The following is a 57,671-nucleotide window of genomic DNA, read 5'->3' as shown; positions in this document are numbered from 1 at the left end:
AACCTAGGATGGCACGTTCGAAAGCATTCGTACCAGTTGCACCGATTACGATGAGATCAATGTCATGCTGTTCGGGAAAATATTTTGCAATGGTTGGTTTAGGCGCATCGTGAATGACAGTGGTCTTGATGTTAGTAAAACCAGTCTGGTCAGCGACAGATTTAGTCAAGCGCTTTAAATAACCATCGGCGCGTTGCTGTAATTGAGCAGAGACATCCTCTAGCGGATATTCAGGTGCTGAATACATCGGTGCAACAACCTCGAGTAAGCTGATGTCAGCATCAGTTTGTTGTGCAATTGTCACAGCAGTATTTAAGGCAGCCTCTGCATTACTGGATTCGTCAGTCGGCACTAAGATGTGCTTTGGCTTGAAGGGCATTATCGTAACCTCCTATTCATTATCATTAGCAAAATGGCGATACTTCTATGCTCTGTTTATAACATTTTAATAAATAAAAATCATAAAAAATGCTTATGAAAGATTTACTGGCAGAGGAATTACAGTCTGGTTGCATTGTTGACAGGCTTTCGATAGTCTGGATAGATAGGATAGAGGGGGATAAGAGGTGCGACATAAATTAAAATATAGTGGTTTGCTTTGGCTCATCATGTTGATCGTATTAGGAGTAAACTTGCAATCAGCAATGGCTAAGGGACGAGCCAAGTTTGATTGGCAGGCACCTTCACAAGTAAAACCATATCCAGATTTGCAGCGCTATCCACACGCCTGGTTTGATGTTTCGTTAAAGCGCCAACGGTTATTCGTGAAAAACGGTCATCATACGTTATATACGATGATTATTTCAAGCGGGGAAAAAGCTACTACACCGCGAGGGACATTTGCAATTCAGGCTGAACGAGGTGCAAGTTTTTACAATGAACGGCTACAAGAAGGAGCAAATTATTGGACCTCGTTCCTTGATCATGGGGTATATCTCTTTCATACAGTACCGACCAAAGCTGATGGAAGGTACAATGTATCAGAAGCAAAGCGACTAGGACGACCGGCCTCTCATGGTTGTGTGAGGCTGACCGTTGCAGACGCAAAATGGCTGAATGAATCAGCGCCAACGGGAATGAAGGTGGTTATTCACTAATCGTGGCAATGAAATAGGTGTGGTAACATATTGATCTGTTATCGGCCAGATCAACAATGTACTTGATTATTTTTGTGATATTAATTGTTGCCATTTCAGCCATCCCCAAAGGACGAATAGGATGATGGCATAAAGAGTGCACCCCCAAAAGGCGATGATGATAATTAAAGAATTGGTGAATTGTCGCATTACAAGTAATCCCAATGCGAGGACGAAGCTGATCATTATGCGGCTGGTTAATTCAGCCAAGTGTTGTTGCCGTTCTTTTTGTGTCATAAAAACCCCTTCAAGCGAATTTAAGTGTTGAAATTATTAATTGTTTGATTGAAAACAGCTGATTTGCAATAATTAGCGAAAAAACGTTACGGTATTGAGTAAAGCAAAGCGGGATCAGGCTGGCAATTAGCCGGTCACTATTATAAATAGCATTATTAGGGTGATTTAGACAAGGAGTTGGGAAATAAACATGTTTTTAAAAATGAGCCATCTGAATAAGACATATCCTGGTAACAAGGTCGCAGTGGCGGATTTTAATTTAGAAGTAGAACGTGGTGAATTTATTTGTTTTATTGGTACATCTGGATCAGGAAAAACGACCACCATGCGGATGATTAATCGCATGTTAACCCAAACATCTGGTGAGATTACGATTGACGGTAAAGACATTGCCCAGATGAACCCAGTTCAATTGCGGCGACGAATCGGATATGTGATTCAGAATATTGGTTTATTGCCGCATATGACGATCCGTGACAACATCACTTTAGTGCCTCGTCTATTAAAATGGCCGGAAGATAAACGTAATCAACGAGCTAAAGAAATGATCAATTTGGTTGAGTTGCCTGAAAGTTTCTTGGATCGTTATCCAGCGGAACTATCCGGCGGACAGCAACAACGAATTGGTGTTGCCCGAGCACTGGCTGCTGATCAAGATATCATTTTGATGGATGAAGCATTCAGTGCGCTTGATCCGGTGACACGAGAATTATTACAAGACTTAGTTAAGAATTTGCAACAAGAATCAGGCAAGACGTTTGTCTTTGTGACCCATGATATGGATGAAGCGTTGAAATTAGCGACCCGGATTGTGGTGATGTCTCATGGTGAGACGATTCAAGTTGCGACCCCAGAAGAAATTCTCAAACATCCCGCAAATGATTTTGTGGAAGAGCTAATTGGGCGCGAACGTTTGATTCAAGCTAAGCCTAGCATTACGACAGTTGGTCAAGTTATGTTGAAGACCCCCGTGGCAGTGACTGGTGCTGAACCAATGTCAAAAGCCCTAAAATTGATGCATGATCGCCGCGTTGATACACTATTGGTAACAGATAAAGATCATCGTTTGACGGGGTTTGTTGACATCGAATCCTTTAGTGAACGTTATAACCCTAAAGCGCCAATAAAATCTGTAGCAAACACCAAAATTTTTTATGTGAACGAAAATGCAGTTATTCGAGATACCGTCTCACGAATCCTGAAATATGGCTATAAGAACGTGCCGGTTGTCGATAATGACCAACGCTTAGTCGGAATTGTGACGCGGGCTGCACTCGTGGACATCGTCTATGATGCACTGTTTACGGATGAAGCTCTGGATAACGATCACACCGATGAGCAAAAGGCAGGTGATCAACAGTGATGACATTCTTTCAAAATTTTGGCGGACAATTGTTGGTCAAAATTTGGCAGCACCTTTACATCTCTGGCATTTCCTTGGGCTTGGGTGTGTTAGTTGCGGTGCCATTGGGTGTCCTCTTAACACGGTTCAAAAAAATAGCCGGTGGGATTATTGGTTTAGCTAGTGTGTTACAAACGGTACCAGCAATGGCGTTGTTGGCCCTGATGATTCCTATCTTTGGGATTGGGTCCAAACCAGCTATCGTGGCGCTATTCATTTATTCACTCTTGCCAATTTTGCGTAACACTTACTTAGGTTTAGAGGGCTTGGATCCTAGTGTGTTAGATGCCGCTAAGGGCATGGGCATGAGCCAGCTTGAATCCATTCGTTTAGTGGAACTCCCGTTGGCGGCTCCCGTTATCATGGCTGGGATTCGATTGTCAGGGACTTATGTAATTGCTTGGGCCACATTGGCTTCATATATTGGGGCCGGCGGTTTAGGTGATTTCATTTTTAATGGATTGAATTTGTATCGTCCAGATTTAATTTTGGGTGGTTCAATTCCCGTTATTTTGTTGGCGTTAATTGTTGATTTTCTGTTGGGTCGTGTTGAAGCTTGGGTAACGCCAACCGTCTTAACTAAGGACGGAGGTGACCAAGCATGAAACGATTGCGAAGGAAACTGTTTTCACTGGTGTTGCTGGGTTTAAGTGGCCTGCTATTGTTAAGTGGCTGTGGTTTTCCTGGACTAAATAGTTCGTCAACGGGGACGGTACGAATTGCGGCCATGTCGACGACGGAATCGCAAATTATGGCTGAGATGTTAAAGGCGTTGATTGAACACGATACGTCATATAAATCAACGATTATTGCAAATCTAGGTTCCGGTAACGTGACGTTTAACGCTCAGAAGCGTAACGATGCCGATTTAACTTCGACGCGATACACGGGGACGGATCTTGAATCCATCATGGGTAAAAAGATCAATCGAAAAATGACACCTGCACAAACTGATGCATACGTACATCGTTATTTTAAAACCCATTATCATATGACATACTTCCCAAGTTATGGATTCGCTGATACGTATGCGTGGATGGTCACGGAGAAGTTTGCAAAGGAGCATCATGTTAGTAATGTGAGTCAATTACAACCGATAGCCAGCAAAATGAAGGTCGGTATTGATCCGATTTGGGAGAATCGACACGGGGATGGTTATGCAGACTTTCAACGTGTTTACGGGTATAAATTTGGTGATGTCTATAATATGCAAATCGGGTTAGTCTACAGTGCATTGTCTAATGGTCGTATGGATGCAGTGCTGGGGTATTCTACAGACGGACGGATCAATAGTTATGGGTTACGAGTACTAAAGGATGATCGGAATTTCTTTCCACCATATGACTGTAGCGCCGTTGTCAATGATGCGGCCTTAAAGAAATATCCTAAGCTAAAGCAAGTGGTGGCTAAATTGAATGGGAAAATTGATTTGAAAACCATGCAACGGCTGAATTATGAAGTTGATAACAACTTGGAAGAGCCAGCGACAGTTGCTCAACGCTTTTTAAAACAAAATCACTATTTTGACGGGAGGTAAGGCGATGAACCATTTGAATTTATGGGAACAATTAATTTACTATTTTCAACACAATGGTCTCTATGTGCTTAGCCAATTTAACCGTCACTTTTTGATTTCAATTTACGGGGTGTTGTTTGCAGCGATAGTGGGCATCCCGATTGGGATTTTTATTGCGCGCTACCGGCGTCTAAGTGATTGGGTGATCGGCGTAGCCAATGTCATTCAAACGATTCCTTCACTGGCAATGTTGTCAGTGCTGATGTTAGGCCTTGGATTGGGCGTCAATACAGTTATCGTGACGGTCTTTTTATACGCTTTGTTGCCGATTATTAAGAATACCTACACAGGTATGCTAAACGTAAATCCAGATGTGCTTGACGCTGGTAAGGGGATGGGGATGACGCGGCTACAAACCTTGCGCTACATCGAAGTTCCATTATCCTTATCGGTTATTATGGCTGGAATTCGTAACGCGCTGGTCTTAGCGATTGGAATTACTGCGATTGGATCGTTCGTTGGGGCAGGTGGACTTGGCGACATTATTATTCGCGGAACCAATGCGACGAATGGCGGTGCAATCATTTTAGCTGGTGCTTTGCCAACCGCGCTAATGGCCATTATTTCTGACGGGGTGCTTGGCTGGTTTCAAAAACGCTTCGATTCTGCCAGTCAGCATGCTGCCAATCGTTAAGCAAAATTATTCCAACGATTAATTACAACAATTTTTTTAAAAGAGTTCGCCTTGATTTTTGGTGCGAACTCTTTTTGTCGAGTTCCATAAGTCTGACTTTTGTGCCTAACGCAGTCTGACTAATTACCAAAATACGCCAATCCACAGGGTGCGGTTAATGTTCAGCGGCGGAGTGTTGAGTTTTATTTAAGTGGTCGTTAAAAGTTGCGTGGCGAATTGCTTGAATCTATTAACGGTCAGCAAGATACTGTTAGCAGACGTTTATCGAAAGGAGCGTGGCAGCTAATGTTTAAACTAGCTAGCCGATATGTTGCCTGGTGGGGATTTATCGGGGCTTTGCTATTTTTAATTGTTCAGGCAGCCTGTAATTTATTTTTACCAACAATTACGGCCAATATAATCGATTTCGGGGTTGCCAAGCATAACTTGGCTTATATCTGGCAAACTGGGATCATCATGTTAATCGTTTCATTGGTGGGTGTCGCAGCTGCTGCTGGAAATGTTTACTTTGCGGCCACCCAATCGATGCGGATGGGCCGTGACTTGCGTCGAGATTTGTTCAATCGCGTGACCTATATGAGCAATGCAAATTTTGACCATTATGGTGATGCGTCACTGATTACGCGAACCACTAACGATGTTACCCAAGTTCAAAATGTAACCGTGACGATGCTGAGAATGATGATTATGGCGCCAATTAATCTCGTCGGGGCCGGAATCATGGCTTACTTAAAGAACAAGCAGCTAACGTTAATATTTTTGGTGGTTTTGCCGATCCTCGCGTTAGTCGTGTATTTGATTCAACATGCCTCTGTTCGCCTATTTCGTAGTATTCAAGGTAAAACTGATCGGATTAATTTGATTTTACGAGAAGGTTTAACTGGCGTACGTGTCATTAGGGCTTTTAATCGCGATGGGTACGAAGGGACACGATTTAATGACGCCAACCAGGATTTAACGAACACAAGTACGCGTGCCTTTGAATTGGTTAGCCTGATGTTTCCAATCATGACACTGATTTTAAGTGCTTCACAAATTGCGATCATCTGGTTTGGCGCTCAAATTATTGGTGCTAACCAGATGCAAATTGGGAGCTTGGTTGCCTTTATGACCTATGCGACGCAAATTCTGATGGCCTTTATGATGTTGTCACGAATGTTTGTTTTTATTCCGCGGGCTTCAGCTTCGGCAACTCGAATTCAGGCTGTATTGGGAACCGTCCAAGATATTAAAGACGGTAGTAAGGCTAACACGGATAAGGCCGCAGCAAGCCTTACGTTTGATCACGTTTCATTTAGTTATCCTGATGCTGGCCGGCCAGCTTTAACGGATATTTCTTTTACTGCCCACGCGGGGCAGACGATTGCAATTCTCGGCGGCACTGGCGCTGGGAAAAGTTCACTAATTAATTTAATTCCTCGGTTATACGAAGTCAGTGATGGCGCTGTGTCAGTTGATGGGGTTGATGTTCGTCAATTGACGTTGACGGCGCTGCACAACCAGGTCGCATTAAATCAACAGACGGCTGTGTTATTTAGTGGAACTGTTCGTAGTAATCTGATCTACGGAGCCTCGAACGCAACAGATGAACAGTTGTGGGCGGCCCTAGCGACTGCTCAAGCGGATGATTTTATTAAAGCCCAGGGTGGGCTTGATGCCCCAGTTGAGCAAGACGGTGGTAATTATTCAGGTGGGCAGCGACAACGACTGGCCATTGCCCGCACCATTTTAAAACCAGCTAGTGTGTATATTTTTGACGATTCCTTTAGCGCTTTGGATTTTGAAACGGACGCAAAGTTGCGACAGGCATTAAGAGCAGATCACCAGGTGCAACAAGCGGTTACTGTGATTGTTGCTCAACGTATCTCCACGGTAGTTAATGCAGACTTGATTCTATTACTCGATCATGGTCGACTGCTTGATGCTGGGACCCATGAACAACTGAAGCAACGAAATCAGACATACCGCGAGATTATTGATTCACAAATTCGAGAAGGAGGTGAGCCTAATGCGTAATCCAGGATCGGGACATGGTAATCAATTTGCTCGACCGACAGAACATCCAACGCAATTTTGGCCGACGACTAGACGGTTATTCAGCTATCTAAAACCATGGCGAATTGGCCTGATTGTTTCGGTTGTCCTGGCGCTCATCTCTGTTATTACATCTATTTTTGGCCCTAAATTGCTAGGAAATGCCACGACCTTAATTTATGCTGGCGTGACGCAGGCAAGTCAGCATCCGGGGACTGGAATTGCAATTAATATGTCCGCAATTGCTAAAATTTTAGCAGAGACGGGCATTTTATACGCGGTCTCCGGAATCTTCTCGATCGTTCAGCAGATCGTCATGACGCGGATTTCTCAGCGGGTGGTTTATCAATTGCGGCGAGAATTCAAAGCCAAATTGTCACGTGTTCCGATCAAATATTATGATACCCATAATAATGGGGACATCATGTCACGTGCGGTTAATGACATGGATAATATTGCCGGGACGCTCCAAATGAGCTTTATTCAGATCGTTACATCAGCTGTAACTTTTATCGGTGTATTGTTACTGATGTTGTCAATCAGTTGGGCATTGACGCTGGTGGCATTAATTACAGTTCCAATGAGTCTCATTGTGGTGCGTGTGGTTGCACCACGCTCGCAAAAATTCTTCATGACACAACAGACAGCCTTAGGGACGATGAACGATCAAGTTGAAGAGACTTTTGCGGCGCATACAGTGGTTCGAACCTACAATCACGAACCAGAAGCTATCAAAACTTTTGCTCAACAGAATGATCACTATTATAAAGCAGCTTGGAAGGCCCAGTTTATTTCTAGTTTGATTTTTCCTTTAATGAACTTCATTTCAAATTTTGATTACGTGATGGTAGCGGTCATTGGTGGCATTCAAGTTGCAGAAGGTGGTATTACACTAGGCAACGTGCAGGCGTTTTTGCAATACACGAATCAATTTAGCCAACCGATTACCCAAATTGCCAATATGACAAACACTATTCAAGCTACCATTGCATCAGCAGAGCGTATCTTTCAGGTATTGGATGAACCTGAAATGGATGAGACAACAGCAAATTATCCGTCCGTCGCTGAGGACACGAATAAATTGACACTAGCGGCGGTAGATTTTTCCTATCGGGCTGATCAACCGTTGATTCAGCAATTTGATCTGGCAGTGAAACGCAATAAAATGATCGCAATCGTGGGACCAACCGGCGCTGGCAAAACGACGATTATTAATTTATTGGAACGATTTTATGAGGTCGATGGTGGTAGTATCCGTTTGGACGGCACTGATGTTCGGAACCATACACGCGACCAAATTCGGCAACATTTCGGCATGGTATTGCAAGAAACATGGTTATTTGCTGGTACGATTGCTGATAACATCCGATATGGTCGTGAGAATGCCTCTGATAAGGAAGTTAAAACTGCGGCGGTAGCGGCACAAGCTGATCAATTTATTGAACAATTACCAGATGGCTATCAAACGGTTCTAAATCAAGACGCTAGCAATATCTCGCAAGGCCAGCAGCAATTATTAACCATCGCACGTGCCTTTTTGGCCGATCCAGAGATTTTAATTTTAGATGAGGCAACCAGTTCTGTTGATAGTCGTACTGAAATGCAAATTCAAACAGCAATGGCCACTTTATTGCAACATCGAACGAGTTTTGTGGTGGCTCATCGGCTGTCTACGATCCAAAATGCCGATCAAATTGTGGTGATGAATCATGGTGCCGTGGTGGAAACAGGAACACATCAAAGTCTGCTAGCAGCTAAGGGCTTTTATGCGCAGCTGTACAACAGTCAATTTTTGGGGCAAACGATTTAGGACGCAGTGATGTTCGAGCGACATGTGTTAAGCTTGAGGCTAGTTAAGAAGCGGGTTTACTTGATGTGTTTAGTTGAAAGGGTAGTGGCGTGATTAGCGGGATGCATACGGAAAAAATGATTGAGCAGTTGGTGAGCGAACATATTGTTCCCGGAGCGTCGTACGCATTGATCGATCATGAATGTGTAAAGAAAAAAGTGATTGGTCAGGCTGCTTGGTGGCCGGAACCTGAACCCTTGCACGCAGGGATGTTATATGATTTAGCCTCACTTACGAAGGTGATCGGCACGACAACGGCCGTCATGCAATTAGTTGAGCAGGGTGTGATCAGTGTGGATGATTCACTGCGTCATTTTGTGCCAGCGTGGTCGGATGAACGAGTGACGCTCCGCGATTTATTAACACATACGGCAGCCATCAGTGGCTATATTCCCCACCGTAATCAGTTGCCAGCTGATCAGCTATTAGCGGCGTTATTGAAACTATCGGTAGGACCAACCTTTGAACAGCGTGACCATTATACTGATATTGGGCTAATTTTTATTGGACTAGTCTTGGAAGCGATTTATCAACAACCAGTGCAGACCGTGATTCGCCAACAAGTCTTGTTACCATTACAAATGACGACTGCAACGTTTAATCCGGAACCTAAAGATAGTGTGCCCACTGAATTGACGCCAAACGGACTGCTTCGCGGACAGGTTCATGATCCTAAAGCAGCGATTTTAAAAGAACATTGTGGCTCGGCAGGTTTATTTGCTTCACTGGATGATGTGACGACCTTTGCCCAGTGGTTCTTAAGTGATCGTGATGATGTATTGTCAACTAAAACTCGTGATTTATTGCAAACAGACCAAACGCCGAGGCGAAATCTTGGCCGGTCATTAGGTTGGAATTTAATTGCTGCCAGTACACCAGATCATTTAGTTGCATTTCATACAGGCTATACGGGAACTATTTTGATTCTTGATCGTGTCACAAAACAAGGATTTGTGTTGTTGACGAACCGCGTTCATCCAACGCAAAATAACCGGCGATTTATTAATTTGCGTCCTCATTTATATAGAACTTTTTTAAATGAGACTACGTAAAAAAGTAATTGGCTTTTTTAAATTGTGGTACACTATGGCCGATGTGAAATTTTTAGCAATGTTGAGAAGGAGTGGGCGTAATGAGTGAACCGATGTTTATGATTCCAGTATTTCATGAAAAAATTTGGGGTGGCACTGGTCTTCGTGACCGATTTAATTATGAAATACCAAGTGATCATACTGGGGAGGCTTGGGCGATATCGGCTCATCCGCATGGCCCAGCCACTATTGTTAATGGTGAGTTCAAGGGACAAACGCTAGACAACATTTGGAAAACTCATCGGGAAGTTTTTGGTGATGCTAAGGGTGATGTGTTCCCACTGTTAACGAAAATATTAGATGCTCATGAGGATTTATCCGTGCAGGTTCATCCTGATGATGCTTATGCACAAGAACATGAGCATGAATTAGGAAAAACAGAATGTTGGTATGTAATTGCCGCTGAACCTGGGGCCAAACTTTATTATGGGCATCACGCCCAAACGCGTGAACAATTGGCTGATTGGATTAATCACGATCATTGGGATCAACTGTTTCGAACAGTTCCAGTTAAACCTGGAGACTTCTTTTATGTTCCTAGTGGCACGATTCATGCATTAGGTGCGGGCATTATGGTATTAGAGACTCAGCAAAGTTCTGATACCACATACCGTGTTTATGATTGGGACAGAACGGATTCCCATGGTCGAAAACGACCATTGCACAAGCAACAAAGTATTGATGTGACAACGGTGCCACATGTTGATCCGCAGTTAACGATTACCACTAAACACGTAGGCAAGGGGACAATTAAGAAGTTTGTTGCTTCTGAATTCTTTGCCGTTTATGAATGGCGACCTAATGGCGATGAGTTACACATTAGTCGCGGGCAGGCTCCTTACACATTAGCTTCTGTACTAAAAGGCCATGGTCAGTTGATTGTGCCGGGGCAAGAGCCGTATGCTCTAGCAAAGGGGATGCATTTTATCATTCCTTTTGATGTTAAGGATTGGGCAATTAGTGGGGATGTTCAAATTATTGCTAGTGAGCCTGGAACACAAATTTAAAAATTCGATTTTAAATTGTTAATACAAAGCCTGTCAGAATCACTGATTCTGACAGGCTTTTACACAAAGAACATGCTTTTTTCTAAAAAAGCATGTTCTTTGTGTAAAAGAAGAAGTATAATACATCCTGTAAGCGCTTACTGAATCACGACACAGACAAAAGACAGTTAGGGATGAGCTGAGTGACTGAACGAAAAATGCCAAAAAACTTTTTTTGGGGAAATTCAGTTTCAAGTATGCAAACGGAAGGTGCTTGGAATTTAGATGGTAAAGGACCATCAGTCTATGACACTGTCACTGCGACAGCGAATACAACCGATTGGCGGGATGGAATTGATGAATATCACTTGTATGAAGAAGATTTAGACCTGATGGCGTCTATGCATTTGAATATGTATCGAATTCAAATTTCTTGGTCGCGAGTGATCCCAGATGGTGATGGCAAATTTAATCAACGTGGAATTGATTTTTATGATCGAATGGTGAACGCCATGCTGAAACGTGGTATTACGCCGATGATTTGTCTTTATCATTTTGATATGCCCTTAGCGTTAGCGCAAAAGTACAATGGATTTAGTTCACGCCATGTGATTGATGCATTCGTTCGTTTTGCTAAGGCAATGATTGATCATTTTGCTGATCGAGTTCCTTATTGGATCACCTTTAATGAACATAATTTATATTTTACTGATGAAGTATTTAATATTTCCGGTTACTTAAGTGGAGATCGTTCGCTTACAGATATGTATCAGATTTTTCATCATACGATGCTTGCCCATGCACGTGTAGATGCTTATCTTCATCAGAAATTTCCATTACTTAAAATAGGTGGCATGATCGCATATACACCTGCTTATCCGGCTAGTAGCAAGCCAACGGATGTCTTTTACACCCGTCGACTAAATGAATTTTTAAACGACAATTTAAGTCAGGCTTTTCTCGGTGAAGGTTACTCAAAAGAGGTGCTAACTTACATTAAGAATCAAAAAATAGATGCTGACTTTCAGGTGGAGGATCAGGAAATCATGCGCAAAATGCATGCTGATTTTCTCTCATTTAGTTATTATAAATCAACGGTCCTAAATGCCGACAAAATTCCGAATGGAACGGCACCTAACCGATACTTAAATCAAGCAGCAGAACCTAATCCATATGTGAACAAGAGCCCTTGGAAATGGGAAATTGATCCACTAGGTTTTCGCAACATCATCACACATCTGTCAAATCGTTTCAAGGTGCCTGTTTTTCCAATTGAAAATGGCATTGGTTTAAAAGAACACTGGGATGGGCAACATCAAATTGAAGATGAACAACGCATTGATTATCATCGAACACATATTCAAGCAATGAAAGATGCCATGTTTAAAGATGGTGCAAATGTGATGGGGTATCTGGGATGGGGGCTAATTGATATTCCGAGCTCTCATGCGGATTGTGAAAAACGTTACGGTATGATTTATGTCAATCGCACAAATCATGAATTAAAAGATTTAAAGCGGGTACCGAAAGCCTCGTATTACTGGTTTCAATCGGTATTGGAAAAGAACGGGGATGAACTGTGATGCAAGAAGAATCAAGTAAAAAGGGTATTGGTAGCTTCATTAATCAAAAAATTTTGCCGCCTGTGATGAAGTTTGTGAACACACGCCCCATCAAAGCGCTGCAAAATGGGATGGTTTACGCACTACCATTCATCATTATTGGATCAATTTTCTTGATTTTATCCAATGTGCCCATCAAGTCTGTTGCAGATGCCCTAAAGGCTTCTGGTTGGACAGCATTTTTCACCCAAGCTTATACAACGACATTTGGCGTTTTATCAATTTGGGCAGTAGTTGGTATCGCATATGTTTATGTTAAAAATGAGGGTTATGAGGCTTTACCAGCAGGACTAACTGCGTTGTCAGCATTCTTAATGTTGCAGCTTTTACAAACCACTAGCCCATTGACGACCGCCATTGGTAAAGGTGGTACAGGGATTCTTAATACAGCTGGTTCGACAGTTATGTCAGCTCATAATGTAGCTAGTCATGTTAGCCAACTGCCACATGTTTTACAAACCTTCGTAAAATCACCAATTACCAATGTAATCAACATTACTTGGCTCGGTGGTCAAGGAATGGTTGCAGCCATCATCATTGGTATTTTAGTTGGTGCATCTTATTCTAAGATGTTGAAACTTGGTTGGAAATTCACGTTGCCTGAACAAGTGCCAGCTAGTGTGGCAGATCAATTTACTGCAATGATTCCCGCCGGAGTTATTCTAATGGTATCTATGTTTATTTACGCCGGGCTAAAAACATTGATGCATACGGATTTACTTAGCTTGATTTATAAAATTCTTGAATTGCCAATGCAAGGAATCTCGGATTCATTGTTAGGCGCAATTGTTATTGGATTTGCGGTCTCGTTCTTTTGGTTTTTCGGAGTTCATGGTGGTCTGATTGTCGCCGCAATTGCGAGCGCGTTCTTAATTCCTAACACTGCGGCTAATGCGGTGTTGTATCATGCCGGGAAGCTAACCTTAGCAAATGGTGCTCATATCATTACGAATGAATTCTACAATAACTTTATTAACTTAACTGGATCTGGAATTACTTTTGGGTTAGTCATTTTCGCAGTATTCATGGCTAAATCAGAACAATTTAAATCAATTGGCAAGATTGAATTAGTTCCGGCGATTTTTAACATCAATGAACCATTTTTATTTGGATTACCATTGGTTATGAACCCATTTTTGGCCATTCCATTTTTCTTAACACCGTTATTCGTTGCCATTTCAACTTATTGTATGATTTATTTTGGGGTTGTACCGCCACTGAATGGTGTTGCCGCGCCATGGACTACTCCAGCTGTTATTTCTGGCTTTCTGATTGGCGGTTGGAAAATGGCCATTTGGCAGGCAATTACATTAGCAGTATCAGTAATAATGTATTTCCCATTTGCTCGTCGATATGATAATTACTTGTTACAAAAAGAACAGCAAAAAGCAGCAACAGATGATAGTGAAACTACAGCAAAAGACTAGGAGGAAACACATCATGGCTCAAAAAACAATTCTACTTGCTTGCTCGGCAGGCATGTCAACATCCCTATTAGCTTCTAAAATGCAGGATGCGGCCACAGCGGCCGGTAAAGATTACAAGGTATTTGCTACTTCAACATCGGATATCGATCATCAATTAGAAGCAGCTTCTCCTGATGTTTTGTTACTTGGCCCGCAGGTCCGTTACATGGCCGCTGATGTTAAACAAAAGACTGATGCAGCCGGGATTCCAATGATGGTTATTGATATGCAAGACTATGGCATGATGAATGGTGCCAAAGTTTTGCAATCCGCAGAGGCGCTAATTGCGTCAGCTACTAATTAAGGAGTTTGAGGAATGAATGACGAATATTCGCAGATTGTTATGAGCATTATTATGCAAGGCGGTGATGCTAAGAATGACTGCATGACAGCAATTAAAGCCGCTAAAGAAGGCAATTTCACGACTGCCCAGCAGTCATTAAAGGATGCTGACCAGGCCTTAATGAAGGCCCACGATGTCCAAACGAAATTATTAACCCAGGAGGCTCAGGGTCATCACACAGAGGTGAACCTGTATATGGTACATGCCCAAGATTGGTTAATGAACGGGATTACCTTTAAAGATCTTACGACAGAAATCGTTGCCTTGTATCAGACGATGGCCGGTAATAAATCCAATAATTAGATCTTATTGAAATAAAGAGAGAATGGTTGGCAGGATGAGACAACAGGCAATCGGATATCAATTACCAAAGGATTTTCTATGGGGCGCAGCAGCTGCTGCCCATCAACTAGAGGGTGCATGGAATTTCGATGGCAAAGGGGTTAGTATCGCTGATGTCATGCGATTGGGTGACAAAAATCATCCACGAGTTATAGACTCCAAGGTTGAGAAGGGACAAATTTATCCCAATCACTGGGGAATTGATTTTTATCATACGTTTGCTGAAGACATTACATTGTTTCATCAGTTGGGATTAACTTGTTTTCGAACTTCAATTGCTTGGACTAGAATTTTTCCTAATGGTGATGAAGCAGAACCAAATGAAGCAGGATTAGCTTTTTATGATCGTTTGTTCACGAGATTACGAGAAAATGGTATTGAACCAATCGTGACCCTGTCACATTTTGAAATGCCGCTTCATCTTGTCCAAGTCTATGGCGGGTGGCGTAACCGTAAATTAATTGATTTTTTTACTCATTTTGCGGCTACCGTTATTCAACGTTTTCATCATCAAGTGAAGTATTGGTTGACGTTTAACGAAATCAACAACCAAACGAATTATCAAGATCCACATCCGTTATTTCAAAATTCAGGTTTACAACTTACTGTTGATGAAAATAGTCGGCAACAAATGTTTCAAGCGGCACACTATGAAATGGTCGCTTCAGCGAAAGTGGTTCAACTTGCCCATGCAATTGACCAACAAGTGCAAGTTGGTGCCATGTTAAATATGTCTCCAATTTATCCTGATTCGGATGATCCCGCCACAGTTATGGCTGCTCAGCGGGCCATGCAAACGCGGTTTTATTATGGCGATGTCCAATGTTTAGGCATTTACCCCCATTGGTTATTGCTGGATTGGCAACATGCCAATTACCAAATGGACATCACAGAAGATGACTATCGGCAACTGCAGGCCGGTCGGGTTGATTATTTGGGATTTAGTTATTATATGAGTTTTGCAACACATTCCTTAACTGATCCCTTATTCACCTATAACGAGCAAAATAATTTAGTTGATAATCCTAATTTAGAAAAATCTGATTGGGGATGGCAAATCGATCCGCTGGGGTTGCGTTACGCCATGAACTGGATGTTTGATCGCTGGCATTTGCCACAATTTATCGTTGAAAATGGTTTTGGGGCCATTGACCAAGTTGATTATCAAGGGAAAATTCATGATCGAGGACGCATTAATTATCTAAGACGGCATATATTAGCAATGGAGCAAGCCGTTACATTAGACGGTGTTCCACTATTAGGCTATTGTCCATGGAGTGTAATTGATTTAGTTTCAGCAAGTACAGGTGAAATGAGCAAACGTTATGGTTTTATCTATGTTGATCAAGACAATTTAGGCCGTGGTAGTAAGCAGCGCTTAAAAAAGGATTCCTTTTATTGGTATCAAACGGTTATTCATTCCGGTGGACGCCTTGTTTAATTGTTGATTACAGCATCATTGTTCTCGATTGGATGCAATTATTGGTATAATCATCGTATTGGCCACCTTGTTGGCAGACTGATAATTATTAAGGTAAAGGGCTATAAATTACTGATGAAAAAATACCAATATGTTGTGTCACAAATTCAAAAACGCATTGAAAACGGTTTATATCCACCACAATCATTACTCCCGAAACAAGAAGAATTAGCCTCTGAATTTTCTGTTAGTAAAATGACAATTAAACGTGCTCTAGATGTCTTGACCCATGATGGGCAAATTTTTAAAAAGTCCGGTCTGGGCACCATTGTATTGGGTGGCACAGATTTACTGGAATCGCGTGATGCGCCAGCCAATGCGTTTGACGGTTTAACAATGCAGCAAGGCAGTGCTCATGTAACGAGTAAGATCATTCGTTTCACGAGCACGAGTAATGTTCCAGAGATTGTTTATCAGCGTTTAAGCTTGGCAACAACGACCCCACTATATGATATTATTCGTTTGCGTTTATTAGATGGGCAACCGTTTATTTTGGAACATACTTATATGCCTGTTGAAATGATGCCATCATTGTCAGAATCGGTAGTTAAGGGTTCTATTTACCGGTATCTGCACGAAGATTTAAAAATTGATTTTGGTGGCGCGCGGCGACGAATCCAGGCTGCAGAAGCGATGGATTTAGACGTTAAATATTTGGGTGCAAAAATAAACACTCCGATTTTAGAAATTGAGCAAGTTGTATGGACTAGTTTAGGCAAAAATATTGAATATTCGAAGAGCCGTAATTTATATGATACGCGAGCTTATAACATCATTGAAATTAATGATGGATGACAAAAAAATAGGATGAGGCGAAAGTGACATGTTGTTTGGAAGTATTGAAGCTGGTGGGACCAAGTTTGTTTGTGCTGTTGGGGATGAACGGCGCCAGGTTGTGGCGAGGGTTGTATTTCCGACGACAACACCGCAGGAAACATTATCCACGACAGTTGATTTTTTTAAACGTTTTGATGATTTAGCCGCGTTGTCAGTCGCTTCCTTTGGCCCAATTGAAATGAGACCGACTGCTGACAAATATGGTTATATTACAACAACACCTAAGCCGAATTGGTCCGACACCGATGTCCTTGGTTATTTAAAAAAGAACTTAACTGTACCGATGTACTGGACTACAGATGTAAATGGATCAGCTTTTGGTGAGTATATTACTTATCAACAGCACCATGATGAGGTCACTTCGTTAGTTTACTTTACGGTGGGGACAGGTATTGGTGCTGGGGCAATTGAAAATGGCCGGTTTATTGGGCATGCTGGTAATCCTGAGATGGGACATACGCACGTGAAGCGACATCCAGATGACCTTGATTTTGAAGGCGTTTGTCCTTATCACGGTGATTGTTTAGAAGGAGTGGCATCTGGCCCAACCTTTGAGGCTCGACTGGGAATTCCAGGAGCTAAAGTGCCATTGACAAATCATGTTTGGGATATTATTGCTTTTTATATTGCTCAAGCAGCTGAGCAGGCAACAATGGTACTACGACCAGATAAAGTGATTTTTGGTGGTGGCGTGATGAACCCAACCTTATTAACGAAGGTTCGTCATGAATTCACTGAATTGGTTAATGGATATATTGATCTAGGCGATCTAGATCAATATATTGTGATGCCGTTAGTTGAGGAAAATGGGTCAGCGACCATTGGAAATTTTGCCCTTGCTCAGCGAGTTTTTGAACAAAAAAACTAAGTGAATTTGTCAGGCCGGATGTTCAGAAAAGGTATTATTAGTTGGGAACACATTATGGCCTGACTATTTGTTCCAAATGATTTAGACTAGGTGGTGGAATCGAAAAGGAGGAACAAATAATGGAAAATGTGACCTTGAACAATGGGACCAAAATTCCCCAATTAGGTTTGGGTGTTTTCTTGGTTGAAGATAAAAATGATTTACGTCACTCGATTGAGTATGCACTGGCTGATGGTTATCGCCATTTCGATACAGCTGCCATTTATCATAACGAAGCTGGGGTGGGTGAGGCGTTAGCGGCTAGTGATGTTAAACGATCAGATTTGTTTATTACCTCTAAATTATGGGATAGTGTTCAAACTTACGATGACACGATTACTGCGTTTAAGGCAAGCCTACAACGGTTGCAAACGGATTATTTAGACTTGTATCTAATTCATTGGCCGAGTGCTGGCTATAATGAAAAATGGCGAGCGATGGAAGATCTATACAATGATGGTCTGATTAAGGCTATTGGGGTGTCTAATTTTGAACAACCGCAAATGGATCAATTATTGACGACGGCCAAGATCACGCCAGCCGTCGATCAGATTGAAACCCATCCTTATTTCCAACAAACTCAATTGCATGAGTATTTGGCCAACTTGGGCATCGCCCATGAAGCTTGGGGGCCCTTGGGACAAGGCAAAGGTGGCGTTTTGAAAGATCCTGTTTTAAATGAAATTGCTACTGCACACAATAAGAGTGTGGCGCAAGTGATTCTCCGCTGGCATATCCAACGCGGAATTATCGTCATTCCAAAATCAATTCACCAAGCCCGCGTCGCTGAGAATATTGATGTCTTCGATTTTGAACTCACTGATGCGCAAATGACGGCTATTGCCGGCATTGACAAGCACCAACGTGGTTCAGAAGATCCCAATGATGAGGCGTGGCTGAAGCGGTCGCTGACCATGAATTAAAGATCGTTAACGCTGTTTTGTTAAATAAAATGGCACGATCCATTCGATTTCATTTCGAGTGGATCGTGCCATTTGTTTTTCGTAATCGTGCATTTATCGCAACTTATTGTGTCATTGCGGCTAGAATGTTGCTGGGATTTCCATGGCCTCAAATGCTGAAAAATCTTGTGCGGGATACTTTCGTTTTAGTGCTTCTACGAGCAGATGTTTGGCAATATCGCCATTGCGAGTCAAAATCGGTCCGTGGAAATAAGTACCGTAGACGTTCTTATAGTGGACCCCCTCTGTACCATCCATACCATTATTACCAGCGCCTTCTGAAACAACGCCTAGGGGCGCTTCATCTTCACCTAAAAAAGTCATGCCTTGATGATTTTCAAAACCATGGTAGACTTCACCAGTTTGTTCATCCTGAATAATCGTGTCACCAATGAATCGATGATCATGTTGATTTTTTGTATAGTGTGACATCGATTTAGTTCCAGTGATTTTTTCACCGTCCGCACCAATGTAGTACTGGCCGAGTAATTGGAAACCACCACAGATTGCCAAGGTTGGCCCACCAGACTCGATGAAATTTGTGATGGCCGTAGCCTTACTGGGAAGATCCTTGGCCACAATCGTTTGTTCGAAGTCCTGACCACCACCAAAGAAGACGATATCATAGTCAGTTTCCCGGAAATCATCACCAAGACTGATCAGCGTGGTCTGAATTTCGGTATCCATCTGACCAGCGTAATAGTTCATGGCCAGAATATTGCCAACGTCGCCATAGGTGTTCATGAGATCGCCATATAAGTGAGCGATGGTTAAACTGTATTTTGCCATTAAGCACCCATTCCTTCCTTAATTAAACCTTTACTGGCAAATTGTTTTCGTAGTTGCAAAACAGCGGTATAGGTTGCCAGCACATAAACTTTCTTAGTTGGTAATGTCTTGATTTTGCCTACCACTTCGCTGAGATCAGGCTCAATAATCGGATGATCAACACCGGCCACTTTCAGACGAAAGGTGATATCTTTATAACGTTCGCCGCCGGTCATGAAAGCTTTGATCTTTGGCTGTTGACCGCTACCCGCGGCGCCTAGTTTTTCAAATTCACCGTCCCAAATCCAGCTTGTATCAATCCCATCCGCATAATTTGCATTCAGCAGGCCAACGAATGAGAAAGGATCTGGTTCCGTTAAGATCATATCAATGACTTGGTTAACACCGACTGGATTTTTAATCAAAATCAACGTCACATCTTTGTCGCCAACATGAATTTCTTCTTGACGACCGAAGACACGTTCATCGCTCGTAAAAGCCAGCCGTATCTGATCATCACTCACACCCATAAAGTGACCGACTGCAAAGGCAGCGAGTGCATTATAAATGTTGTACAAACCGCCAATACCAATTTCATAAGGTTGATTATTAATTTCAAACACTGAGCTAGTCGGAGTCATCGCGCCAAGTTTGGTAACAGCATCGGTCAATTCTGGCCGATGAAAACCGCAATGGGGACAGAAATAATCGCCTAAATTGCCATAAGTCATGAAGTGATAATGCAAAATGTGCTGACAGATGGGACACAAAATGCCATCGGTATTCACCGGGGCAGTTATGTCAGCTTTAGGCAGATGATTAAAGCCGTAGAAAATTTTGGGGTTAGGCAGTGAAACAGAATTAAATAACTGAGCGTCGCCGTTAGCAATAATCGTTGCATCTGGTGCTAGTTTAATTCCATCGAGAATTTTTTTATACGTTGTATAGATTTCGCCATATCGATCCATTTGATCGCGGAAGATGTTAGTTAGCACAAAGGCGATCGGTTTGATATATTGAGTAACCTTGATGACGTTAGCTTCATCAACTTCTAAAATTGCTAAGGGGCGTTGACCACGTGGACGTTTTGCATGAAGAAAAGTGCCAACGATACCTTGTTCCATATTGGATCCCGTCGGATTGGTTAAAACATCCGTATATTTTTCGCGTAAAACGCGAACTGTCAGTGCTGTCGTCAAGGTCTTACCATTTGTACCTGTGACCACAATGACGTCATAATTTTGTCCGAGGGTCTTCAACAATTCAGGATCAATACGCGTCGCCAGTTTGCCTGGCAGGGAAGAACCACCGTGTAAAAATGTGTGTAAGAACCAATAAGATGATTTGCCGACCGCCGTGGCCACGCCGCTTTTTAATGACATAAAAGAACTCCTTCAACACTGTAATTAACCTTTGTAGTTTAGCACATTCGTCAAATAAACTGGCTGAGGAAGCTCAGGTTTAAGCGCTGATTAAGAAATGCTATTGCTGATTTGTTAGTGTTCAGTATTACCCGGCTTGCTTCGCCAGGGGTCGAGAAGCCTGTTCATTGGGGCAATGATTCGCTATAATGAAAGGCGACAAAATTTTGAGCAGGAGTAAATCGACATGGCACAGTTATTTTTTCGTTTTGGCGCGATGAATTCGGGCAAAACGATTGAGATTTTAAAAGTCGCCCATAACTATGAAGAACAAGGAAAGTCAGTCATTATTATGACCAGTGCCGTGGATACACGAGATGGAGCTGGCTTTGTTTCCAGTCGGATTGGTCTTAAACGACCTGCTCACGCGATTCAATCGACGACAGATATCTATGAGGCTGTCACTAGAATTGATCCATCTGCGGCCTGTGTCTTGGTTGATGAAGCACAGTTTTTAGAAAAGCATCATATATTAGAGTTAACCAAAGTCGTTGACCAATTGCGTATTCCAGTGATGACTTTTGGTTTAAAAAATGATTTTAGAAATGAACTGTTTGAAGGCTCAAAGTACTTACTGCTTTACGCTGACAAGATTGAGGAAATGAAGACAATTTGCTGGTTCTGCCGAAAAAAGGCCATCATGAACTTACGGGTGCATGATGGCCAGCCGGTGTATGAAGGTGAGCAGGTCCAAATCGGCGGTAATGAAAGTTATTACCCGGTTTGTCGAGAGCATTATTTCAACCCCCCGATGAGTCAAGCCCAGTTTCATGTTGAGGAGACCAAATAATTATGGATGAAATGTTTGATAAATTACAGGCGGTGGCTGACCGTTATGAAGAATTGAATGAATTAATGAGTGATCCTGAAGTTATTGCTGATTCAGATCGTTTTATGGCATTGTCAAAAGAGGAAGGTAGCATTCGGGAAACAGTAACGAAATATCGGCGTTACCGACAGGTTATGACGGAAATTAATGACGATAATGACTTGCTACGAGAAAAGTTGGATCCAGAAATGGAGGCCATGACCAAAGATGAATTGAAAGACCTTGACGAAGAAAAGACACAATTGGAACAAGAGATTACCGTCTTGATGTTACCGTCAGATCCGAATGATGATAAAAACATTATTATGGAAATTCATGGCGCTGCTGGCGGTGATGAAGCAAGCTTATTTGCCGCCGATCTTTTTAACATGTATACCCGTTATGCTGAGCGACAAGGCTGGAATGTCGAAGTCATTGATGAGAATGCGACCGAAGTGGGCGGTTTTAAAGAAATTGTCCTCATGATTACGGGTGAGAAAGTCTATTCCAAGTTGAAGTTTGAAAATGGTGCTCATCGTGTGCAGCGAGTCCCAGTCACCGAATCGGCCGGGCGTGTACACACGAGCACGGCGACAGTTGGTGTGATGCCCGAATATGAAGATGTTGATATTGATTTGGATCCAAAAGATATTCGGACAGATGTGTTTCGCTCTTCTGGTGCTGGCGGTCAACATATTAACAAAACCAGTTCAGCAGTGCGAATGACCCACTTGCCGACCGGGGTAGTTGTTTCTATGCAGGACCAGCGATCTCAGCAACAAAACCGTGCAAAAGCGATGGAGATCCTTAAACAACGGGTTTACGACTACTATGCTTCGCGGGAACAAAATGAATACGATGAACAACGTAAAACAGCTGTGGGGACCGGCGATCGTTCTGAACGAATTCGGACCTATAATTTTCCACAAAACCGTGTGACAGATCATCGAATTAATTTGACACTGAATAAATTAGATCGGGTGATGAACGGCGAACTCGATGAAATTATTGAAGCATTATTGTTGAATGAACAAGCCAAAAAGATGGAAGAATTGAATCATGGCTAATCCAACTGTGATCGAAGCCCAGCAGTGGGCTTTTTCGTGTTTTAAAGCTGTCACGAATAAGTCAATTGAGGATGTGGGACAGTTGCCCGAAGTGATTATGTCAGATCTTTTTGGGTGGTCACGCACCAAACTGCTCCTATCGTTGCGTGATACTTTAACAACGACACAGTGGACAGCTTATCAACAAGCGGTTAACCGGATCGTAGCAGGTGAGCCTGAACAATATGTGGTAGGTAAGGCTACTTTTTATGGACGACCATTTCAGGTTACTCCAGCCGTACTAATTCCTCGTCCTGAAACAGAAGAGTTAATTGACTGGGTGCTCAGCGATTGGGGAAAAGTTTCCCTAAAACGGGTGCTTGATATTGGGACTGGTAGCGGCGCGTTAGCGATTACGTTAGCACTGGAACGGCCGCAGTGGCAGTTAACTGCTACCGATATCAGTGCAGCCGCTGTTGCCGTTGCACAACACAACGCGTTGGCGTTAAATACGAAGCTCAACTGGGGGGTGGGCGATCTCTTCACTCCAGTGAACGAGCAATCCTTTGACCTAGTCATTAGTAATCCGCCATATATCAGTCAGCGTGAACAATCATTGATGGATGAGAGTGTCCTAAATTATGAACCGCATGAGGCATTGTTCGCTGCTCATGATGGTTTAGCCATTTATGAACGGATCGCTGCTCAATTGGTTGATCACTTGTCTCCCAATGGCGCAGCCTATTTTGAAATTGGTTTTGCGCAGGGTCCGGCGGTAGTGGCGTTAATGAAAAATGCCATCCCACAAGCGGACGTATCCTTGAAACAAGATGTGACGGGACATGATCGGATGATTCGGGTTCGACTTTGAAGAATCGAGTTAATTTGAGTAAAAGGGGATAACTAGCATGAAAACACAAATTTTTTCGACGGCCGAAATTGATCAAGCTGCTTCAGCCTTGGCTAAGGGCGAGTTGGTGGCTTTTCCAACAGAGACCGTTTATGGTTTAGGGGCCGATGCATTGAATGAAGCAGCAGTTAAAAAGGTGTACGCGGCGAAGGGGCGACCAAGTGACAATCCCCTAATTGTACATGTGGCAGATATCGAAACCGTCAAACGGCTAGTTGAACCATTATCTGAAGGGGCTCAGCAATTAATGGCAACTTTTTGGCCGGGTTCCTTGACCATGATTTTTAACCTAAAACCTAATGTTCTTTCAAAAACGGTTACTGGTGGTTTAACAACGGCGGCATTTCGTTTTCCGGCAAATGAAACTACATTAGCTTTGATTAAGACGTTCGGGCATCCAATTGTTGGTCCATCGGCGAACACCTCCGGGAAACCTAGTCCGACTACTGCCCAACATGTTTATCATGATCTCCATGGTAAGATTGCGGGGATTCTTGACGATGGTGCGACTAAAGTTGGTGTGGAGTCGACGGTACTTGATATGTCAACGTCACAACCAGCTATTTTACGACCTGGGGCAGTGACCGCCGCACAGATCGAAGCGGTGATTCATACACCGGTGGCAACGGAGGTTCATCAGGTTGGGATTAAGGAAACGCCTAAGGCACCGGGGATGAAGTATAAGCATTATGCCCCAGCTGCTCAGGTGGAAATCGTGAATGATGAGGATTGGTCGGCGGCCCTAAAGTGGGCAAAAAAACAATCGAGCAAAGTTGGGGTGATGGCAACGACGGGGCGACTGACCGATCTGACCTTGCCGAGCAATGTAGAAGTTTTTTCACTAGGTAAGGATGTAACGTCGGCTAGCCATTTATTATTTGCCGGTTTGAGACATTTTGATGATGAGCCAACAATTCATTACATTTTGGCTGAAGGCTTTACGCCAAAAAATCTTGGCCTCGCGTACATGAACCGATTAAAAAAGTCAGCGGGAAATGTCTTCTTTGAACCTTAGTCGATTCAAACGTTAGCGCAAAATATCGCTGGTGATGAATAAATTCAATTCATATTTACTCGAACCCAGCAACACATGTGGCTAGGTTCTTTTTTTGTCTCTAAACAGGGCGTTCATACGTTCAAGGTGCTGCTGATTATTGAGATAAAATTGCCTCTTCAAAGTTCAGTGCGGTAAAATGAGGCAATAGATTTCGATGATTGTTTTGAGGAGGAACTGACCATGAGTTATCAAACAACAGATCCAGAACTGTGGCAAGCCATTGAACATGAGGGCCAGCGGCAACAAGGAACGATTGAACTAATTGCTTCAGAGAATATTGCTTCAGATGCGGTTCGTGCAGCTCAAGGTTCAGTATTAACCAATAAATATGCCGAAGGTTACCCAGGACGCCGTTATTACGGTGGCTGTGAATATATTGATGTGGTCGAGCAACTCGCGATTGATCGAGCGAAAACACTGTTTGGTGCTGAATATGCCAATGTGCAACCACATTCCGGTTCTCAAGCTAACATGGCAGCTTATAGCGCTTTGATAAAACCTGGAGATGTCGTCATGGGGATGGCGCTGGATGATGGTGGTCACTTGACCCATGGTTCGAAGGTTAACTTTAGCGGAAAAACTTACACCTTTTATCCCTATCATGTTGATCCCAAGACACAGCGACTGAATTATGAGGCAATCCGTGAGCAAGCTCAAGAGGTACAGCCACAATTGATCGTGGCAGGCGCCTCCGCGTACAGTCGCACAATTGATTTTAAAGCCTTTCGTGAAATTGCCGATTCGGTGGGGGCCAAGTTGATGGTTGATATGGCCCATATTGCCGGTCTTGTCGCCGTTGGCCTGCATCCAAGCCCAGTTCCATATGCTGATGTTGTGACTACCACGACCCACAAAACATTGCGTGGCCCGCGGGGCGGTATGATTCTTGCCAAAGCTCAATATGCCAAAAAGCTCAATTCGGCCGTTTTTCCGGGAACACAAGGTGGTCCACTGGAACATGTGATTGCCGGTAAAGCAGCTGCTTTGGGTGAAGCATTACAGCCAGAATTTAAGACTTACGGTGAACAAGTCATTCGTAACGCACAAGCAATGGCGGCGGTCTTTAACGCTGATGAACATGTCCGGCTACTAACTGGCGGGACTGACAACCATTTAATGACGCTAGATTTGACGGACACAGCATTGACTGGGGCGGCCTTACAGGACCTGCTAGACGCTGTGTCAATCACGACAAATAAAGAGGCAATTCCAAATGATCCCGAGGGACCTCAAGTCACTTCTGGTTTACGGATTGGAACGCCAGCCATCACAACCCGGGGCTTTAATGAAAATGAATGTGAAGAAGTTGCGGCCCTTATTTTGCAAATGATTCAACATCCTGCAGATGAGGTGGTTGCGAAATTTGTATCGCAGCGGGTTCAGGCTTTAACAGCAGCTCATCCAATTAATGTGAATTAATTACCGTTTGTGCTCGCGTTTGCCACAAAAATCGACTAAAATTGAGAGCAGAAAATAAAAGGAGCGTGGCACCGCATGGGAACATTTCAGGTTCTTGATCATCCACTAATTCAGCATAAATTAACGATTATTCGTAATCGAGAGACAGGCACGAAGGTTTTTCGAGAAGTTGTCAATGAAATCTCAACGTTGATGGCCTACGAGGTGTCGCGGGACATGCCATTGGAAGATGTTGAAGTGACGACGCCGATCGGTCCGACGATTAAAAAGCAATTAGCTGGTAAAAAATTAGCGATTGTGCCAATTTTACGGGCTGGATTAGGGATGGTTGACGGTTTTTTAAACTTGATTCCGGCAGCCAAAGTTGGTCATATCGGGATGTATCGGGATGAGGAAACGCTTCAACCCGTGGAATATTTTGTAAAAATGCCCGCAGATATTGATCAACGGCAAATCTTTGTCGTTGATCCAATGCTGGCTACTGGTGGTTCAGCGATCATGGCAATTGATGCGCTCAAACAACGTGGTGCTAATAATTTTAAATTTATGTGTTTGGTGGCAGCACCTGAAGGTGTAAAAGCTTTACAAGCAGCACACCCGGATGTAGATATTTACACTGCTGCCTTGGATGAAAGCCTCAATGAAGATGGTTATATTGTGCCAGGCTTAGGTGACGCAGGTGATCGTTTATTTGGGACTAAATAACTTTAAGCTATCCTTGAGTAAATCGTGACTGGAATATAAAAGATGTGTAAATATAGCATAACTAGTCGTTGATCTTGTATAAAATCCTTACTCCAAAATGTAGGCGGAGATAAGGATTTTTTAATTTTTCATCCAGTGGTGTTTGACTTTGAAAATTTGAACTAGTTTTGGCGGCTACCAGTACACACTAAACCCAGCTGATTGGCCATTTTAAGGCTGTCGAATGATCTCAGCTGGTCCAGAATAAGAATGCAATAATTAATCAAAAATTGGCTGGTTAACTTGTTATTTAATCAGCTAAAATATTTTTAGCGGACAATTAAATTGGTTTTAAAAAATGCAATCACGAGAGCAGAATTAGAGTGGAGCAACGCTTTGAAACAAAAATGGAACGTGAGAGAAAAATGTAAATTATTTTCAGTAAGCAGATGGAACCGCTTTCTAATTGATGGGAAACTTGTGGCTCTAAGGATGACAGGACTTTGATGAAGTGTAAATTCTTTTGCGATTGATTTTCAATGGTGGTATCATAACTCTGTATTTTGAACAGCAAACGCTCAATTTTTGGACTATTCGGTCAGAGTTGGACTGGTTCACGATATTGTTAGATATTAAGGTTACGAAAAGAGGTGATATTTAGTGGATTCCTTCCAATTTTTGGGGCTGACTTTTCACACTGCTAACATTATTTCAGTGACAATTGCGTTCGCATTGGTGTTTGGTTTCGTTTTCTTTTTATCTAGACGATTAACATTGAAACCAACAGGTGGACAAAATATCTTGGAATGGGTGATTGATTTCACGAACGGAATCGTTCGTGGTCAACTACCTGGACGTGACGGTGGTCAGTTAGGGTTATTTGCATTTACGCTGTTCCTATTTGTATTTTTTGCCAATGAATTTGGTCTATTCTTGCAGGTTGGAGTTAATGGGGTCGATTATGTACGTAGCCCAACTGCAGATCCAGTTATTACGTTAACGATGGCAATGGTTACACTAGCGTTAGCGCACTTTCTGGGTGTGGTGAAGTTTGGTTTCGGCGGTTATCTGTCAAATGCGTATTTAAAGCCATTTGCTGCTTTATTGCCGATTAACCTTATCGAAGAATTCACGAACCTGTTAACGTTAGCTTTGCGGCTTTACGGGAACATCTTCGCTGGTGAAACGCTACTGAAGTTACTCGGTAGTATGGCTTTCTCACATGGGTTGCCAACTATGATTGTGGCGTTACCACTCGAGATTGCTTGGCAAGGGTTCTCAGTCTTTATCGGAGCGATCCAAGCCTATGTTTTTGTAACCTTAAGCACGGTATACATTTCTCGAAAAGTGACAGTAGAGGAATAAAAATCTTAGGAGGATTCAATATTATGGGTGCAATTGCTGCTGGAATTGCCGCTGGTGCGGCTGCCATTGGTGCCGGTGTCGGTGACGGCCTGGTTATTTCAAAGACTTTGGATGGGATGGCTCGTCAGCCTGAAATGTCCGGTCAACTGCGGGGAACAATGTTCATTGGGGTTGGTTTGATTGAAGCCATGCCAATCATTGCGATCGTTATTGCCTTCTTAGTTATGAACAAGTAGTTTGAATTGTGAAGACATACAAATTCTAACTAGAGGAGGTGTCAATAGATGTTTTCACCATTAATACTGGCGTCAGCGAGCGGATTTGATTATGGTGACATGCTGTTTTACATGGTGGCTTTTGTCCTATTAATGTGGTTAGTTAAAATTTTTGCATGGAAACCGGTTAACAAAATGATGTCTGACCGAGCCACAAAAATTGCTAATGATATTGACGCTGCGGAAAAGTCACGATCAGATGCTGAAAGTCTTGCTACACAACGCCAAGATGCGTTGGCCAATTCTCATCAAGAGGCGACAACTATTTTGGCTGATGCCAAAGATGCAGGAAGCAAGCAGCGTGATCAAATCATTACTAAAGCTCAAAGTGACGCGCAACAGCTACGTGAATCGGCAACTGCTGATATTGAGCAGCAGCGTCAAGACGCGTTAGCAAGTGCCCGCAATGATGTTGCGGACTTATCTATTGAGATTGCTTCCAAGATCATTCATAAGCAGTTAGATGCTAATGATCAAAAAGCATTAATTGATTCTTACATTGAAGGGTTGGGAAAAGATGACCAAACTCGCTAAATCGCAAGTTGCTCGTCGTTATGGCCGAGCAATGTTTGATACGGCTAATGAGCAGCATCAAGTAGAGTCGATTAATAACGAGCTCGTTCAAATTCAAGGCGTTTTTCAAGCCATCCCGAACCTTGGCACGATTTTAACTGGTGCTGGGTTGAAGAATCCTGAAAAAGAAGCCCTTTTAAAGCCTTTGCTAGATGGGGCAAGTCCCCTTGTTCATAATTTTTTGCAAATGCTTTTTGACTACGGCCGCTTGAATGATACGGTCGCAATCATTGATGAGTTCAAACGGCTCTACGATGAACAAAATCAAGTGGTCTCGGCCGACGTCACAACTGCTGTTGCTTTAGATATGAACCAGCAACAACGTTTGATGGCCAGCGTGGCTAAACGTGTTGGTGCGAAAACAGTCCGATTGAATGTCGTTATCGATCCTGCCATTATTGGTGGTGTGATTATCAATACTAACGATACGGTAATTGATGGCTCAATTCGTAACCAACTAAACCGTCTGCGACAAACGTTGACGCGTTAAAAATCTTTGTAAAGAGGTGAGATCCGCATGAGCATCAAAGCTGAAGAAATCAGCGCTCTCATTAAACAACAGCTTGAGAACTATCAAGAGGAGCTGACCGTTGAAGAGACGGGAACAGTAACCTACGTCGGTGACGGGGTTGCTCGTGCTCATGGTCTGGATAATGCATTAGCTGGTGAACTGCTCGAATTTGAAAATGGCGTGTACGGAATGGTTCAAAACCTCGAATCTGACGATGTCGGAATCGTGATTTTAGGAGCTTATGACGGGATTCAAGAGGGATCGTCCGTTAAACGGACTGGTCGGATTATGGAAGTTCCTGTCGGCGACGCGTTAATCGGGCGGGTTGTAAATTCTTTGGGTCAACCAATTGACGGAAAAGGTGAGATTAAGACTGATCACACCCGTCCTGTTGAGTTTAAGGCGCCTGGAGTTATGCAACGTAAATCTGTCAGTGAACCATTACAGACTGGTATAAAAGCCATTGATGCCTTGGTTCCGATTGGTCGTGGTCAACGTGAATTGATCATTGGCGATCGGAAGACAGGGAAGACATCACTGGCGATTGATACAATTGTTAATCAAAAAGATCAAAACATGATTTGTGTTTATGTGGCGATTGGACAAAAGGAATCAACCGTTCGTGCTCAAGTAGAGACGCTTCGGCAACTTGGGGCGATGGATTACACAATTGTTGTTTCTGCAGGGCCTTCAGAACCTGCACCAATGCTCTATTTAGCCCCTTACGCGGGAGCCGCGATGGGTGAAGAATTCATGTACAATGGTAAACATGTCTTAATCATCTATGATGACCTATCAAAACAGGCTGTCGCTTATCGTGAGCTTTCCTTAATTCTTCGTCGGCCACCTGGTCGTGAGGCCTATCCTGGAGATATCTTCTACACACATTCACGTTTGCTCGAACGAGCAGCCAAATTGAGTGATGAAATGGGCGGCGGTTCGATGACAGCTTTGCCAATCATTGAAACTCAGGCCGGTGATGTGTCAGCCTATATCCCAACCAACGTGATTTCTATCACTGACGGTCAAATTTTCTTGAATTCTGATTCATTTTATTCTGGTATTCGACCAGCCATTGACGCGGGTACTTCTGTTTCCCGGGTTGGTGGTGATGCTCAAGTTAAAGCTATGAAAAAGGTTTCTGGGACACTACGGCTTGATTTATCTTCTTATGCCGAACTCGCTTCATTTGCGCAGTTTGGTTCTGACTTGGATCAAGCAACTCAGGACCGTTTGAATCGTGGACAACGAACGATTGAGGTGCTAAAGCAACCATTGCATGCACCATTAGCTGTTGAAAAGCAGGTTATCATTTTATATGCCTTGACGCATGGGTACATTGATAAAATTGCCATTGAGGATATCGCGCGCTTCCAAAGCGAGCTGTTTGATAATTTTGATGCGAAACATGCTGATTTATTGGATACCATTCGGTCAACTGGGAATTTACCAGATGATGACGATATGAAGGCTGCAATGTCCGCATTTGTTGATTCTTTTCAACCAACTAAAGCAGCTACGGAAGCCACTAAATAGGTTGAAAGGAAGGTGAGCAAATGCCTGCAGCACTAAACGAAGTGAAACGCCGGATTAGTTCGACGCAAAAAACGGCTCAAATCACAACAGCGATGCAGATGGTCTCAACCTCTAAGCTTAGTCAGATCCAACACCATACGAGTGGGTATCAAATTTATGCAGCAAAGGTTGAAAGCGTTGTGACTCACCTTGCTGCTTCTCATTTACTAGATAGTGGGTCCGTTTCGACGCCCAGTACTAGTTCCAATGATGATGTACCTGCTAGTGGTTTAATGACACAACGCCCAGTTAAAAAAACTGGCTTGTTAGTCGTTACTTCAGATCGCGGCCTAGTTGGCAGTTATAATAGTAATATCATTAAATCTACGAATGACTTTATGCACCAACATGGTGGTAGTCAGAACGATTATGTTGTCTTAGCTATTGGTGGCACTGGCGCTGACTTTTATAAAAAGCGTGGTTTAAACGTGGCTTATGAATATCGTGGTGTCAGTGATGTCCCAACATTTGTTGAAATTAGAGAAATCGTGAAAACTGTGGTGGCAATGTATAACAATGGCGTCTTTGATGAGTTATATGTTTGTTATAGTCATTTTGTTAACCGACTGACATCACGTTTTCGTTCCACACGAATGTTACCAATCACTAGTGACACGGTTATAGATACAAAACCAGACGGCGATGAGAGTGGTTCTGCAAAAGCCGCGGCAGCAGGAATTAACATTACTCCGGAATATGAGTTAGAACCATCCGCTGAAGAAATTTTGCAGGTGGTCTTACCACAGTATGCCGAAAGCCTCGTCTATGGAGCTATTCTGGACGGTAAAACTTCGGAGCATGCGTCAAGTGCGACTGCGATGCAAACTGCCTCGGATAATGCTCATGACCTAATCGGTAATCTTAGTCTTCAATATAACCGTGCACGTCAAAGTGCAATTACTACTGAGATCACTGAAATCACTGGTGGGCAGGCAGCATTGGAATAGGAAGTTAATCCCGATTGACAAGTAAAGGCTTGTCAACGGTAATTATTAAGACGGAAGGAAGATACGCGAATGAGTTCTGGTAAAGTTGTTCAAGTTATCGGCCCCGTTGTTGACGTTGAATTTCCACTAGATGGTTCGTTACCTGCAATTAACAATGCATTACTGGTTAAACGTCCCAATCAAAAGGATCTCACGGTTGAAGTCACCTTGGAACTAGGGGACGGTGTCGTGCGGACAATTGCGATGGATGGAACGGATGGCTTACAACGTGGCATGGAAGTTGAGGACTCAGGTGGCTCAATTTCAGTGCCCGTTGGTGAAGATACATTGGGTCGGGTATTTAACGTCCTCGGAGAACCGATCGACGGCGGAGCAGAGTTTGGTCCAGATGCAAAACGCAATCCGATTCATCGGGAAGCGCCAGAGTATGACCAACTCGCAACAAGTACTGAAATTCTCGAAACGGGAATTAAAGTGATTGATTTACTTGCTCCATATGTACGTGGTGGTAAGGTTGGCCTCTTTGGAGGGGCTGGTGTTGGTAAGACAGTTCTGATTCAAGAACTAATTCACAATATTGCCCAAGGCCATAACGGGATTTCAGTATTCACCGGTGTTGGTGAACGTACTCGTGAAGGCAATGACATGTACTTTGAAATGAAAGGGTCTGGCGTTTTGAAGCAGACCGCCATGGTGTATGGACAAATGAATGAGCCACCTGGTGCCCGGATGCGAGTGGCGTTGACTGGGTTGACGATTGCGGAATATTTCCGTGATGTCAAGGGACAGGATGTGTTGCTGTTTATCGACAACATTTTCCGGTTTACTCAAGCTGGTTCAGAAGTCTCTGCGTTACTTGGACGAATCCCGTCAGCCGTTGGTTATCAACCAACCTTAGCGACAGAAATGGGTCAACTACAAGAACGAATTACTTCTACACAAAAGGGTTCAATTACATCCATTCAGGCGGTTTATGTGCCTGCCGATGACTATACTGACCCGGCGCCGGCAACCACTTTTGCTCATTTGGATGCGACAACTAACTTGGAACGTTACTTGACGCAACAAGGAATTTATCCGGCCGTGGATCCGTTGGAATCAACTTCGTCGGCGTTGACTCCCGAAATTGTGGGACAAGATCATTACGAAGTTGCCACACAAGTCCAACAGATTCTGCAACGATATCACGAGCTACAAGATATCATCTCTATTTTGGGGATGGACGAATTGTCGGATGAAGAGCAGACGGTTGTGGCACGTGCTCGTCGAATTCAGAATTTCTTGAGTCAGCCATTTTCCGTTGCTTCTCAATTTACAGGAATTGATGGACAATATGTTCCTGTTGAAGATACGGTTAAAGACTTTAAGGCCATCTTGGACGGGAAGTATGATGACCTACCTGAAGAGGCCTTCCGATTGGTCGGTACGATTGATCAAGCTGTTGCAAAGGCCAAACAACTACAAGGTAGTAACTAAGGGGGCGTAACCAATGGCTGAACCTCAACTGACGGTTACGATTGTGACCCCGGATGGAACGAGTTACGATAATCATGAGGCTACCATGTTTGTGGCGAAAACAACCAACGGTGAAATCGGAATTATGCCAAACCACGTTCCGCTAATTGCGGCGTTGGAAATTGATGAAGTTCGTGTCAAACATGATCAAAACGCGGAAGATGAAATTGCTGTTAATGGTGGTTTTGTTGAATTCTCTGATAACGTCGCGACAATTGTGGCAGATTCTGCGGAAACGCAGGGTAATATTGATGTTGACCGTGCGCAAAGTGCGCGAACTCGTGCACAACAAGCAATTGAACATGCTCAACAGGCACATGATGCTGACGAACTACGCCGGGCAGAGGTTGCCTTGCGTCGAGCAATTAATCGGATCAATGTTGCCTCGCATACGCAAAATCGTTGATTTACACATTACTTAAAGTTGTACAAAGAGCTGCATTAGAAGCTAAAAAAAGAACCAACAACAGATTGTTTGTTGTTGGTTCTTTTTTTGTTTGATAAACACGGATAAATATTTTGCAAACAAGAGCCAATATGTACCAGCAGTCACAATTATTTACTGATAAATTTGAAAAAATTGGCGTAGCCTGTTAGCTGTCTTCCTCCAAATTGATCGTCATGATGTGGATAGATAATTAATTATTATTCATTATTCATGATTGAAAGATGGAGATTAAAGTAGCCGAGTTTATTTTTGTTATTTAAATAATTGTAATGATAAGATCAATTTTTAAAAAAATGACAAAAGAAAAGTAAATGAATATATTAAAAAAAAGTTCGCTAAAAAGCCTTTCTCAGCGCACTCCTATGAATCTATTTTCGACATATCTAATGATTACCATAGCTAAAAATTTACAGACTATTCAAGATCCGTTAATATATCATTAAAATAACGATAAGGATTTGAAAATAAACGATTGTTTTCGCACATTCCTTACGCGTTGAGGTTGATGCTTTAATTTATGATTTTACGGATTATGCGCCCCGTTAACTGAAATCAAACTCTTGGAATGTACGATGATCATTGTGTTTGTGATAAATGTCATAAAAATCGACGATTATGGAGGTGTTATTGGTGGATAACCTGATGGAGCTAAAATGGCTTGTACAGCTATTAAGAAAAAAATTCTGGCTGATTATTGTGAGCAGTGTACTTTGTGGAGGAGCGGGCTTCGCCGCCGCAAAATTTTTAATTAACTCCGAATATACAGCAACGACGCAGATTTTGATCCGTAAGCAAGGTCCGGTCGGCGAAAATCAAAATGGCACAGCAATTGACCAACAGACAGCATCACAGTTAGTTAGTACTTATAAAGATTTAGTTACCAATCAAGTTGTTTTGCAAGACGTAAGTGACACGCTTAAGAAAAGCCAAGCAAAATGGGCAAAAAGCTTATCTGTAAATCAGCTTAAGCGAGCTATTACGGTTGACGGTGAAGAAAGTTCTCGCGTATTAACGATTAACGTTGCTGCTGATAAGGCAGCCCAAGCACAAATGGTTGCCAAACGTCTTGGAAGCGTTTACAAAGCTGACACAAAGAAAATGATGGGGATGGACAATGTTGCTGTGATTGTTGACGATGTGCACAGTGTTCGCACATCACCGAGTCAGCAATTATTCATGATCGCTGGTTTAGTGGCTGGTTGTTTAATTAGTATGGGGCTGATATTAGCCCGCGAATTGATGGATCAAACGATTAAAACGGATAATTATCTCATTGATCACTGGCGCTTGAAAAATTTAGGCCATATCGGGTTGATTGAACACAGACATTAGATTGCAAAATAAATAAGTTATCTTTATTAACTTTTTGGAGAATACGTATGAAATTATTTAGTAAGTCAAAAAGGAAGTCGCTAGATTTGTCAAACAGGTTAATTACGGTCAGCTCCCGTTCGCCGGTGGCAGAACAACTCCAAACGTTACGCACCAACATTACTTTTTCGATGATGAATCAGGCTGCTAATTCGATTATGTTTACATCGCCTGAAAGTGGTGATGGACGTTCAATTATTGCGGCTAATATGGCGATTGCTTGGGCTAGTCAGGGGCAACGAGTTCTGCTAATTGATGCGGATTTCAGGCATCCTAGCATGCATAAAATTTTTCAAAAACAAGATTATCGAGGCTTGAGAGATGCTCTGTTAACTAGGCAAGTAAATTATCAACGGGATATTCAGGATAGTGACATTGAAAATCTATCAATTATGACCAGTGGGACAGGCATCAAAAATGATGTCAGTTTAATTAAAACGGAAAGAATACCCCATCTTCTTATGCAATTCAAGCAAGTTTATGATCTGGTTGTCATTGATGTGCCATCGTTAATGGATGTTTCAGATACTCAAGTTTTAGCAAGCCAAGTTGATGGAGTGGTACTGGTTATCCGACAAGGACATACGACCAAAATGTCCGTGGACCGCTCTATCGAGTTGCTGCAGATGGCTGATGCTAACTTGTTAGGCTATGCTATGAATTCTGCTGGTAGCGAATAACATAATACGCAGACAAAATTAAGGAGGAGCATCATGGAAAAACAAAACCTTTCTCAAGTAGTTGAATTCGACCTTATGCCGGCTGCTTGGTCCTGGTATTTGCCGATTAAGCGGCTATTGGATTTAATGTTTGTTTTGCCACTTTTTATTCTTGGATTGCCAATTGTTTTAATTGCTGCGCTGGCAGTTAAGCTAGATTCTGCGGGGCCAGCCTTTTTCAAACAAGAACGCCTGGGTTTACAAGGCCGACCCTTAACCATTCTGAAATTACGAACCATGTGTCAAGATGCTGAAAAAAATGGTGCTCAGTGGGCTGAAAAGAAGGATTCACGGGTAACAAACGTCGGGCGCTTCTTACGGAAAACTAGAATTGATGAATTACCGCAATTATTGAGCGTGCTGAGCGGTCAGATGAGTTTAATCGGTCCACGACCTGAGCGACCGGAATTTACCCGAGAATTTGCCCAAACCTATCCCGGCTTTGAGCAGCGGTTACGCGTTAAACCTGGTTTGAGTGGTTATGCCCAAGTTCATGGTGGCTATGATCTTAATCCTGCGGAAAAAGCTGCTTTAGATAAGTACTATATTGATCATCTTAGTCTTCGAATGGATGGACATATTTTCTTGGCCACCTTAAAAACAGTGATCACAGGGGAGGGATCGCGATGAGTCAGCAAATCAAAACGGCTAAAATTTTGGTAACTGGTGGGGCGGGTTTTATTGGCTCGAACCTAGTTGACGAGCTTATTGAAGATAATGAAGTGGTTGTTGTCGATGATTTATCGATGGGAAGGTTGGAGAATTTACCCGTCTCTAGACATCTACATTTTTTTCATCAGTCGATTAATAACAAAGAGTTTATGGAAAAATTACTAATTGATTGGCAGTTTGATTATATTTTTTTACTCGCAGCAGTGGCAAGTGTTGCGGACGCTATTGAGCGACCATACGAAACGCATGAAATTAATCAAAATGCTAATTTACACGTTATGGAAGTGATTCGCGTCCATCAATTACCAGTGAAAAAGGTCTTGTTTGCTTCGTCAGCAGCAGTTTATGGAGATCACCCAACGCTACCCAAGAAGGAAACTTCGCCGATTAGACCACTTTCTCCGTATGCCATCGATAAATATGCAACAGAACGCTTTCTTATCAGTTATGGCAAGCTTTATGGCATTCCTACAGTTGTGACCAGATTTTTCAATGTTTATGGTCCTAAGCAGAACCCGCAATCGCCTTATTCTGGTGTCTTGTCACTGATTCATGCTGCAATCCGTCAAGGCAAAGTGTTTACTATTTTTGGCGATGGTGAACAAACGCGTGATTTTGTTTATGTGAGTGATGTGATTAAGGCCTTACAGTTATTGATCCTTCATGAGCAAGCACTTCATGATGTCTATAACGTTGGCTCTGGACAACAAGTTAGTTTAAAAACGATGATTAAACATTTTGAAGCGATATGTCAACAGGCACTTAGGCTAACTTACCGTCAGCCGCGAGCCGGTGACATTTATGATTCTGGTGCAAGTATTGAGAAAATTTGCGCGCTTGGGTATCAGGTTCAATTTGCACCAAGGCAAGGTGTCGCACACTACATTAAAAGTTATCGATCAGTTAATTAGAGGAGGAGCCCCGTTGATGATTGGATTAATAAACCGCAAATATAGCGCCTTAATAGCTGTTCATCAAAACGAGCGTCCGGAACATTTTCAGTCTGCACTGGCGAGCATTTTTGATCAGACAGTATTGCCAGCGCAGATGATTATTGTTAAAGACGGCCGTCGAATCTCTGAATTAGATGACGTGATTGATCAATATAAATGTATTTGTCAGTATAGACACATTGATTGGGTATACTTAGAAAACCCTCAGGTAATGGGCTTGACAGCGTCATTGAATCAAGGGTTGACCATGTGTCGGGAATCGTTAGTTGCTCGTTTTGATAGCGATGACGTCAATGTTCCAGAGCGTATGGAAAAAACGCTCCAAAAATTTGCCGAGGACCCCGAACTGAGTGTTGTTGGCAGTTGGATTGGTGAATTCGCGACGGCCATTGAGGATGTGACAGGGATTCGTAAAGTACCCATGGATCAAGCCGCTATCCAACGATTGGCACGGCGGCGTAACCCGATGAATCATATGGCTGTGACTTTTCGCCGTGAAGCAGTGATGAGCTTGGGCGGCTACACGGAAATGCCATCCTTCGAAGACTATTACTTGTGGTTAGGAATGCTTAGCCAACAAATGAAATTTGCTAATTTGCAAGAAACACTAGTTTGGGCGCGTGCAGGTAGTCACTTTTGGGAGCGCCGTAGCGGTTGGTATTATTTGCGACGTGAATTGCATTTTCAAAGTGCAGCTTATCGGCAACATTATTTAAGCTTAAGTGATTACCTCGGTAATATTGTTACCCGGTGCGCAGTTCGTTTAATGCCCAAATTAATTTTAGCGCTGGCGTATAAAACAGTTCGTAGCCAAAGGTAAAACTGAGGGAGACGTTAATATGGTGCCAATTGAACTTAAAGAACAACAGAAAATTCTATTTGGATTGCTACAGTACTTACACCAGCTTTGTGAACAACACAATTTACGATATTCGTTGGGAGGAGGAACGTTATTAGGCGCGGCTAAATATCATGGCTTCATTCCTTGGGATGATGACGCGGATATTGTGATGCCACGGCCAGACTTCATCAAATTAATGGAGATTTTAAAACGTCAGCATAAATACCAAGTCCTCGATCCGCAATTGCCAAATTATTTCTACCCGTATGCGAAATTGATTGACCCAAGGACAATTATGAAGACTAGCTATCATTTTGATCGCTATCACGAATTAGGCGTGTTCGTTGATATTTTTCCGATTGATGGTATTCCTAGCGGCAAAAAGCAGCAGATGTTTTTTCTCAAAAAAAATCATTGGTTGAAAGAACGGTTCTTATGCTCGACACCTTTTTATTATTCGGGTACCAAGTGGTACACGACATTAGTCAAATCAATTAAGTTAATGCCTGTTCACTTGATAGCTAAGCGTCAATCCACCAATAAATGGAAGCGGCTATTATTAGCGTCAATGGCAAATTACGAATTTGAAAATTCGCAATGGTCAGGTATTAGGCTGGATGAAGCTGGGGCGGAAATTTTGCCGACGGGGATCTTCAAAAACTATACCACGTTGTCTTTCGAAGGGACGCAGCTGAATGTTATTCAAGATTACAAGAAGGTGTTAACTCGCGTTTTTGGCGATTATATGGCAGATTATCCGCGTCGTCGCCAACGGCCGTGCCATCATTATCTTGCCTATTGGCGCGAATAAAAGGAGGCTGATTATGGATAAGTCACAACCTGTACGAATTCTTCATTTCCCCGACTCCTTGCATCGTAGCAACGGCCGAATGAGTATTGTTATGAATGTCTTCCGTCAATTAGATCGACAAAAAATTCAATTTGATTTTGCCGTTCCCCGTAGCGTTAAGTCTGACTATGAAGAGGAGATTGTTGCCTTAGGTGGGCGCGTTCATTACTATTCGGGTTCCCTGCGAAATTATCGACAAGTAAAGAAATTCATTCGAGATTTGTTATCAAAATATGCTTATCAGGTCATACATTATCACGCGACATCCATTTGGGGCGCTAGCTTACCAGCGGGAGTTACTAAAGGGGTTAAGCATCGAATTATCCATTCACACAACTCTGTTTTTAGTCAAACAAGGTTAAAAAGCTTTCGAAATCGGCTTTTCAGTCATTTCACTCGGCAATATGCGACCGAGTATGTTGCTTGTTCAAAGTTAGCAGGTGAAACGCTATTTGGAACAGCGAAGTTTCGCGTATTAACAAATGCAATTGATACGAACAAATACAAATATGATGCAATGGCTCGTCAACGTATTCGCTCTCAGTACCATTTTGATCAGACAACCGTCGTTTTGGGTCATATTGGTCGGTTGACAACTACTAAGAACCAGAGCTTTTCATTAAAGCTTCTGCAACGATTAATTCAATCTGGAATTAATGCGAAACTTGTTTTACTAGGTGAGGGGCCTGACGAGGCAGCCTTACGACAATTGGTCGCTGAAAATAATTTGCTTCAATCGGTCGTTTTTGCTGGATTAAGAACAGATGTTCACGCCTTTTATAGTGCATTAGATATGTTATTAATGCCTTCATTATATGAAGGTTTACCAATGGTCGGTGTCGAAGCACAGACCTCAGGACTACCAGTGATTTTTAGTGATCATGTGACGACCGAGGCTGGGCTTATCAATGCGTCCTTTTTACCATTGTCTGATTTAAACAGTTGGTTGAAGCAAATTGATTGGCTAAAATCGCAGAATATTAATCGAGCTCAAGCTCAAGCGATGGTTAAAAATGCTGGCTTTGATGTCGTAAACGGCACCCATCAATGGCAGCAGATGTATGAACAAATGATCAATAGATAAGATAGGTGAGCAGATGACAGCTGGATTAACGATGATTATCACGCTTTTAAACCCATTATTTGGCGGGATTTTTGCCGCGCTGGCCGTTCAAAACGATCGCCGTTTTCGACAATTATACGTTGTTGTGATTGCCGTATTAATTGGGATTATGGCTTACAACTTAGTTCCTAGTCGTGAAACGGCCGATTTGGCTCGTTACTTTTATTGGATCGATCATTATTTTCGTGGACATTCATTTGAACACATTTGGCAAAACTACGGATCGCAAGGATTATTTGTTGTTCAACCCTTGATCTATTTCTTAGTGGGATTGACACAGAACAATCAATTATTGCCATTTGGCGTCATGTTGATTGCTTCTCTTTGCAATTTAACCGTTATTACGCGCTTATGTGATAAATATCAAATTAATATGACGAAATGTATCCTGATCTATTTATGCTTGATGCCATTTCCAATTGCGGATTTAGGTGTGCGGACAGTGCTGTCATTTTCACTAGCCAGTCTAGCTATTTATCGTGACCTTGAGGCGCATCGCCGAGGACTCTTAACTTGGTTGATTTACTTGCTAGCGATCTCCGTTCATGTTGCTGGGTTAATCATAGTTTTGATGCGCTTGGTGCTTCTTTTAAAGGTTCACTGGCGTCCCAATCCTATTCGAGCCATATTTAAATTGAGTGCCATGATTGTGATCATCGCAATTGGCTTGGTGGGATTGACTCAACTAGGAGTGTTCGATTTATTCCTCACTAAAAGTAGTTCATATTTTGGCGAAGGAGGAGATGTTAGCTATGTAGAATATTTAAGTAACAGTATATATATGCGTCTGATTCGCCTGTTCTATTTGATGGTTTTTGGCTATATGAGCCTAATCTTATGGCTGCGCAGACATACAACTGGCTTAACAAATAAAGATGGCTATACTTATGCGCTATTGCTAAGCGTCGTTGCATTAATCTCATTTATATCAAAGGATTCAGTTTATCTTCGTCTGACATTTATCCTTCCCACTTTAATGGCCTATCTTTATGTAGGTCGTTCAGCAAATCAGTCTCGGCGACAGTTAATTGGCGACTTATTTTTGACTGGACTCTGCATAGGTGGGGTAATGATTCAAATAACCTATCTGTCTTTGAATACGAATCTCTTTAATTTCATGATTCACGTGTTCCAATCAGGAATAGTTAACTTAATCCTAACGGGTGGTTAATGGCCTTAATCGTTAGCTGGCTAATACCGCGAGTGAGTTTTTCGTACCAATTTTTTCAACTAGTTCAATGGAGGACAAAACATGCGTCCAATTCGTGTTTTACAGCTAGGAATGACTTCTAATTATGGTGGCATTGAAGCTTATGTAATGAATTTATATCGACAGTTAGATCATCAACAATTCCAATTTGATTTTGTCGACTGGTCCACCGATCGATCGATTGCTTATGCAGATGAAATTGTTCAATTAGGTGGACAGATTATTAAGGTTGTGAATCGTCGAACGCATCCTTTGAAAAATTGGCAGATGATTCGTCAATTGGTAACGTCCGATAAGTACCAAGTCATTTATAATAATTTGAATTCCCGGAGCTATTTAACTGGTGTTTTGGCTGGGTTGAAGTGCGCCAAAGCACGGGTTATTGCGCACGCACACAATGACGGTATTGAAAGGGATCATAAACTGAGTCAGTTGTTAGATCAAATCAATCGACACCGGATTAATCGTCGAGGAATTATTAAAGTGGCCTGTAGTCAAGCTGCTGGACAATGGATGTTTAACGGCCAAGACTTTCGAGTGGTTAATAATGCGATTGAAACATCTCACTATGCTTATCGACAAGATGTTCGGCAACGATTACGTCGGCAACTAGGTCTTGAAGGAAAATTGGTAATTGGCAGTGTGGCTCGCTTATCGTCGCAAAAAAATCCATTATTTTTAGTTGAACTATTGGCGACTGTTGTAAAGACAACCCCGCGGGCAGTATTGCTTATCATCGGTGATGGACAAATGCGTGAAGAATTACTAAATTATGCACGGCAATTAAACGTGGCAGATAAAGTAAAGTTAATGGGCATGCAAAATCATACAGCTGATTTTATGCAGGCAATGGATGTGTTAGCAGCTCCGTCAATTTTTGAGGGATTTGGGATCTCGGTGTTAGAAGCCCAATGTGCCGGTCTCCCTTGTGTTGTGTCACCTGCATTTCACCAAGACGTGATGCAAACCCCGTTAGTGGAAAAACGATCATTAGCAGATTTGTCGGGGTGGGTAGAAGCAGTGTTAACGAGTCAACGGTCTATGCCCAGGCATTCATACGCGCTGGACCTTGTTGAACAAGGATTTGACATTAAGATGCTGTCAGAGCAAGTAGTTCCCTTAATGACCGGCGAAGCTTAGAACGATAAAGTTACACTAGTCAATAACATGGGAGGTGAGTCGATGGCTGCCACGTACCAAGCAAGAACGCAACAATCAGTGAAAAATACAATTGCTTCTACGGCCAATTTTGTTCTGTTATTGCCTACTCAATTTATTCTACGATATTTTTTGGCCAAATATTTTGGGATCGAATATCTAGGCTTAAATGGCCTGTTTAACAGCATTTTAAGTGTGCTCTCGCTGGTTGATATGGGGGTTAGCGCGTCCATTACATATGCCTTGTACCGACCGTTAGCCGACCATGATACAACAATGATTAACGCTCTAATGCGCTTATATCGGCGTATTTATCATTGCTGCACGATTGGTGTCATCTTGCTTGGTGTATGTTTATTGCCGTTCCTACAGCTCTTTACTAAACACCAATTTCAAGCCGCTAATGTTAGCTTGATTTTTCTTATCATGGTCTTCAATATGGCATCAACTTATTTTTTGGCCTACAGTCAAGCCTTGCTCATTGCTGATCAACGTAATCGCTTGATTTCTTGGACAGGGTTGGTGTCTGGGTTGATAACCTTGCTTCTGCAAATTGCCCTGATTGTCATAACTAAAAATATTTACGGATACATTGTTATTGCCATGGCCATTACTATCATCTATAACATACTACTGTCACGCTTTGTTAAACGCGCTTATCATCTACAAGTGACGACTGAAAAAGTCCCGAAGGCTGTGATGGTCAAATTGATTGGGAATACAGTTGGTAATGGTTTAACCCGCTTTAGCAGTGTAGTGGTTAGTGGGACAGATGGCATATTAATATCAATGTTTGTAGGATTGCCAGCATTGGGACGTTATTCCAACTATCTGTTGATCACCAACGCAATGCAAAGGTTTTTGTACCAATTATTCAGTTCAGTTCAAGCCAGCATTGGAAATTTTGGTACTACTCGAACAAAACATGAAGGGTACGCTTTATTCAAGCGTTTGAATTTTATCAATTTTGCTATTTCGGCTGTCATTACCGGCGGTTTAGTCAGCTGTGCAAACCCTTTAATCGAACTTTGGTTGGGGGAACATTATGTGCTCACTGTCACGAATGTTGTGTTAATTGCCGCCGCTCTTTTCTTTATTAATTATTTAGTAGTGACGTTAAACTTTATCTCTGCCTACGGTTTATCCCACAAGATGAAGTTAGTCCCAATTTTAGAATCTTTAGCAAACATTGGGTTGGGATTAGTCTTTTTGGCCGTTTTTCACCTCGGACTTAATGGTGTCTTAATTGCGACTATTTTATCAACCACCATCACTGTGGGCTGGCAAAAGCCGTTTCTATTATTTAAACATGGTTTTCAAAAGCCATTTCGATTATTTATCGGCGATGAGATAAAAGATGTGCTCGTCGTAAGCCTGATTGTTGCAGTTAATGTGATGATCTTAATGGCTGGTGAAAACTATTGGAAGCTATCTACTTTGAATCAATTAGCAATGAATTTTGGCTGTAGCATTTTGACATCTGTAGTCATAGTGCTGGTATGCTATCTGCGGGACGCCCGTTTAGAATATGTAATCTCCTTGGTCCGTGGCCTTAGTGGACAGTTGTGGTTTAATTTGGTGGCGACAAAGCGCAAAAATTAAAGTGAACGCCGTTAATTAATCGACTTTAAACGTAGCTAGTGCGCAGATAGCTATTGAATTGCCGTTATTAGTCTGTCAAAACTGTATATTACAGTTTCTTTTTTGACATGATATTTATAACGTAATCAACTATTCTATGATAGACTAATTGAATAAAGCAAAGAGGTGCAAAATGGCGATTTATGGCGTTTCAGTAGTGATAAAAATAGTGTTTCAATTGGCCTTCATTTGGTTTGCCTTGTGGGCACTTCGACCGCTACCACTTGTCAAGATTATGCCGCAATATCCTCGCCAGGCACAAATGTTACTTGTGTTGCTGGCAATCATCATTGGGTATGGTTGTAGCTCTTTTTTCATTGACTTATTTCAGTCAATTATTGGATTTAGACCCTGAAACAATTTAGTTGTTATCGACAAGTAGTGAGTGCCAAATTTTGGAGGCTCGAAAAATTATGGAAAAGATTATTGTTCATGGCGGCCCGGCTCTGAAAGGAACGGTTGAAATTGAGGGCGCTAAAAATGCCGTTTTGCCGATCCAGGCAGCATCAATTTTAGCTTCATCCGGGAAATTGGCTTTAACAAATGTCCCAGCGTTATCAGATGTCTTCTTAATGAACAAGGTTCTCAGTTTCTTGAATGTGGATGTGGCTTTCGATCGTGATAAGAAGAGTGTCACATTTGATGCATCACGGCACCTGAGTTCTGAAGCGCCGTTTGAATATGTATCGAAGATGCGTGCTTCGATGGTCGTGATGGGGCCGTTATTGGCCAGAGTTGGACGGGCCCGAGTCGCGATGCCGGGAGGTTGTGCAATTGGTAGTCGACCAATTGACCTACATCTCAAGGGCTTTGAAGCATTAGGAGCCACAATTGAACAACATGATGGTTATATTGAAGCGAGTGCCGATCAATTGACTGGTGCTAATATTTACTTGGATTTTCCGAGTGTGGGTGCGACAGAAAATATTATGATGGCGGCTACATTAGCTAAAGGGACGACATTAATTGAAAATGTTGCACGTGAGCCTGAAATTGTTGATTTGGCGAATGTGTTGAACAAAATGGGAGCTCGCGTCTTTGGCGCTGGGACTGAGACGATTCGAGTTGAAGGAGTCGCGACGTTGCATGGGTGTGAACACAGCGTCGTCCAAGACCGCATTGAGGCTGGTACATTTATGGTTGCGGCTGCGATCACCGGTGGCAATGTTCTGATTAAAGATGCCATTAGCGAGCATAATAAACCGTTGATTTCGAAGCTGTTAGAAATGGGCGTTCAAGTCCGTGACGAGGTCGATGGCGTACGCGTGATCGGGACAAGTCAATTAAAGCCGGTGACAGTTAAGACTTCACCACATCCAGGTTTTCCAACCGATATGCAACCCCAGATGTCGGTGCTACAGCTGATGGCAAATGGAACAAGCACATTAACAGAAACAGTTTTTGAAAACCGTTTTAACCATCTTGACGAGTTACGCCGTATGAACGCTCGTTTCACGATCGAAGGTAGAAGCGTCGCATTGCAGGGGCCAACGGCATTTAACGGCGCTGAAGTGGCTGCAACGGACCTAAGAGCGGCTGCCGCTCTCGTTTTAGCTGGGCTAGTAGCCAATGGTTATACAACGGTGACTAATTTACAGTACCTAGACCGAGGCTACTGTGATTTCCATGACAAACTAGCTGCTTTGGGTGCAGAGATTGAGCGAGTGGATATTGATGCGGATGTCCGCCAAATCATTGCCAAGCGGCAAAAAAGTGTTTCTTCGAACTTAAATTGATATTGAACTGATTCCAAAGCAAAGGCTCTTTAATTGTCCGACTTGACGTTGGCGCAATTGAGGGAGCTTTTTTGTTTGATGGCCATCCATATTTTAGAAGTCTAAGTCATTGTTAAAGGTTCAGCAAAGGCTGACGGTCGATAAAGGGATATGCTATAATTGTGCATTGAAATTGTGTAATTGAAAGGAGCTCAACATGGCCAAAGATATTGGAATCGATTTAGGCACAGCCAACGTGTTGATCTATGTCGTTGGAAAGGGAATCGTGCTAGACGAGCCATCCGTCGTTGCCATCGATACCAAAACAGAACGCGTACTCGCCGTTGGTTCCGAGGCATACCGAATGGTAGGGCGAACCCCGAGCAATATTCGTGCAATTCGCCCCTTGAAAGATGGCGTCATCTCAGATTTTGATGTGACTGAAGAGATGCTGTCTTACTTCATTAATAAACTAAATGTTAAAGGGTTTATGTCGCGCCCAAATATTATGATTTGTGCACCAACGAATATTACAGAAATCGAACGCAAAGCGATCATTCAAGCTGCCGAAAAATCTGGTGGGGCAAAGGTTTATCTGGAATACGAGCCCAAGGTAGCGGCAATTGGTGCCGGGTTAGATGTGTATCAAGCGACTGGGAACATGGTGATTGATATTGGCGGCGGCACATCAGACATCGCTGTCTTATCTCTAGGAGACATCGTTGCCAGCACATCATTGCGTATGGCTGGTGATCGCATGAACGCCGACATAGCTGCTTATGTGAAGCGAGAACATGGTCTAATGATTGGTGAGCATTCGGCGGAAAATATTAAAATTAAAATTGGGACCGCTGTTCAGATGGATCATCCAGAGACCATGGACGTTCGTGGCCGTGATTCAGTCAACGGGATGCCACATTCTGTGGAAATTAATGCAAATGAGGTTGAAGCCGCTTTGCACGATACGTTGCAGCAGATTATTGACGCTGCGCATGGCGTCTTGGAACGGATTCAACCAGAATTGGCGGCTGACATCATTGACCGAGGAATTATTTTAACCGGTGGTGGTTCGCTATTACATGGGATTGATCAATTGATTTCTCGAGAATTGCAAGTGCCAGTGATGATTTCAGAGCAGCCCTTGGACAATGTGGCCAAGGGCGCCGGACAATTATTAGAACGCATGAGTGGGAAGAAAGCTTAACTGACCCGATAAGAAGGTGAATGGCTGATGAACTGGTTACTAACTAAATTAATTATCGGCTATCAGCGGTTTATTTCACCACTGTTTCCGCCGAGTTGTCGCTACTATCCGACGTGTTCTAACTATATGTTGATCGCAGTTAAGAAACACGGTGGAGTGGCTGGATTCATTATGGGAATGGCACGGATACTGAGATGTAATCCCTTTGTGCGGGGGGGCTACGATCCGGTTCCTGATTATTTTACTGTTCGTCGCAATCCTCATCCCAGTGATATGGATCCGATTGTGGCAGCTGTCTTTTATGGAGAACATCATGACAAAAAAGGATAAGACGATACCCGTTTCAATTGACGAAACGACGATTGCTGGCGAAACCATTGCTCAAGTAACCGTAAATAAACAAATTATTGGTCAAATTAAGCCAGACGGTAAAAAATTTGTTGCAACCATGAATGGTGGTCAGCGATTTAACGCAAAAACGCAAGAAAGCGCGCTTCAAGAGATTCTTGCTGAATACAACTTACATGGTTGAGCACTTTTTGTGAGAATACGAATCAGCTTTAGGGAGGATCCAAGTGCAACAAGAACGTGCTTCCGTCAGTCGGAGTAATAAAAATTTAGATTCACGTATTGATTGGGGCATTATTTTTTGTGTCCTCATGTTGGCATTGATCGGGATTGCTTCAATCTATGTGGCGGCGACGCATGATGCCAAAACGGTGAGCGTGGTCAAGCAAGTGGCCACTCAAGTTGTCTGGTATGTCATTGGAACGGTTGCTGTTGTCATTTTAATGCAATTTGATTCTGAACAATTGTGGAAATTGGCGCCATTGGCCTATGGTGTGGGAATTTTCCTGTTAGTGGCAGTCCTCGTTTTTTACAGTCGAGCTTATTATGTCCAGACCGGTGCTCGCAGTTGGTTTGCCATAGGCCCATTAACATTCCAACCTTCGGAAGTTATGAAGCCAGCTTATATTTTAATGATGGCCCGGGTCATTACGACACATAATAATGATCGTCCTACTCACACTATTCGGGGCGATTGGTTATTGATCGGTAAATTGTTTGCTTGGACGTTACCCATTTTTGTGCTGATGAAGTTACAGAATGACTTTGGGACCAACTTAGTTTTTGCTGCCATTTTAGCTGGACTAGTCTTAGTTTCAGGTGTGACATGGCGCATTTTGGTGCCAGCATTTGCAACTGTCACCGTGATTGGTGGTTCTGCGTTGACGCTTGTGGTTACGACGTGGGGACGGACGCTTTTAGGCCACCTTGGGTTTCAGGCCTATCAATTTGCGCGGGTTGATACGTGGTTGCATCCATCAGCCGACACATCAAATCAAGGTTATCAATTATGGCAAAGTATGAAAGCGATCGGCTCTGGCGGATTGTTCGGCACAGGATTTAATGTGTCACATGTCTATGTTCCAGTTCGTGAATCAGATATGATTTTTTCCGTTATCGGTGAAAACTTTGGCTTTATTGGTGGCTTATTGTTAATAATGTTGTATTTTTATCTAATTTGGCAGATGGTTCGCGTCACATTTGACACTAAGAATGAGTTTTATGCTTATATCGCAACTGGTGTTGTGATGATGATTTTGTTTCATGTCTTCGAAAACATCGGTATGAACATTGGTTTGTTGCCATTAACGGGGATTCCGTTGCCCTTTGTTAGCCAGGGGGGCTCTGCACTGATTGGTAATTTGATCGGCGTTGGCTTGATTATGTCAATGCGATACCACTACACCAGCTATATGTTTAGTAACAATGCCAGTTTCAAGTAAGGGTTAGGGAGGATCTATCAATGAACGAAGCAGAAAAGTACTTTTGGACTAAACCCGATGGTGATGTCGTTCGTCTGGGACTTACGAAAGACGCTCAAGATGAGTTAGGCAACATTACCTATATCGATTTGCCTAAACCAGGTAGCCAAGTGCAAGCGGGTGAGACGTTTGCTAGTATGGAAGCTGAAAAAGCGGTTTCTGATATGCCGAGCCCAGTAAGTGGCAAAGTGGTCACAGTCAATCCGGCGTTAAAAGATGGTCCGGATGCCTTAAATGGTGATTGGGATGACGCTTGGCTGTTAACTTTGAGCCAAAAATAACGGTGATTGGTTTCCTAATTGATCAGGACTAGCGGTCGTGAACTTTATTTAAATAACAAAAACAAACGACCTTGCTTACCGTGACTCGGTAACAAGGTCGTTTGTTTTTGCGTCAGAACCTTTAATGACGTGGCAATTAGGCGTCTGGCAAGGTTAGATCTGAGCAACAAATTTTTCAAACAAATGGGCCGCTTGTGGGTTTGAGGTGGCCATCATTTCAGGATGGAATTGAACACCAATAATTTGTCTATTTTGATCCTCGACCGCTTCGATGACGCCATCAGCCGCAGTAGCGGTGATTTTAAGGCCGGAAGCGGCAATTTTAACCGCTTGATGGTGGAAAGAATTGACAAGACCGGTCGTTCCCCAGATGCCCTCAATAAAGCTGCCTGTTGCGGTTGAAATTTGTTGAGTAGGTGTTTGCCAAGCAGTGGGATACTGGTTATGGCCTAGCGCATTGGGCAGTTGAGTCGTTAAATCTTGATAGTTAGTGCCACCCAATGTTGCGTTGATGATTTGAATACCACGGCAAATCCCTAAGATGGGCTTATGAGCATCGATCGCTGCCAAAATGAGTGCTTGTTCAAAAACATCCCGATCCCAATCGTTGAGCCCATTTTGGGGAATTGGATCCTCATTGTAAAGCTGTGGGGAGACGTCTTGGCCGCCGGTTAAGACTAGTGCATCAATTCTACTTAGGTAGTTTTTTGCGAGATTCGGTGCACCGATTGGCAAAATTAATGGGAGCGCGCCAGCGTTGGATAAAGAGGCGACGTAGTTTTTTTGAGTATAATCCACGTAGTTGTTTTCAAAATGTTGGCTGATACGGATTAGATGGTTTGAGCCAATGCCAATAATAGGTTGCATAACTAAACTCACTTTCTTAAAAGAGGATGATTCCAGTATAACCCGTTAACTGAAACGAAATGTCAAAAATGCTCGCAACATTTATCTTGACTTTGTTTCACGTTTATTTTGTTGTTAAAAAGCTGATATTCGATTAATTACCAGCCCTCAGTTAACAAATTCTGATTTGTGACGATTGCGAAAATGGATTGTCAGTTTGTCATTGATTTATTAAGCAGTATGGATAAAAGTTGCTTCTTAGCCGAATGGTCGGTAAGATGAGCGTGACTGTAAGCTTGTGACAAAGGAGAAACTGATGACTGATGAATTAAAAGAAGTTAATGAAGTACGTGAACATTTAATCGATTTAAGGCAGCAGGTACAGGCTGGAAGTGTGCTGCAATCATTAGGTAATCGCCTCGGACAAATCTTGGATCAATTGCCAGTTAATGAGGCAACGTTGGTCAATTTGCCCGATGATCAAGACGGTATCAAAGCGCTAATTGAGACGCTGAACCAGTCGGTACGTAAGCCCGATCAATTTTCAGTCTCTGATGAGCAATTATTAGCGCTTGTGAACCATTTGGGATCTCCTGATCGTGACATTCGCGATCAAGGCATTTATTATTTTTTTAATGACGCGCTACAGCGTCATGTGTTGAGTGAGTCACAATTAAAATTAGTTTTCAATGCCTTGCTGCAGGACCGCATTCTGTTCAGTCATATTACTGAACCAACGAATGATGGGATCTTTGGCAGATCGTTTGCGATCCTAATATTATCCATTTTGTTATATGCAGATAGGGTCGACGAACAGTTCTTGACACCGGCAATGATTGATCGGCTGGTTATTCAAACAATGACCTACTTGGCTTTGGAAAACGATGCGCGTGGTTTTGTAGGAACTCAGGGCTGGGCGCATGCTTATACCCACATTGGCAATTTGTTAGATGAATTAGCCGAAAGCCCAATTCTTTCACGAGCGGATAAAGTATTACTAATGGTCGAATTGATTCAAAAATATGCGCGCCTAAAGATGCCGCTTATTTTTGGTGAGGATCGACGATTGGCAATGTATTTTAATACCATTTTAAATAAGAACGAACTATACGTGCAGACTTTCTTACATGAGTGGCGATTTTGGCGAGCACAGATTGGCATGGCAAGTGCGCCAACAGAGGAAAAACAATGGCACGGACTCTTCAACCGTTCACGTTTAGTTTTAGCAATGGCGGTGCAAGATGACTTACCAGAAGCAGTTGCAGAAATGATTACCGCAGAGATTAATTTTTTGACGTGATGGATGTAGTACATCAGTTTTAATTTTGGTCTAAGTCGATGCAGGCTGTGTAAAGAACAGATGAACTTAATACTTGTTGTATATAGCAACAATCATCAAAATTCATCAAAAAGCTTCATTTTGACAGCCATTGTTGCCGTCTGGTATACTCAAGTTTCTATTAAGACGGACGGAAAAAATGAATCGAGGATGGTAGAACAATGACGAACAAGAAATTGCACGTTGCCTTACTATTTGGTGGAAACTCCTCAGAACATGATGTTTCTAAACGATCGGCCCATAATATTTATGATGCGATGGACAAGGACAAATACGAAGTTAGTTTGTTCATGTTTACTAAGGATGGCGTCTTGTTGGGCAATGAAGCTTCTCATCGAATTTTCAATGGTGAACCTGAAGAGCAGGTTGTTGCTGAAGCACTGCCGAAGATTGACCAACATAATCCATTAGCGCCATTGCAGGCGTTAAGCGAGGTTAAGGATATTGATCTGTTTTATCCGGTTATTCATGGAAATCTTGGTGAAGATGGAACCATTCAAGGGCTGTTTAAACTCCTGAGGAAGCCTTACATTGGTAGCAACGTACTAGCTTCAGCGGTGTCTTTTGATAAGGACATGACGAAGCGAATTTTAACACAAGCGCATGTCCGTAACACGGAGTATGTGGTGATTACACCAGAAAATAAGGACGCGATGGATTACGAGTCGGTTGCCGCTAAAATTGGTCGGGTTATGTTTCTTAAACCGGCTAATCAAGGCTCATCTGTTGGTATTCACAAAGTTAGTAATGCCGCTGAATTTGATGCCGGATTAGCCGATGCATTGCAGTACGATTTTAAAGTCTTAGCTGAGGAAGCGATTGATTCACCACAGGAAATAGAAATTTCTATTTTAGGAAATGAAAAGCCGCGCGCTTCAAAGCTGGGAGCAGTTCGTGTTCCGCAAAGCGATACATTCTACGATTATAATAATAAATTTGTTGATGCGAGCGGCGTGGTTTTCGAATTACCGGTCATTTTACCGGACAGTTTGGCTAACGAAATTACGCAAATGGGATTGGATGCCTACGTTGCTCTTGGCCTTAAAGGTTTAGCTCGCATTGATTTCTTAGTTTCACGCGATGGCGTGCCATATTTGAGTGAGCCAAACACATTGCCTGGCTTTACCAACATCTCTTTATATCCGCAATTGTGGGAAGTTTCGGGGATCGATTATGCTAGCTTGATTGACGAAATTATTGATTATGGGTTGGCAGAATTCAAACGAAATGAGACGATCAGTTTTGCCTTTACTGAGTTAGGCTCCGAACATATTGGTGAAAAACGCTATAATTAACTGTTGGCGATCTTGTCGACGGGCGTAACTTCGGCTAATTTGTCGGGTAGTTACAACAAGGATCTCTATTTCCAAACTTTTGGAAATAGGGATTTTTTTGGTCAAGATTGCTTCTTGATATCGCTGATTAGTGGATTTTCACATTCCCGTTGCAATTTTTGATTACGCATTGTCCGAATGGTCCACGTTCATTTGTCGATCAATCGCGTATATAGAGGTATGAGATAAAGAGGGAGTTGGCAAGCGATGAAGCGATGTGCTTGGGCGATGAAAACGCCACGTCTACAACAATATCACGATGATGAGTGGGGCGTGCCACAGTATACAGATCAAGGATTGTTTGAAATTTTGGGATTTGAAATTTTTCAGGCTGGTCTCTCGTTAGACTTGGTGCTCCAGCGACGCTTAACCCTACAAAAGGCATTAGTCAATTTTGAAATTGATCAATTGGCGGGGTTTAGTGAACAACAGCAGCGCAATTTTTTGACCAATCCGGCCGTTATTCGAAATCAGCAGAAATTGGAAGCCGTTATCCATAATGCTCGTCGGTGGCAAGCTCAGCAGTTGCATGGATTCTCGCCGGCCGATCAGTTGTGGTTTTTGCAACAGCAGTGCCACGCGTATGTTGATCGATTATCCGTCAGCACCGAAGATTTGTTCACTGAACAAACGTGGCAATTATTTGATTCTTGGGGATTAGTCAGGGTTGGACCGGCGACTGTCCAGTGGTTTCTTCGTGCGGCTGGGTTTGTTAATGGTCATGAAGCAAATTGCGATCGATTTGAAAACCAGATGATCGGTCCATACCACTAGACGAATTTCACAAAACATGCGAAAATGATATAGGCAAAAATCATCAGACTCATATTAGCTTAATTCGTTCTGACACACGGATTTATGATTATTGATGATTGGATAAAATTGTGATTGGTGTACGGATTTTAAATCACAAAGTTTCGGCCGTGTTGTAGGAAAATAACTGGCGAATATTATTTGGAAGAAGGCGTTTACGTTTGGCAGCATTGACATTAAGATTAGCAACCCCGACTGATTTAGAAGAAGTGATGAACATCATCGAAGCGGCACAACGTTTCATCGCGCAGCAGGGATTTAATCAATGGCAAGATGGCTATCCAGCGCAAACAGATATGTTGGCAGACATTATGGCACAGCGATTATATGTGCTGACCGATCAAATTCATATCGCAGCCGTGGCTGCTGTCCTTGTGGGGGTTGATCCAAACTATCGGTTGATTGAAACCGGCAGTTGGTTAAGCTACGGACGGCCATATGCAGCGATTCATCGTGTAGCTGTTGGAGCGGCCTTTCGCGGTCAACATGTGGGTGAGCAGCTGTTTTCCGCCTTAGTTATGCAATTGCGACAAACACATCAGGTTGCCAGCTTGCGCGTTGATACGCACGAAGCTAACCAAAGTATGCAGCATTTGATTACCAAAGTTGGCTTTATCAATTGCGGCAGGATTTATATTGATGGTGTTGCACCTCGATGCGCTTATGAATTGATCTTGTAATCAGTTAATTTACTTGCTGTGCCTAGTTCACTCCGGAATGGGGCAAGAGAGAATGAAAATTTTAGGGATGCGTGTTCGCGCCTATCGTAAAGCTAAGGGCATGTCGCAAAATGATTTGGCAAAGAATATTTGTACGCAGGCGACAATTAGTTTAATTGAAAAGCGGAATAAAATTCCGAGTATGCCAATTCTGCTGAAAATTACGGCACGGCTGGGCATTACAATTGATGACATTATTGTTGAGGAAGATGGTCAAATTGCCCAAGTATTTCGAAAAATTGGCAGTGATCTGCACGCTGGTCACTATCGTAATGCCGAAAAAAAGCTCAACACCGTTAAATTTAAGAGTTTGAACGAGGTTGATGAGAAGAAAGCTTATTATTACTATCATGGCGAATTGCAGCTCATTAACCATGCAAGTCCAGATGAGGCAATTTTCAGTTTTAGTATGCTCCTTGATGCGTTTGGCACTCAGGTCAAAGATATGTATAAGGTGATGGGAAAACTGGGACTAGGGCTCGCCTATGACAAGAAAGGTGCGCCTGATAAGGCAATTATGCTGGTTGAACAAGCCTTGGAAGCTTTGGATGGATTTGAAGTGAATAGCCATGACCAGGTCGTCGATCAAGTGTATACGTTTTTGCGAGCGGCTCGATTTTTCCAACGAGCGAATAAACATGAACGTGCGTTAAAACTACTCAAGCAAGCGATCAAATTAAACGAAATGCACCATTGCATCTTCTTATTAGAGGATTTGTATGAATCTAAGGCAGTTAGCCAGGTAGAGTTGGCTGATCGTGAGAATGCGCAACGAAGTCTTTATATTGCATACAGCTTAGCAATGGTCACTAAAAATCCTCGACGAATTGCTAGTATTGCAGATAACGCTCAAAAATATCAAATCCCACCGTTATCGCTGGTATAGCGGTGACAGCAGGATTAAGTGAAAAAGTTCAAGCAAAAAAGCTGTCAATTTTGACAGCTTTTTTGCTTGCTCACTGGGTAGTAGAGTCGTGTTCGGTAGAAAGTAGTCGTTATTTGGAAGCCGCCGCGCCATCCTTCACAGAAATGGCCTGGTTACTCAGATCAGTACGAACAACGAGCACATCACAAATGGCGGCTCGGGTCACATATTCAGTCACGGACCCAATTAATAAACGTTCAACTGCATTAAGCCCAGTTGCGCCAATCATGATTAAATCCGTCCCTAATTCCTTGGGGACGTCTTGGGCGATAATTGATTTCGGGGCGCCATATTCAATGGAATATTCACATTGAATATCGGCAGCTTTTGCTTCTGCTGCATATTTATCAAGCGTCTTCTTGGCGGTCTCCGTGACTTGTTCAACCATCGTGGTGTCAAAACTAGAAATGTTTTGGAAGGCGCGGGTATCAACAACGTGGAGTAAATGCAACTGGGCATCATCACCGTTACGTTGCGTGACAGCGACGGCCTTTTTAAAAGCTAATTCTGCTTCACGAGACCCGTCGATGGGAACCAAGATCCGTTTGTATTGTTGTGCCATAAGCTTCACTCCTTTTTATGTCTCAAAGTAGGTTGAAAATAACCGCATGGGTGATTCAATCGCTTTGCGGCATACTCTTTTCTTACACCTTCATTCTACTTTAACCTTGAAGGAAACGAAAGTGAAAGCGCTGCAAAAGTTAGTTTTATCTCTTATGATCGATTCATGAGCTGAACTAACATTAGTCCTAAAGCCATGGTTGATAGACTACCCAAGATTAAGGCAATAATCATGATGATGAAGTTGAAGATGCCTGCAATTGACAGAAACCCGACAATCGCCAATTCAATTGCCCAAAAACTGACTAGGCGTGCTATTGCCGGTTGGCTGACCGGATCAAAAACTAAAAATGGACGTTGCCGATGGTGCCATAAATAAGTGCTAATGAAAAAAAGGACAGCGGCGAAGACTAGCATAAGAATTTTAATGGCCATAAACTGACTCCTAAAAAGATTTAATATCATTATAACAATAGAAAAGCGTCATTCTCTAGGAGAATGACGCCACAAAGTATGCACTTTGTTGAAAACTGGTGGTGCCGACAATCGGCTCTTCAGAGTTGGCCCGCGACAACGCAGGTGGGCACATCGATTAACGCGTTTGATTACCAAGAGAAAAGGCTTATCATCAACGTTACTAGCGTCGTGCCCAAAGTAGTAAGACTGTAAGGCAACACTGTAAGTTGAGCCTTGCGTACACCTTAGATTTCAAGATCAGCATAGCATGAAAGCGATAGCGACGCAATTTAAAACCCTGGCGAATTTGGTGACTTTAATTTTTTTTAGCATCTGAGTGATCATCGGCTAACGGGTGGCCGGAAGCGGCCATTAGTCGGCGATATTGTTCATCAAGGGCATTTTCAAAGCGTCCGTTTGTTTTCGGGTGATAATATTGTGCTGTGGCTAAGTTGGCCGGTAAGTAACTTTGTTTGACCCAATCCCCAGGGAAATCATGAGGAAATTGGTAATTAGTCCCATGGCCTAATGCTTTGGCTCCTTGGTAGTGAGCATCTTTTAAGTGCGCAGGAATTTCTCCGCTATGGCCAGCAGTTATATCTGCGATTGCAGCCGTGATCGCTAAATTGCCAGAGTTAGATTTAGGCGAAAGTGCCAATTCAATAACGGCATCTGCTAATGGAATTTGGGCTTCTGGTAGGCCGAGTTGTTGAGCAGCCGTGACTGCACTAACCGTTCGGGCGGCAGCCGCGGGATTTGCTAATCCGATATCTTCATAGGCGATGACTAGCAAACGTCGACAGATACTGATTAGATCTCCAGCCACCAATAAACGACTCATGTAATGCAACGCTGCGTTGACATCTGAGCCTCGAATTGATTTTT

Annotated in this window: 61 protein-coding genes (2 of these 61 running past the window's edge); 53 read left to right on the top strand and 8 right to left on the bottom strand. The window is 42.7% G+C overall.

Annotation, left to right across the window (positions count from 1 at the left end):
• Window positions 1–379, bottom strand: partial view of a universal stress protein gene (locus tag ACKTR2_RS06635; protein WP_407883784.1) — the 5' portion only. 68 nt of this gene lie to the left of the window's left edge; only the first 379 of its 447 coding nucleotides appear in the window; it begins with the start codon at window positions 377–379; the stop codon falls past the left edge of the window.
• Between the two features lie 187 nt (window positions 380–566).
• Here ACKTR2_RS06635 and ACKTR2_RS06630 point away from each other — a divergent pair, with 187 nt between their 5' ends.
• Window positions 567–1,097: a L,D-transpeptidase gene (locus ACKTR2_RS06630; RefSeq protein ID WP_407883782.1), complete on the top strand. Its 531-nt coding sequence runs from the start codon at window positions 567–569 to the stop codon at window positions 1,095–1,097.
• 66 nt (window positions 1,098–1,163) lie between these two features.
• Here ACKTR2_RS06630 and ACKTR2_RS06625 read toward each other — a convergent pair whose 3' ends face one another.
• Window positions 1,164–1,373, bottom strand: coding sequence for a hypothetical protein (locus tag ACKTR2_RS06625; protein ID WP_407883780.1), 210 nt, complete (start codon window positions 1,371–1,373; stop codon window positions 1,164–1,166).
• Window positions 1,374–1,563: 190 nt separating this feature from the next.
• Here ACKTR2_RS06625 and ACKTR2_RS06620 point away from each other — a divergent pair, with 190 nt between their 5' ends.
• From ACKTR2_RS06620 to ACKTR2_RS06545, 16 genes are all read left to right on the top strand, one after another.
• Entirely contained in the window at window positions 1,564–2,736 is a 1,173-nt protein-coding gene (locus tag ACKTR2_RS06620) for a betaine/proline/choline family ABC transporter ATP-binding protein (protein ID WP_407883778.1), read from the top strand.
• Window positions 2,733–3,380, top strand: a complete 648-nt coding sequence (locus ACKTR2_RS06615; RefSeq protein WP_407883776.1) for an ABC transporter permease — start codon at window positions 2,733–2,735, stop codon at window positions 3,378–3,380. The genes ACKTR2_RS06620 and ACKTR2_RS06615 overlap by 4 nt, the downstream gene beginning before the upstream one ends.
• Window positions 3,377–4,312 (top strand): osmoprotectant ABC transporter substrate-binding protein, encoded by a 936-nt coding sequence (locus ACKTR2_RS06610; RefSeq protein ID WP_407883774.1) that lies wholly within the window; start codon window positions 3,377–3,379, stop codon window positions 4,310–4,312. The genes ACKTR2_RS06615 and ACKTR2_RS06610 overlap by 4 nt, the downstream gene beginning before the upstream one ends.
• A gap of 4 nt (window positions 4,313–4,316) precedes the next feature.
• Complete coding sequence (locus tag ACKTR2_RS06605; RefSeq protein WP_407883772.1) at window positions 4,317–4,985, top strand: ABC transporter permease; 669 nt, start codon at window positions 4,317–4,319, stop codon at window positions 4,983–4,985.
• A gap of 285 nt (window positions 4,986–5,270) precedes the next feature.
• Window positions 5,271–7,001, top strand: a complete 1,731-nt coding sequence (locus ACKTR2_RS06600; RefSeq protein ID WP_407883770.1) for an ABC transporter ATP-binding protein — start codon at window positions 5,271–5,273, stop codon at window positions 6,999–7,001.
• The gene (locus tag ACKTR2_RS06595; RefSeq protein WP_407883768.1) at window positions 6,994–8,829 is read left to right on the top strand and encodes an ABC transporter ATP-binding protein; all 1,836 of its coding nucleotides are present in this window, start codon (window positions 6,994–6,996) and stop codon (window positions 8,827–8,829) included. Before ACKTR2_RS06600 ends, ACKTR2_RS06595 begins: the two co-directional genes overlap by 8 nt.
• Before the next feature lie 101 nt (window positions 8,830–8,930).
• Window positions 8,931–9,920 (top strand): serine hydrolase domain-containing protein, encoded by a 990-nt coding sequence (locus tag ACKTR2_RS06590; protein ID WP_407883766.1) that lies wholly within the window; start codon window positions 8,931–8,933, stop codon window positions 9,918–9,920.
• An 80-nt stretch (window positions 9,921–10,000) separates the two neighbouring features.
• Complete coding sequence (locus tag ACKTR2_RS06585; protein ID WP_407883764.1) at window positions 10,001–10,966, top strand: type I phosphomannose isomerase catalytic subunit; 966 nt, start codon at window positions 10,001–10,003, stop codon at window positions 10,964–10,966.
• 182 nt (window positions 10,967–11,148) lie between these two features.
• Complete coding sequence (locus ACKTR2_RS06580; RefSeq protein WP_407883762.1) at window positions 11,149–12,528, top strand: glycoside hydrolase family 1 protein; 1,380 nt, start codon at window positions 11,149–11,151, stop codon at window positions 12,526–12,528.
• On the top strand, window positions 12,528–13,994 hold the full coding sequence (locus tag ACKTR2_RS06575; protein WP_407883760.1) for a PTS sugar transporter subunit IIC: 1,467 nt from the start codon (window positions 12,528–12,530) through the stop codon (window positions 13,992–13,994). Before ACKTR2_RS06580 ends, ACKTR2_RS06575 begins: the two co-directional genes overlap by 1 nt.
• 13 nt (window positions 13,995–14,007) lie before the next feature.
• On the top strand, window positions 14,008–14,337 hold the full coding sequence (locus ACKTR2_RS06570) for a PTS sugar transporter subunit IIB (RefSeq protein WP_407883758.1): 330 nt from the start codon (window positions 14,008–14,010) through the stop codon (window positions 14,335–14,337).
• 12 nt (window positions 14,338–14,349) lie between these two features.
• Entirely contained in the window at window positions 14,350–14,679 is a 330-nt protein-coding gene (locus ACKTR2_RS06565; RefSeq protein ID WP_407883756.1) for a PTS lactose/cellobiose transporter subunit IIA, read from the top strand.
• Window positions 14,680–14,713: 34 nt separating this feature from the next.
• Window positions 14,714–16,159: a 6-phospho-beta-glucosidase gene (locus ACKTR2_RS06560; protein WP_407883754.1), complete on the top strand. Its 1,446-nt coding sequence runs from the start codon at window positions 14,714–14,716 to the stop codon at window positions 16,157–16,159.
• A gap of 114 nt (window positions 16,160–16,273) precedes the next feature.
• The gene (locus ACKTR2_RS06555; RefSeq protein ID WP_407883752.1) at window positions 16,274–16,993 is read left to right on the top strand and encodes a GntR family transcriptional regulator; all 720 of its coding nucleotides are present in this window, start codon (window positions 16,274–16,276) and stop codon (window positions 16,991–16,993) included.
• Window positions 16,994–17,021: 28 nt separating this feature from the next.
• Window positions 17,022–17,903 (top strand): fructokinase ScrK, encoded by an 882-nt coding sequence (scrK, locus tag ACKTR2_RS06550; RefSeq protein WP_407883750.1) that lies wholly within the window; start codon window positions 17,022–17,024, stop codon window positions 17,901–17,903.
• A gap of 119 nt (window positions 17,904–18,022) precedes the next feature.
• On the top strand, window positions 18,023–18,865 hold the full coding sequence (locus tag ACKTR2_RS06545; RefSeq protein ID WP_407883748.1) for an aldo/keto reductase: 843 nt from the start codon (window positions 18,023–18,025) through the stop codon (window positions 18,863–18,865).
• Between the two features lie 120 nt (window positions 18,866–18,985).
• On the opposite strand, the gene ACKTR2_RS06540 is transcribed toward ACKTR2_RS06545, so the two are convergent.
• Together ACKTR2_RS06540 and ACKTR2_RS06535 are read right to left on the bottom strand one after the other, a co-directional pair.
• A complete protein-coding gene (locus ACKTR2_RS06540; protein ID WP_407883746.1) occupies window positions 18,986–19,693 on the bottom strand; it encodes a type 1 glutamine amidotransferase in 708 nt (235 codons plus the stop codon).
• Window positions 19,693–21,054, bottom strand: coding sequence for a MurT ligase domain-containing protein (locus ACKTR2_RS06535; protein ID WP_407883744.1), 1,362 nt, complete (start codon window positions 21,052–21,054; stop codon window positions 19,693–19,695). Before ACKTR2_RS06535 ends, ACKTR2_RS06540 begins: the two co-directional genes overlap by 1 nt.
• Window positions 21,055–21,280: 226 nt before the next feature.
• Between ACKTR2_RS06535 and ACKTR2_RS06530 the strand changes: the two genes are divergently transcribed.
• From ACKTR2_RS06530 to ACKTR2_RS06380, 31 genes are all read left to right on the top strand, one after another.
• A complete protein-coding gene (locus tag ACKTR2_RS06530; protein WP_407883742.1) occupies window positions 21,281–21,883 on the top strand; it encodes a thymidine kinase in 603 nt (200 codons plus the stop codon).
• A gap of 2 nt (window positions 21,884–21,885) precedes the next feature.
• Window positions 21,886–22,968, top strand: coding sequence for a peptide chain release factor 1 (gene prfA, locus ACKTR2_RS06525; protein WP_407883740.1), 1,083 nt, complete (start codon window positions 21,886–21,888; stop codon window positions 22,966–22,968).
• The gene (gene prmC / locus ACKTR2_RS06520) at window positions 22,961–23,818 is read left to right on the top strand and encodes a peptide chain release factor N(5)-glutamine methyltransferase (protein WP_407883738.1); all 858 of its coding nucleotides are present in this window, start codon (window positions 22,961–22,963) and stop codon (window positions 23,816–23,818) included. Before prfA ends, prmC begins: the two co-directional genes overlap by 8 nt.
• Before the next feature lie 37 nt (window positions 23,819–23,855).
• Window positions 23,856–24,872: an L-threonylcarbamoyladenylate synthase gene (locus ACKTR2_RS06515; RefSeq protein ID WP_407883736.1), complete on the top strand. Its 1,017-nt coding sequence runs from the start codon at window positions 23,856–23,858 to the stop codon at window positions 24,870–24,872.
• 222 nt (window positions 24,873–25,094) lie between these two features.
• Entirely contained in the window at window positions 25,095–26,333 is a 1,239-nt protein-coding gene (gene glyA, locus ACKTR2_RS06510) for a serine hydroxymethyltransferase (protein WP_407883734.1), read from the top strand.
• A 75-nt stretch (window positions 26,334–26,408) separates the two neighbouring features.
• Window positions 26,409–27,038, top strand: coding sequence for a uracil phosphoribosyltransferase (gene upp / locus ACKTR2_RS06505; protein WP_407883732.1), 630 nt, complete (start codon window positions 26,409–26,411; stop codon window positions 27,036–27,038).
• 639 nt (window positions 27,039–27,677) lie between these two features.
• Window positions 27,678–28,382 carry a F0F1 ATP synthase subunit A gene (atpB, locus tag ACKTR2_RS06500; RefSeq protein ID WP_407883730.1) on the top strand — a complete coding sequence of 235 codons (705 nt, stop codon included), beginning with the start codon at window positions 27,678–27,680 and terminating at the stop codon, window positions 28,380–28,382.
• A 23-nt stretch (window positions 28,383–28,405) separates the two neighbouring features.
• Window positions 28,406–28,618: a F0F1 ATP synthase subunit C gene (gene atpE / locus ACKTR2_RS06495; protein ID WP_407883728.1), complete on the top strand. Its 213-nt coding sequence runs from the start codon at window positions 28,406–28,408 to the stop codon at window positions 28,616–28,618.
• A gap of 48 nt (window positions 28,619–28,666) precedes the next feature.
• Window positions 28,667–29,191: a F0F1 ATP synthase subunit B gene (gene atpF, locus ACKTR2_RS06490; RefSeq protein ID WP_407883726.1), complete on the top strand. Its 525-nt coding sequence runs from the start codon at window positions 28,667–28,669 to the stop codon at window positions 29,189–29,191.
• On the top strand, window positions 29,175–29,720 hold the full coding sequence (atpH, locus tag ACKTR2_RS06485) for an ATP synthase F1 subunit delta (RefSeq protein ID WP_407883724.1): 546 nt from the start codon (window positions 29,175–29,177) through the stop codon (window positions 29,718–29,720). Before atpF ends, atpH begins: the two co-directional genes overlap by 17 nt.
• A 27-nt stretch (window positions 29,721–29,747) precedes the next feature.
• A complete protein-coding gene (gene atpA / locus ACKTR2_RS06480) occupies window positions 29,748–31,277 on the top strand; it encodes a F0F1 ATP synthase subunit alpha (protein WP_407883722.1) in 1,530 nt (509 codons plus the stop codon).
• A 20-nt stretch (window positions 31,278–31,297) separates the two neighbouring features.
• A complete protein-coding gene (locus ACKTR2_RS06475; RefSeq protein WP_407883720.1) occupies window positions 31,298–32,263 on the top strand; it encodes a F0F1 ATP synthase subunit gamma in 966 nt (321 codons plus the stop codon).
• A gap of 69 nt (window positions 32,264–32,332) precedes the next feature.
• Entirely contained in the window at window positions 32,333–33,739 is a 1,407-nt protein-coding gene (atpD, locus tag ACKTR2_RS06470; protein ID WP_407883718.1) for a F0F1 ATP synthase subunit beta, read from the top strand.
• 13 nt (window positions 33,740–33,752) lie between these two features.
• Window positions 33,753–34,184 carry a F0F1 ATP synthase subunit epsilon gene (locus ACKTR2_RS06465; RefSeq protein ID WP_407883716.1) on the top strand — a complete coding sequence of 144 codons (432 nt, stop codon included), beginning with the start codon at window positions 33,753–33,755 and terminating at the stop codon, window positions 34,182–34,184.
• A gap of 672 nt (window positions 34,185–34,856) precedes the next feature.
• Window positions 34,857–35,558 (top strand): YveK family protein, encoded by a 702-nt coding sequence (locus ACKTR2_RS06460; protein WP_407883714.1) that lies wholly within the window; start codon window positions 34,857–34,859, stop codon window positions 35,556–35,558.
• An 86-nt stretch (window positions 35,559–35,644) separates the two neighbouring features.
• Window positions 35,645–36,277, top strand: a complete 633-nt coding sequence (locus ACKTR2_RS06455; RefSeq protein ID WP_407883712.1) for a CpsD/CapB family tyrosine-protein kinase — start codon at window positions 35,645–35,647, stop codon at window positions 36,275–36,277.
• A 33-nt stretch (window positions 36,278–36,310) separates the two neighbouring features.
• Window positions 36,311–36,946 (top strand): sugar transferase, encoded by a 636-nt coding sequence (locus tag ACKTR2_RS06450; protein ID WP_407883710.1) that lies wholly within the window; start codon window positions 36,311–36,313, stop codon window positions 36,944–36,946.
• Window positions 36,943–37,899: an NAD-dependent epimerase/dehydratase family protein gene (locus tag ACKTR2_RS06445; RefSeq protein ID WP_407883708.1), complete on the top strand. Its 957-nt coding sequence runs from the start codon at window positions 36,943–36,945 to the stop codon at window positions 37,897–37,899. The genes ACKTR2_RS06450 and ACKTR2_RS06445 overlap by 4 nt, the downstream gene beginning before the upstream one ends.
• 16 nt (window positions 37,900–37,915) lie before the next feature.
• The gene (locus tag ACKTR2_RS06440; RefSeq protein WP_407883706.1) at window positions 37,916–38,761 is read left to right on the top strand and encodes a glycosyltransferase; all 846 of its coding nucleotides are present in this window, start codon (window positions 37,916–37,918) and stop codon (window positions 38,759–38,761) included.
• A 19-nt stretch (window positions 38,762–38,780) separates the two neighbouring features.
• Entirely contained in the window at window positions 38,781–39,593 is an 813-nt protein-coding gene (locus tag ACKTR2_RS06435; protein ID WP_407883704.1) for a LicD family protein, read from the top strand.
• A 13-nt stretch (window positions 39,594–39,606) separates the two neighbouring features.
• Window positions 39,607–40,716 carry a glycosyltransferase gene (locus tag ACKTR2_RS06430; RefSeq protein ID WP_407883702.1) on the top strand — a complete coding sequence of 370 codons (1,110 nt, stop codon included), beginning with the start codon at window positions 39,607–39,609 and terminating at the stop codon, window positions 40,714–40,716.
• 13 nt (window positions 40,717–40,729) lie between these two features.
• Window positions 40,730–41,926, top strand: coding sequence for a hypothetical protein (locus ACKTR2_RS06425; RefSeq protein ID WP_407883700.1), 1,197 nt, complete (start codon window positions 40,730–40,732; stop codon window positions 41,924–41,926).
• An 81-nt stretch (window positions 41,927–42,007) separates the two neighbouring features.
• Window positions 42,008–43,105 (top strand): glycosyltransferase, encoded by a 1,098-nt coding sequence (locus tag ACKTR2_RS06420; RefSeq protein ID WP_407883698.1) that lies wholly within the window; start codon window positions 42,008–42,010, stop codon window positions 43,103–43,105.
• Window positions 43,106–43,147: 42 nt separating this feature from the next.
• Window positions 43,148–44,725 (top strand): lipopolysaccharide biosynthesis protein, encoded by a 1,578-nt coding sequence (locus ACKTR2_RS06415; RefSeq protein ID WP_407883696.1) that lies wholly within the window; start codon window positions 43,148–43,150, stop codon window positions 44,723–44,725.
• 172 nt (window positions 44,726–44,897) lie between these two features.
• Entirely contained in the window at window positions 44,898–45,119 is a 222-nt protein-coding gene (locus ACKTR2_RS06410) for a DUF1146 family protein (protein WP_407883694.1), read from the top strand.
• Window positions 45,120–45,177: 58 nt separating this feature from the next.
• On the top strand, window positions 45,178–46,500 hold the full coding sequence (gene murA, locus ACKTR2_RS06405) for a UDP-N-acetylglucosamine 1-carboxyvinyltransferase (RefSeq protein WP_407883693.1): 1,323 nt from the start codon (window positions 45,178–45,180) through the stop codon (window positions 46,498–46,500).
• Between the two features lie 196 nt (window positions 46,501–46,696).
• Window positions 46,697–47,683: a rod shape-determining protein gene (mreB, locus tag ACKTR2_RS06400; protein ID WP_407883691.1), complete on the top strand. Its 987-nt coding sequence runs from the start codon at window positions 46,697–46,699 to the stop codon at window positions 47,681–47,683.
• A 27-nt stretch (window positions 47,684–47,710) separates the two neighbouring features.
• Window positions 47,711–48,013 (top strand): membrane protein insertion efficiency factor YidD, encoded by a 303-nt coding sequence (gene yidD, locus ACKTR2_RS06395; RefSeq protein ID WP_407883689.1) that lies wholly within the window; start codon window positions 47,711–47,713, stop codon window positions 48,011–48,013.
• Window positions 47,997–48,215, top strand: a complete 219-nt coding sequence (locus tag ACKTR2_RS06390) for a DUF2969 domain-containing protein (protein WP_407883687.1) — start codon at window positions 47,997–47,999, stop codon at window positions 48,213–48,215. Before yidD ends, ACKTR2_RS06390 begins: the two co-directional genes overlap by 17 nt.
• 43 nt (window positions 48,216–48,258) lie before the next feature.
• Complete coding sequence (locus tag ACKTR2_RS06385; protein ID WP_407883685.1) at window positions 48,259–49,473, top strand: FtsW/RodA/SpoVE family cell cycle protein; 1,215 nt, start codon at window positions 48,259–48,261, stop codon at window positions 49,471–49,473.
• Window positions 49,474–49,493: 20 nt separating this feature from the next.
• On the top strand, window positions 49,494–49,793 hold the full coding sequence (locus ACKTR2_RS06380) for a glycine cleavage system protein H (protein ID WP_407883683.1): 300 nt from the start codon (window positions 49,494–49,496) through the stop codon (window positions 49,791–49,793).
• Window positions 49,794–49,946: 153 nt separating this feature from the next.
• On the opposite strand, the gene ACKTR2_RS06375 is transcribed toward ACKTR2_RS06380, so the two are convergent.
• Window positions 49,947–50,660 carry a gamma-glutamyl-gamma-aminobutyrate hydrolase family protein gene (locus tag ACKTR2_RS06375; RefSeq protein WP_407883681.1) on the bottom strand — a complete coding sequence of 238 codons (714 nt, stop codon included), beginning with the start codon at window positions 50,658–50,660 and terminating at the stop codon, window positions 49,947–49,949.
• A 295-nt stretch (window positions 50,661–50,955) separates the two neighbouring features.
• Between ACKTR2_RS06375 and ACKTR2_RS06370 the strand changes: the two genes are divergently transcribed.
• From ACKTR2_RS06370 to ACKTR2_RS06350, 5 genes are all read left to right on the top strand, one after another.
• Window positions 50,956–51,939, top strand: coding sequence for a DUF2785 domain-containing protein (locus ACKTR2_RS06370; protein ID WP_407883679.1), 984 nt, complete (start codon window positions 50,956–50,958; stop codon window positions 51,937–51,939).
• A 200-nt stretch (window positions 51,940–52,139) separates the two neighbouring features.
• On the top strand, window positions 52,140–53,273 hold the full coding sequence (locus ACKTR2_RS06365; protein ID WP_407883677.1) for a D-alanine--D-alanine ligase family protein: 1,134 nt from the start codon (window positions 52,140–52,142) through the stop codon (window positions 53,271–53,273).
• Window positions 53,274–53,519: 246 nt separating this feature from the next.
• Complete coding sequence (locus ACKTR2_RS06360) at window positions 53,520–54,086, top strand: DNA-3-methyladenine glycosylase I (protein ID WP_407883675.1); 567 nt, start codon at window positions 53,520–53,522, stop codon at window positions 54,084–54,086.
• A gap of 200 nt (window positions 54,087–54,286) precedes the next feature.
• Entirely contained in the window at window positions 54,287–54,805 is a 519-nt protein-coding gene (locus ACKTR2_RS06355) for a GNAT family N-acetyltransferase (RefSeq protein ID WP_407883673.1), read from the top strand.
• Window positions 54,806–54,857: 52 nt separating this feature from the next.
• Window positions 54,858–55,730 (top strand): helix-turn-helix domain-containing protein, encoded by an 873-nt coding sequence (locus tag ACKTR2_RS06350; protein WP_407883671.1) that lies wholly within the window; start codon window positions 54,858–54,860, stop codon window positions 55,728–55,730.
• Between the two features lie 109 nt (window positions 55,731–55,839).
• Here ACKTR2_RS06350 and ACKTR2_RS06345 read toward each other — a convergent pair whose 3' ends face one another.
• The 3 genes from ACKTR2_RS06345 to ACKTR2_RS06335 form a co-directional block, all read right to left on the bottom strand.
• Entirely contained in the window at window positions 55,840–56,331 is a 492-nt protein-coding gene (locus ACKTR2_RS06345; RefSeq protein WP_407883669.1) for a universal stress protein, read from the bottom strand.
• 152 nt (window positions 56,332–56,483) lie between these two features.
• Window positions 56,484–56,765 (bottom strand): hypothetical protein, encoded by a 282-nt coding sequence (locus ACKTR2_RS06340; protein ID WP_407883667.1) that lies wholly within the window; start codon window positions 56,763–56,765, stop codon window positions 56,484–56,486.
• A 337-nt stretch (window positions 56,766–57,102) separates the two neighbouring features.
• On the bottom strand, window positions 57,103–57,671 hold the 3' portion of the coding sequence (locus tag ACKTR2_RS06335; protein WP_407883665.1) for a replication-associated recombination protein A. The gene runs 739 nt beyond the window's last position; the window shows 569 of its 1,308 coding nt (coding positions 740–1,308); its start codon lies beyond the right edge, outside the window — the gene reads right to left on this strand; its stop codon occupies window positions 57,103–57,105.

The organism is Furfurilactobacillus curtus (genome assembly GCF_045862785.1).
Classification (GTDB): domain Bacteria; phylum Bacillota; class Bacilli; order Lactobacillales; family Lactobacillaceae; genus Furfurilactobacillus; species Furfurilactobacillus curtus.
The sequence above is the reverse complement of the archived record's forward strand: the minus strand, read 5'-3'. Positions and strand labels throughout refer to the sequence as shown.

Bases quoted from the DNA above. Each gene is read 5' to 3' on its own strand.
- ACKTR2_RS06625 (WP_407883780.1), bottom strand. From the start codon at position 1,373: ATGACACAAAAAGAACGGCAACAACACTTGGCTGAATTAACCAGCCGC.
- ACKTR2_RS06620 (WP_407883778.1), top strand. From the start codon at position 1,564: ATGTTTTTAAAAATGAGCCATCTGAATAAGACATATCCTGGTAACAAG.
- ACKTR2_RS06610 (WP_407883774.1), top strand. From the start codon at position 3,377: ATGAAACGATTGCGAAGGAAACTGTTTTCACTGGTGTTGCTGGGTTTA.
- ACKTR2_RS06605 (WP_407883772.1), top strand. From the start codon at position 4,317: ATGAACCATTTGAATTTATGGGAACAATTAATTTACTATTTTCAACAC.
- ACKTR2_RS06600 (WP_407883770.1), top strand. From the start codon at position 5,271: ATGTTTAAACTAGCTAGCCGATATGTTGCCTGGTGGGGATTTATCGGG.
- ACKTR2_RS06595 (WP_407883768.1), top strand. From the start codon at position 6,994: ATGCGTAATCCAGGATCGGGACATGGTAATCAATTTGCTCGACCGACA.
- ACKTR2_RS06590 (WP_407883766.1), top strand. From the start codon at position 8,931: ATGCATACGGAAAAAATGATTGAGCAGTTGGTGAGCGAACATATTGTT.
- ACKTR2_RS06585 (WP_407883764.1), top strand. From the start codon at position 10,001: ATGAGTGAACCGATGTTTATGATTCCAGTATTTCATGAAAAAATTTGG.
- ACKTR2_RS06575 (WP_407883760.1), top strand. From the start codon at position 12,528: ATGCAAGAAGAATCAAGTAAAAAGGGTATTGGTAGCTTCATTAATCAA.
- ACKTR2_RS06570 (WP_407883758.1), top strand. From the start codon at position 14,008: ATGGCTCAAAAAACAATTCTACTTGCTTGCTCGGCAGGCATGTCAACA.
- ACKTR2_RS06565 (WP_407883756.1), top strand. From the start codon at position 14,350: ATGAATGACGAATATTCGCAGATTGTTATGAGCATTATTATGCAAGGC.
- ACKTR2_RS06560 (WP_407883754.1), top strand. From the start codon at position 14,714: ATGAGACAACAGGCAATCGGATATCAATTACCAAAGGATTTTCTATGG.
- ACKTR2_RS06555 (WP_407883752.1), top strand. From the start codon at position 16,274: ATGAAAAAATACCAATATGTTGTGTCACAAATTCAAAAACGCATTGAA.
- scrK (WP_407883750.1), top strand. From the start codon at position 17,022: ATGTTGTTTGGAAGTATTGAAGCTGGTGGGACCAAGTTTGTTTGTGCT.
- ACKTR2_RS06545 (WP_407883748.1), top strand. From the start codon at position 18,023: ATGGAAAATGTGACCTTGAACAATGGGACCAAAATTCCCCAATTAGGT.
- ACKTR2_RS06540 (WP_407883746.1), bottom strand. From the start codon at position 19,693: ATGGCAAAATACAGTTTAACCATCGCTCACTTATATGGCGATCTCATG.
- ACKTR2_RS06535 (WP_407883744.1), bottom strand. From the start codon at position 21,054: ATGTCATTAAAAAGCGGCGTGGCCACGGCGGTCGGCAAATCATCTTAT.
- ACKTR2_RS06530 (WP_407883742.1), top strand. From the start codon at position 21,281: ATGGCACAGTTATTTTTTCGTTTTGGCGCGATGAATTCGGGCAAAACG.
- prfA (WP_407883740.1), top strand. From the start codon at position 21,886: ATGGATGAAATGTTTGATAAATTACAGGCGGTGGCTGACCGTTATGAA.
- prmC (WP_407883738.1), top strand. From the start codon at position 22,961: ATGGCTAATCCAACTGTGATCGAAGCCCAGCAGTGGGCTTTTTCGTGT.
- ACKTR2_RS06515 (WP_407883736.1), top strand. From the start codon at position 23,856: ATGAAAACACAAATTTTTTCGACGGCCGAAATTGATCAAGCTGCTTCA.
- glyA (WP_407883734.1), top strand. From the start codon at position 25,095: ATGAGTTATCAAACAACAGATCCAGAACTGTGGCAAGCCATTGAACAT.
- upp (WP_407883732.1), top strand. From the start codon at position 26,409: ATGGGAACATTTCAGGTTCTTGATCATCCACTAATTCAGCATAAATTA.
- atpE (WP_407883728.1), top strand. From the start codon at position 28,406: ATGGGTGCAATTGCTGCTGGAATTGCCGCTGGTGCGGCTGCCATTGGT.
- atpF (WP_407883726.1), top strand. From the start codon at position 28,667: ATGTTTTCACCATTAATACTGGCGTCAGCGAGCGGATTTGATTATGGT.
- atpH (WP_407883724.1), top strand. From the start codon at position 29,175: ATGACCAAACTCGCTAAATCGCAAGTTGCTCGTCGTTATGGCCGAGCA.
- atpA (WP_407883722.1), top strand. From the start codon at position 29,748: ATGAGCATCAAAGCTGAAGAAATCAGCGCTCTCATTAAACAACAGCTT.
- ACKTR2_RS06475 (WP_407883720.1), top strand. From the start codon at position 31,298: ATGCCTGCAGCACTAAACGAAGTGAAACGCCGGATTAGTTCGACGCAA.
- atpD (WP_407883718.1), top strand. From the start codon at position 32,333: ATGAGTTCTGGTAAAGTTGTTCAAGTTATCGGCCCCGTTGTTGACGTT.
- ACKTR2_RS06465 (WP_407883716.1), top strand. From the start codon at position 33,753: ATGGCTGAACCTCAACTGACGGTTACGATTGTGACCCCGGATGGAACG.
- ACKTR2_RS06450 (WP_407883710.1), top strand. From the start codon at position 36,311: ATGGAAAAACAAAACCTTTCTCAAGTAGTTGAATTCGACCTTATGCCG.
- ACKTR2_RS06445 (WP_407883708.1), top strand. From the start codon at position 36,943: ATGAGTCAGCAAATCAAAACGGCTAAAATTTTGGTAACTGGTGGGGCG.
- ACKTR2_RS06440 (WP_407883706.1), top strand. From the start codon at position 37,916: ATGATTGGATTAATAAACCGCAAATATAGCGCCTTAATAGCTGTTCAT.
- ACKTR2_RS06435 (WP_407883704.1), top strand. From the start codon at position 38,781: ATGGTGCCAATTGAACTTAAAGAACAACAGAAAATTCTATTTGGATTG.
- ACKTR2_RS06430 (WP_407883702.1), top strand. From the start codon at position 39,607: ATGGATAAGTCACAACCTGTACGAATTCTTCATTTCCCCGACTCCTTG.
- ACKTR2_RS06425 (WP_407883700.1), top strand. From the start codon at position 40,730: ATGACAGCTGGATTAACGATGATTATCACGCTTTTAAACCCATTATTT.
- ACKTR2_RS06420 (WP_407883698.1), top strand. From the start codon at position 42,008: ATGCGTCCAATTCGTGTTTTACAGCTAGGAATGACTTCTAATTATGGT.
- ACKTR2_RS06415 (WP_407883696.1), top strand. From the start codon at position 43,148: ATGGCTGCCACGTACCAAGCAAGAACGCAACAATCAGTGAAAAATACA.
- ACKTR2_RS06410 (WP_407883694.1), top strand. From the start codon at position 44,898: ATGGCGATTTATGGCGTTTCAGTAGTGATAAAAATAGTGTTTCAATTG.
- murA (WP_407883693.1), top strand. From the start codon at position 45,178: ATGGAAAAGATTATTGTTCATGGCGGCCCGGCTCTGAAAGGAACGGTT.
- mreB (WP_407883691.1), top strand. From the start codon at position 46,697: ATGGCCAAAGATATTGGAATCGATTTAGGCACAGCCAACGTGTTGATC.
- yidD (WP_407883689.1), top strand. From the start codon at position 47,711: ATGAACTGGTTACTAACTAAATTAATTATCGGCTATCAGCGGTTTATT.
- ACKTR2_RS06390 (WP_407883687.1), top strand. From the start codon at position 47,997: ATGACAAAAAAGGATAAGACGATACCCGTTTCAATTGACGAAACGACG.
- ACKTR2_RS06380 (WP_407883683.1), top strand. From the start codon at position 49,494: ATGAACGAAGCAGAAAAGTACTTTTGGACTAAACCCGATGGTGATGTC.
- ACKTR2_RS06375 (WP_407883681.1), bottom strand. From the start codon at position 50,660: ATGCAACCTATTATTGGCATTGGCTCAAACCATCTAATCCGTATCAGC.
- ACKTR2_RS06370 (WP_407883679.1), top strand. From the start codon at position 50,956: ATGACTGATGAATTAAAAGAAGTTAATGAAGTACGTGAACATTTAATC.
- ACKTR2_RS06365 (WP_407883677.1), top strand. From the start codon at position 52,140: ATGACGAACAAGAAATTGCACGTTGCCTTACTATTTGGTGGAAACTCC.
- ACKTR2_RS06360 (WP_407883675.1), top strand. From the start codon at position 53,520: ATGAAGCGATGTGCTTGGGCGATGAAAACGCCACGTCTACAACAATAT.
- ACKTR2_RS06350 (WP_407883671.1), top strand. From the start codon at position 54,858: ATGAAAATTTTAGGGATGCGTGTTCGCGCCTATCGTAAAGCTAAGGGC.
- ACKTR2_RS06345 (WP_407883669.1), bottom strand. From the start codon at position 56,331: ATGGCACAACAATACAAACGGATCTTGGTTCCCATCGACGGGTCTCGT.
- ACKTR2_RS06340 (WP_407883667.1), bottom strand. From the start codon at position 56,765: ATGGCCATTAAAATTCTTATGCTAGTCTTCGCCGCTGTCCTTTTTTTC.